Source organism: Nonomuraea fuscirosea (genome assembly GCF_035917475.1).
GTDB lineage: Bacteria > Actinomycetota > Actinomycetes > Streptosporangiales > Streptosporangiaceae > Nonomuraea > Nonomuraea fuscirosea.
This window is the reverse complement of the sequence record NZ_CP109074.1, coordinates 9,621,771-9,677,035: the sequence shown is the minus strand read 5'-3', so window position 1 is coordinate 9,677,035 and position 55,265 is coordinate 9,621,771. Positions and strand designations below refer to the sequence as shown.

56 protein-coding genes and 3 pseudogenes (1 of these 59 only partly in view) are annotated in these 55,265 nt (G+C 70.5%); 25 read left to right on the top strand and 34 right to left on the bottom strand.

The window, feature by feature from the left end; genetic code table 11:
* Positions 1-131: 131 nt before the first annotated feature.
* The 4 genes from OIE67_RS44265 to OIE67_RS44250 are packed head-to-tail and all read right to left on the bottom strand — an operon-like array spanning position 132 to position 6,773.
* Complete coding sequence (locus OIE67_RS44265) at positions 132-1,409, bottom strand: site-specific integrase (RefSeq protein WP_326631801.1); 1,278 nt, start codon at positions 1,407-1,409, stop codon at positions 132-134.
* Between the two features lie 33 nt (positions 1,410-1,442).
* The gene (locus OIE67_RS44260) at positions 1,443-2,579 is read right to left on the bottom strand and encodes a hypothetical protein (RefSeq protein WP_326631800.1); all 1,137 of its coding nucleotides are present in this window, start codon (positions 2,577-2,579) and stop codon (positions 1,443-1,445) included.
* A complete protein-coding gene (locus OIE67_RS44255; protein WP_326645677.1) occupies positions 2,576-3,751 on the bottom strand; it encodes a tyrosine-type recombinase/integrase in 1,176 nt (391 codons plus the stop codon). The genes OIE67_RS44260 and OIE67_RS44255 overlap by 4 nt, the downstream gene beginning before the upstream one ends.
* A complete protein-coding gene (locus tag OIE67_RS44250; RefSeq protein WP_326631799.1) occupies positions 3,645-6,773 on the bottom strand; it encodes a Tn3 family transposase in 3,129 nt (1,042 codons plus the stop codon). Before OIE67_RS44250 ends, OIE67_RS44255 begins: the two co-directional genes overlap by 107 nt.
* 558 nt (positions 6,774-7,331) lie before the next feature.
* Between OIE67_RS44250 and OIE67_RS44245 the strand changes: the two genes are divergently transcribed.
* The 5 genes and pseudogenes from OIE67_RS44245 to OIE67_RS44225 all read left to right on the top strand — a co-directional run.
* The gene (locus OIE67_RS44245; protein WP_326631798.1) at positions 7,332-7,880 is read left to right on the top strand and encodes a TSUP family transporter; all 549 of its coding nucleotides are present in this window, start codon (positions 7,332-7,334) and stop codon (positions 7,878-7,880) included.
* 94 nt (positions 7,881-7,974) lie between these two features.
* Positions 7,975-8,790 (top strand): sulfite exporter TauE/SafE family protein, encoded by an 816-nt coding sequence (locus tag OIE67_RS44240; protein ID WP_326631797.1) that lies wholly within the window; start codon positions 7,975-7,977, stop codon positions 8,788-8,790.
* Between the two features lie 146 nt (positions 8,791-8,936).
* A complete protein-coding gene (locus OIE67_RS44235) occupies positions 8,937-9,248 on the top strand; it encodes a helix-turn-helix transcriptional regulator (protein WP_326631795.1) in 312 nt (103 codons plus the stop codon).
* Positions 9,249-9,255: 7 nt separating this feature from the next.
* Positions 9,256-9,624, top strand: coding sequence for an STAS domain-containing protein (locus OIE67_RS44230; RefSeq protein ID WP_326631793.1), 369 nt, complete (start codon positions 9,256-9,258; stop codon positions 9,622-9,624).
* A gap of 140 nt (positions 9,625-9,764) precedes the next feature.
* Positions 9,765-10,601, top strand: a pseudogene (locus OIE67_RS44225) (IS5 family transposase); the annotation flags it as partial.
* 599 nt (positions 10,602-11,200) lie between these two features.
* On the opposite strand, the gene OIE67_RS44220 reads toward OIE67_RS44225, so the two are convergent.
* From OIE67_RS44220 to OIE67_RS44200, 5 genes are all read right to left on the bottom strand, one after another.
* Positions 11,201-12,181 carry an arsenic resistance protein gene (locus OIE67_RS44220; RefSeq protein WP_326631791.1) on the bottom strand — a complete coding sequence of 327 codons (981 nt, stop codon included), beginning with the start codon at positions 12,179-12,181 and terminating at the stop codon, positions 11,201-11,203.
* A gap of 129 nt (positions 12,182-12,310) precedes the next feature.
* Positions 12,311-12,688: a hypothetical protein gene (locus OIE67_RS44215; RefSeq protein ID WP_326631789.1), complete on the bottom strand. Its 378-nt coding sequence runs from the start codon at positions 12,686-12,688 to the stop codon at positions 12,311-12,313.
* Positions 12,689-12,690: 2 nt separating this feature from the next.
* Entirely contained in the window at positions 12,691-13,167 is a 477-nt protein-coding gene (locus OIE67_RS44210; protein WP_326631787.1) for a MerR family transcriptional regulator, read from the bottom strand.
* Positions 13,164-13,553, bottom strand: coding sequence for a rhodanese-like domain-containing protein (locus OIE67_RS44205; RefSeq protein ID WP_326631785.1), 390 nt, complete (start codon positions 13,551-13,553; stop codon positions 13,164-13,166). Before OIE67_RS44205 ends, OIE67_RS44210 begins: the two co-directional genes overlap by 4 nt.
* Positions 13,554-13,614: 61 nt before the next feature.
* Entirely contained in the window at positions 13,615-13,962 is a 348-nt protein-coding gene (locus tag OIE67_RS44200; protein ID WP_326631783.1) for a hypothetical protein, read from the bottom strand.
* 118 nt (positions 13,963-14,080) lie between these two features.
* Here OIE67_RS44200 and OIE67_RS44195 point away from each other — a divergent pair, with 118 nt between their 5' ends.
* The 8 genes from OIE67_RS44195 (at position 14,081) to OIE67_RS44160 (ending at position 19,261) form a co-directional block, all read left to right on the top strand.
* Complete coding sequence (locus tag OIE67_RS44195; protein ID WP_326631782.1) at positions 14,081-14,416, top strand: ArsR/SmtB family transcription factor; 336 nt, start codon at positions 14,081-14,083, stop codon at positions 14,414-14,416.
* A gap of 12 nt (positions 14,417-14,428) precedes the next feature.
* Positions 14,429-15,643, top strand: coding sequence for a GNAT family N-acetyltransferase (locus OIE67_RS44190; RefSeq protein WP_326631780.1), 1,215 nt, complete (start codon positions 14,429-14,431; stop codon positions 15,641-15,643).
* Positions 15,644-15,723: 80 nt separating this feature from the next.
* Positions 15,724-16,095, top strand: coding sequence for an ArsR/SmtB family transcription factor (locus OIE67_RS44185; protein ID WP_326631778.1), 372 nt, complete (start codon positions 15,724-15,726; stop codon positions 16,093-16,095).
* Positions 16,092-16,805, top strand: a complete 714-nt coding sequence (locus tag OIE67_RS44180) for an MIP/aquaporin family protein (protein ID WP_326631776.1) — start codon at positions 16,092-16,094, stop codon at positions 16,803-16,805. The genes OIE67_RS44185 and OIE67_RS44180 overlap by 4 nt, the downstream gene beginning before the upstream one ends.
* Before the next feature lie 47 nt (positions 16,806-16,852).
* Positions 16,853-17,533: an arsenate reductase/protein-tyrosine-phosphatase family protein gene (locus OIE67_RS44175; protein ID WP_326631774.1), complete on the top strand. Its 681-nt coding sequence runs from the start codon at positions 16,853-16,855 to the stop codon at positions 17,531-17,533.
* A 3-nt stretch (positions 17,534-17,536) separates the two neighbouring features.
* Positions 17,537-18,187: an arsenate reductase ArsC gene (locus OIE67_RS44170; protein WP_326631772.1), complete on the top strand. Its 651-nt coding sequence runs from the start codon at positions 17,537-17,539 to the stop codon at positions 18,185-18,187.
* Positions 18,188-18,216: 29 nt separating this feature from the next.
* Positions 18,217-18,618, top strand: coding sequence for an arsenate reductase ArsC (locus OIE67_RS44165; RefSeq protein ID WP_456094149.1), 402 nt, complete (start codon positions 18,217-18,219; stop codon positions 18,616-18,618).
* Positions 18,619-18,865: 247 nt separating this feature from the next.
* Positions 18,866-19,261 (top strand): sulfite exporter TauE/SafE family protein, encoded by a 396-nt coding sequence (locus OIE67_RS44160; protein ID WP_326631770.1) that lies wholly within the window; start codon positions 18,866-18,868, stop codon positions 19,259-19,261.
* A 107-nt stretch (positions 19,262-19,368) separates the two neighbouring features.
* On the opposite strand, the pseudogene OIE67_RS44155 reads toward OIE67_RS44160, so the two are convergent.
* Positions 19,369-20,082, bottom strand: a pseudogene (locus tag OIE67_RS44155) (NAD(P)-binding domain-containing protein); the annotation flags it as partial.
* A 99-nt stretch (positions 20,083-20,181) separates the two neighbouring features.
* Here OIE67_RS44155 and OIE67_RS44150 point away from each other — a divergent pair.
* Positions 20,182-21,528, top strand: a complete 1,347-nt coding sequence (locus OIE67_RS44150) for an IS110 family RNA-guided transposase (RefSeq protein WP_326631768.1) — start codon at positions 20,182-20,184, stop codon at positions 21,526-21,528.
* Positions 21,529-21,686: 158 nt separating this feature from the next.
* Here OIE67_RS44150 and OIE67_RS44145 read toward each other — a convergent pair whose 3' ends face one another.
* From OIE67_RS44145 to OIE67_RS44130, 4 genes are all read right to left on the bottom strand, one after another.
* Positions 21,687-22,082 carry an FAD-dependent oxidoreductase gene (locus OIE67_RS44145; RefSeq protein WP_326631767.1) on the bottom strand — a complete coding sequence of 132 codons (396 nt, stop codon included), beginning with the start codon at positions 22,080-22,082 and terminating at the stop codon, positions 21,687-21,689.
* On the bottom strand, positions 22,079-22,426 hold the full coding sequence (locus OIE67_RS44140) for a metalloregulator ArsR/SmtB family transcription factor (RefSeq protein WP_326631765.1): 348 nt from the start codon (positions 22,424-22,426) through the stop codon (positions 22,079-22,081). The genes OIE67_RS44145 and OIE67_RS44140 overlap by 4 nt, the downstream gene beginning before the upstream one ends.
* A 223-nt stretch (positions 22,427-22,649) precedes the next feature.
* Complete coding sequence (locus OIE67_RS44135; protein WP_326631763.1) at positions 22,650-24,047, bottom strand: FAD-dependent oxidoreductase; 1,398 nt, start codon at positions 24,045-24,047, stop codon at positions 22,650-22,652.
* Between the two features lie 147 nt (positions 24,048-24,194).
* Positions 24,195-25,280, bottom strand: a complete 1,086-nt coding sequence (locus tag OIE67_RS44130) for a flavin-containing monooxygenase (RefSeq protein WP_326631761.1) — start codon at positions 25,278-25,280, stop codon at positions 24,195-24,197.
* A 78-nt stretch (positions 25,281-25,358) separates the two neighbouring features.
* Here OIE67_RS44130 and OIE67_RS44125 point away from each other — a divergent pair, with 78 nt between their 5' ends.
* Positions 25,359-25,751 (top strand): ArsR/SmtB family transcription factor, encoded by a 393-nt coding sequence (locus OIE67_RS44125; protein ID WP_326631759.1) that lies wholly within the window; start codon positions 25,359-25,361, stop codon positions 25,749-25,751.
* Between the two features lie 221 nt (positions 25,752-25,972).
* Here the strand turns inward: OIE67_RS44125 and OIE67_RS44120 are convergent, their stop codons facing one another.
* The 7 genes from OIE67_RS44120 to OIE67_RS44090 form a co-directional block, all read right to left on the bottom strand.
* Entirely contained in the window at positions 25,973-27,307 is a 1,335-nt protein-coding gene (locus OIE67_RS44120; protein WP_326631757.1) for an MFS transporter, read from the bottom strand.
* Positions 27,308-27,482: 175 nt separating this feature from the next.
* Positions 27,483-27,836: a fluoride efflux transporter CrcB gene (crcB, locus tag OIE67_RS44115; protein ID WP_326631755.1), complete on the bottom strand. Its 354-nt coding sequence runs from the start codon at positions 27,834-27,836 to the stop codon at positions 27,483-27,485.
* Entirely contained in the window at positions 27,833-28,201 is a 369-nt protein-coding gene (locus OIE67_RS44110; protein WP_326631753.1) for a DUF190 domain-containing protein, read from the bottom strand. Before OIE67_RS44110 ends, crcB (OIE67_RS44115) begins: the two co-directional genes overlap by 4 nt.
* Positions 28,198-28,758, bottom strand: a complete 561-nt coding sequence (gene crcB / locus OIE67_RS44105; RefSeq protein WP_326631751.1) for a fluoride efflux transporter CrcB — start codon at positions 28,756-28,758, stop codon at positions 28,198-28,200. Before crcB (OIE67_RS44105) ends, OIE67_RS44110 begins: the two co-directional genes overlap by 4 nt.
* 29 nt (positions 28,759-28,787) lie before the next feature.
* The gene (locus OIE67_RS44100) at positions 28,788-29,219 is read right to left on the bottom strand and encodes a universal stress protein (protein ID WP_326631749.1); all 432 of its coding nucleotides are present in this window, start codon (positions 29,217-29,219) and stop codon (positions 28,788-28,790) included.
* Positions 29,220-29,236: 17 nt separating this feature from the next.
* Positions 29,237-30,562 carry a phosphopyruvate hydratase gene (gene eno, locus OIE67_RS44095; RefSeq protein ID WP_326631747.1) on the bottom strand — a complete coding sequence of 442 codons (1,326 nt, stop codon included), beginning with the start codon at positions 30,560-30,562 and terminating at the stop codon, positions 29,237-29,239.
* Positions 30,559-31,857, bottom strand: coding sequence for a cation:proton antiporter (locus OIE67_RS44090; RefSeq protein WP_326631745.1), 1,299 nt, complete (start codon positions 31,855-31,857; stop codon positions 30,559-30,561). Before OIE67_RS44090 ends, eno begins: the two co-directional genes overlap by 4 nt.
* A 343-nt stretch (positions 31,858-32,200) precedes the next feature.
* Between OIE67_RS44090 and OIE67_RS44085 the strand changes: the two genes are divergently transcribed.
* On the top strand, positions 32,201-32,560 hold the full coding sequence (locus OIE67_RS44085) for a DUF190 domain-containing protein (protein WP_326631743.1): 360 nt from the start codon (positions 32,201-32,203) through the stop codon (positions 32,558-32,560).
* Between the two features lie 44 nt (positions 32,561-32,604).
* On the opposite strand, the gene OIE67_RS44080 is transcribed toward OIE67_RS44085, so the two are convergent.
* On the bottom strand, positions 32,605-33,069 hold the full coding sequence (locus tag OIE67_RS44080; protein ID WP_326631741.1) for an HAD family hydrolase: 465 nt from the start codon (positions 33,067-33,069) through the stop codon (positions 32,605-32,607).
* Between the two features lie 90 nt (positions 33,070-33,159).
* On the opposite strand from OIE67_RS44080, the pseudogene OIE67_RS44075 reads away from it, so the two are divergent.
* Positions 33,160-33,855 (top strand): annotated as a pseudogene (locus OIE67_RS44075) (TSUP family transporter).
* A 183-nt stretch (positions 33,856-34,038) separates the two neighbouring features.
* Here the strand turns inward: OIE67_RS44075 and OIE67_RS44070 are convergent.
* The 5 genes from OIE67_RS44070 to OIE67_RS44050 form a co-directional block, all read right to left on the bottom strand.
* Positions 34,039-34,635, bottom strand: coding sequence for an NUDIX hydrolase (locus OIE67_RS44070; RefSeq protein WP_326631739.1), 597 nt, complete (start codon positions 34,633-34,635; stop codon positions 34,039-34,041).
* Between the two features lie 143 nt (positions 34,636-34,778).
* Positions 34,779-35,180: a hypothetical protein gene (locus tag OIE67_RS44065; RefSeq protein ID WP_326631737.1), complete on the bottom strand. Its 402-nt coding sequence runs from the start codon at positions 35,178-35,180 to the stop codon at positions 34,779-34,781.
* Between the two features lie 50 nt (positions 35,181-35,230).
* Positions 35,231-37,159, bottom strand: coding sequence for a hypothetical protein (locus OIE67_RS44060; RefSeq protein WP_326631735.1), 1,929 nt, complete (start codon positions 37,157-37,159; stop codon positions 35,231-35,233).
* Positions 37,159-38,913 carry a hypothetical protein gene (locus OIE67_RS44055; protein WP_326631734.1) on the bottom strand — a complete coding sequence of 585 codons (1,755 nt, stop codon included), beginning with the start codon at positions 38,911-38,913 and terminating at the stop codon, positions 37,159-37,161. Before OIE67_RS44055 ends, OIE67_RS44060 begins: the two co-directional genes overlap by 1 nt.
* Entirely contained in the window at positions 38,913-40,430 is a 1,518-nt protein-coding gene (locus tag OIE67_RS44050) for a tyrosine-type recombinase/integrase (protein ID WP_326631732.1), read from the bottom strand. Before OIE67_RS44050 ends, OIE67_RS44055 begins: the two co-directional genes overlap by 1 nt.
* Before the next feature lie 12 nt (positions 40,431-40,442).
* Between OIE67_RS44050 and OIE67_RS44045 the strand changes: the two genes are divergently transcribed.
* The gene (locus OIE67_RS44045; protein WP_326631729.1) at positions 40,443-40,643 is read left to right on the top strand and encodes a hypothetical protein; all 201 of its coding nucleotides are present in this window, start codon (positions 40,443-40,445) and stop codon (positions 40,641-40,643) included.
* A gap of 13 nt (positions 40,644-40,656) precedes the next feature.
* On the opposite strand, the gene OIE67_RS44040 is transcribed toward OIE67_RS44045, so the two are convergent.
* Positions 40,657-41,346 (bottom strand): TetR/AcrR family transcriptional regulator, encoded by a 690-nt coding sequence (locus OIE67_RS44040; protein ID WP_326631727.1) that lies wholly within the window; start codon positions 41,344-41,346, stop codon positions 40,657-40,659.
* A 163-nt stretch (positions 41,347-41,509) separates the two neighbouring features.
* Here OIE67_RS44040 and OIE67_RS44035 point away from each other — a divergent pair, with 163 nt between their 5' ends.
* Positions 41,510-41,881 (top strand): DoxX family protein, encoded by a 372-nt coding sequence (locus OIE67_RS44035; RefSeq protein WP_326631725.1) that lies wholly within the window; start codon positions 41,510-41,512, stop codon positions 41,879-41,881.
* A 14-nt stretch (positions 41,882-41,895) separates the two neighbouring features.
* On the opposite strand, the gene OIE67_RS44030 is transcribed toward OIE67_RS44035, so the two are convergent.
* Both OIE67_RS44030 and OIE67_RS44025 read right to left on the bottom strand, forming a co-directional pair.
* Positions 41,896-43,332, bottom strand: a complete 1,437-nt coding sequence (locus tag OIE67_RS44030; protein ID WP_326631723.1) for an SLC13 family permease — start codon at positions 43,330-43,332, stop codon at positions 41,896-41,898.
* An 18-nt stretch (positions 43,333-43,350) separates the two neighbouring features.
* Positions 43,351-44,538, bottom strand: a complete 1,188-nt coding sequence (locus OIE67_RS44025; RefSeq protein WP_326631721.1) for a CaiB/BaiF CoA transferase family protein — start codon at positions 44,536-44,538, stop codon at positions 43,351-43,353.
* A gap of 117 nt (positions 44,539-44,655) precedes the next feature.
* On the opposite strand from OIE67_RS44025, the gene OIE67_RS44020 reads away from it, so the two are divergent.
* Positions 44,656-45,540 carry a LysR family transcriptional regulator gene (locus tag OIE67_RS44020; protein WP_326631719.1) on the top strand — a complete coding sequence of 295 codons (885 nt, stop codon included), beginning with the start codon at positions 44,656-44,658 and terminating at the stop codon, positions 45,538-45,540.
* Here the strand turns inward: OIE67_RS44020 and OIE67_RS44015 are convergent.
* Positions 45,533-46,915 (bottom strand): tannase/feruloyl esterase family alpha/beta hydrolase, encoded by a 1,383-nt coding sequence (locus OIE67_RS44015; protein ID WP_326631716.1) that lies wholly within the window; start codon positions 46,913-46,915, stop codon positions 45,533-45,535. The genes OIE67_RS44020 and OIE67_RS44015 overlap by 8 nt on opposite strands.
* A 301-nt stretch (positions 46,916-47,216) precedes the next feature.
* Here OIE67_RS44015 and OIE67_RS44010 point away from each other — a divergent pair, with 301 nt between their 5' ends.
* The 5 genes from OIE67_RS44010 to OIE67_RS43990 are packed head-to-tail and all read left to right on the top strand — an operon-like array spanning position 47,217 to position 51,932.
* Complete coding sequence (locus OIE67_RS44010) at positions 47,217-48,014, top strand: ABC transporter ATP-binding protein (protein ID WP_326631715.1); 798 nt, start codon at positions 47,217-47,219, stop codon at positions 48,012-48,014.
* A complete protein-coding gene (locus OIE67_RS44005; RefSeq protein WP_326631713.1) occupies positions 48,001-48,714 on the top strand; it encodes an ABC transporter ATP-binding protein in 714 nt (237 codons plus the stop codon). Before OIE67_RS44010 ends, OIE67_RS44005 begins: the two co-directional genes overlap by 14 nt.
* A gap of 56 nt (positions 48,715-48,770) precedes the next feature.
* The gene (locus OIE67_RS44000) at positions 48,771-50,012 is read left to right on the top strand and encodes an ABC transporter substrate-binding protein (protein WP_326631711.1); all 1,242 of its coding nucleotides are present in this window, start codon (positions 48,771-48,773) and stop codon (positions 50,010-50,012) included.
* A gap of 10 nt (positions 50,013-50,022) precedes the next feature.
* Complete coding sequence (locus OIE67_RS43995; RefSeq protein ID WP_326631709.1) at positions 50,023-50,886, top strand: branched-chain amino acid ABC transporter permease; 864 nt, start codon at positions 50,023-50,025, stop codon at positions 50,884-50,886.
* A complete protein-coding gene (locus OIE67_RS43990) occupies positions 50,883-51,932 on the top strand; it encodes a branched-chain amino acid ABC transporter permease (protein WP_326631707.1) in 1,050 nt (349 codons plus the stop codon). The genes OIE67_RS43995 and OIE67_RS43990 overlap by 4 nt, the downstream gene beginning before the upstream one ends.
* On the opposite strand, the gene OIE67_RS43985 is transcribed toward OIE67_RS43990, so the two are convergent.
* From OIE67_RS43985 to OIE67_RS43975, 3 genes are all read right to left on the bottom strand, one after another.
* Positions 51,844-53,847, bottom strand: a complete 2,004-nt coding sequence (locus tag OIE67_RS43985) for a helix-turn-helix domain-containing protein (RefSeq protein ID WP_326631705.1) — start codon at positions 53,845-53,847, stop codon at positions 51,844-51,846. The genes OIE67_RS43990 and OIE67_RS43985 overlap by 89 nt on opposite strands.
* 261 nt (positions 53,848-54,108) lie before the next feature.
* A complete protein-coding gene (locus OIE67_RS43980; protein ID WP_326631704.1) occupies positions 54,109-54,771 on the bottom strand; it encodes a TetR/AcrR family transcriptional regulator in 663 nt (220 codons plus the stop codon).
* Positions 54,772-55,051: 280 nt separating this feature from the next.
* Positions 55,052-55,265 carry the 3' portion of a hypothetical protein gene (locus OIE67_RS43975; RefSeq protein WP_326631702.1) on the bottom strand. The gene runs 197 nt beyond the window's last position, so 214 of the gene's 411 nt are visible here — the last part of the coding sequence; the start codon falls outside the window, past its right edge; the stop codon is at positions 55,052-55,054.

Sequence of the window (55,265 nt, the reverse complement as noted above, 5' to 3'; positions counted from 1 at the left end):
TTGGTCGTCGATAACGCAAAGGATCAGTCGGAACCAGCGACGTCTGCAACTTAGATGATCCAACGGTGGCAGGTGTGATCACGGCTTCTCTGAACTTGATTTTGATGAGTTGCGAGTGGGTGTCGTTGGGCTCAACGAGTGCTGCGGGTCGGGGGGTTGAGGTCGACTGTGGTGCTGGAGCGTCGGTCAATCTGGGCGAGCTTGTCCTCGGCGCCGGCGAGGCTGACCTTGAGGCCCTCAACTTCGCCAACCCAGCCTTCGCGTTCGGCCTCGACGATGCGGGCTTCGAGGTTGTCGCGGATCTCGGCGATGCGGTCGCGTTGTTCGGGCGAAGGCCAATGGAGCGGGCAACGCAGACAACTGTGCTCGTGAATACATGGGGTGCCGAAGGCGCGTCCGCAGGTGCCGGTGGCGACCTTTCTCATCTCGAAGTGTCCCAGAAATTCTTGCCATTCCTCATCGGTAGGGACGCGGTATTCGTCGGTGGGGCGCAGGGCGCGGCGGCGGGAGAGAAAGGCCAGGTGGGCCAGGATGGCCTCGTCGGGATAGACGGCCTTGTAGTTCAGCGTGACGTTGATGTCCTTGTGTCCTGCGATGACCTGGGCGATGTGTGGAGGCAGTCCGTTGAGAATGGCATCGGTCAAGAACAAGCGGCGAAAGTCATGCGGGGTGAAGAGTAGCGGCCCGCCCGTTGCGGGGTCGATGAGCCCGGTCTTGGCCAGGCCCATGTTGAGCATTCTGCGGGCGACCCACTCGCCGATGGCGCGCTGTTCACGGGCGATGCTGCGCTGGAACAGCAGCGGTGCTGGCTTCGCCCAGACACATTCGTGACGGTCATAGGCAGGGACGATGGGCACCGCCCCAGCCGGTTGCCGCAGCCGGGAGATGATTGCGCTCAGCACGTCCGCCAGTTCGGGACTGACGACCAGCATGCGCTCGGCGTCGGTCTTCGAGGGAGCGATCTGCAGGAGCGGGACAATCTCGCCGGTGGTCGGCAGTCGATACTGCACGAGGCTGTGGTGGCTGAGTTCCAGGAGCTCCTCGATGCGAACTCCGGTCGCTCGCAGGACTTCGACGATGGCCCAGGTCCAGAATGCGTAGTCCTCTTCGTGGGTGAGGTCGCGGCGCTTGCCGGTCTCTGGGTCGTCGGCCCACACCTTGTCGCCGTGCGCGTTCGGCGTGATCGAGCGGACCAGGGTCTGACCGGCCGCGGTGAAGGGTTCGCCTTGAGCGACCTGCTGCGCGGCGGCCAGCAGGGCCTGGCTGGTTCTGCGTTGTTCATCGACGGTGCGGACCAAGACGGGCAAGACGGGGAGCCGTTCACGGGTGCGGGCGTCCATGCGGGCCTTGCGGCGGCGTCGGTTCTTGCGGAGGTTGACCTCTTCTTCTTTGATCGGGCAGGGCACCACCCAGGGCCCCCATCTCGCTGGATCTTCCACCGCCTAGTGAGCCAGGTCCAGGTAGAAGGCCCGGACCGGAGTCAGGCTCTCGCGGAAGTTCACGCGTTCGGTGGTGACCTCCACGGTCTCCCCAGTGCCGGTGGCGACCTTCCTGGTCTTGGTCTGCATCCGCTGTTTCCACGCGATGGCGACCTCTGGAGGTAGCCGCAGCGTGCCGATGCCGGGGTGGTGGCGTTCGATGTCGGCCCAGAACTGGCTGCCGAGCTTGAAGGCCAGAGATTTCAAACTGACGTAGTCCAGGGCGGGCTGACGTTCTTGCAGGTAGTCGACCAGCAGATCCCGGATGGGGCGGCACTGGATGTTGTAGCGGTCGATCAGCTCGGCGGGCGTCTGCTGGCCGGTGGGACCCAGTTCCTTCAGCGTCGGCGGGGCGGGCGGCGCGAAGGACACCAGCGAGTGCAGCATCCGATAGAACACCGCGGCGTGGCCGGTGGCCTTAACGTGCAGCCGGGCCTCGATATCGAGGAGCTCGAGGACGTCCCCGACGGTGACGTCGGTGAGGACCCCGCCCTTGGCCGCGATGATGATGGCACTGCGGTAGAGGGTATGGCTGCCGGCCACGACCGAAACACTGGTGTCAGCCGCGCAGAGCGCCTCCAGCCGCCGAAACCCAGCTGCGTCGCGAGAGCGTGCCATCTCGCTCACCAGCGTGCCCTGGCCAGTCGTCTTCTGCAGCAACCACGACGACGAAGGCCGCACGGAGTCCGCGCTGATCATGGTCACGAGCGCCGAGGTCAGGGCGGTCCGATGCCATTCCCGCTGGCTGCCGCCATACCTTCGCTCCCAAAACGGCAGAAACAGCTCTTTCCACTCTGCTCCGGCTTCTTCGGCGCCGCTGGCGGCCCAGCGTTGCTGCCAGGTCACGCCGGGCTGCTGCGAAAGAGCGTCCAGCAGGACGGACAGGCCCACCTCACGGTGGTGCTGACTGCTGGAGCTGTCGCGCATGAACGGCGGGCTGGTCAACCGCAATGATGTCCACTCGGCGGAGTCTCGGGTGGTCGGCCAATCCTGAATGACAGGACGAGCGGGGAACCGAGCTCGCGCCTCGCGCCGCAGAGTGGCTCCGCGGCCGATCCGACCGTCATGGGATACCGCGTCCTCAACGGTGATTTGCGTCATCGGGACTGACTTCCGAACAGCACGTCCAGCGTTTCGGGCCGGTAGCCAGGAGCGGGTTGAGGTTCACTGCGCCGGGCCGCCTGCCTGGTCTGCTCGGCATGGTGGGCCAGCATCCGGCGGATCACGTCCTCCTGGCGCGGCGTGAGGTAGATCTGGGTGGTGGTGAGCTGAGCGTGGCCGAGGACGAACTGGACGTCGGTAAGGGGCAGCGCCGGGTCTTCAGCCATCCGGTAGGCCGCGGTGTGGCGGAGGGCGTGCAAGGTCGCTGACGTGCTGGCTCGCTCGTTGACCCGCTCGAACATGCGGTGCACCGCGTGATAGGTGAGCGGCCGCACTGGTCGGCGCAGCGTCCACCATAGCGGCTGCCGTCGGCCGTTAGGGATCAGTTCCTGCATCTCCACCTGGTAGAGCCGCAGCCAGACGAACGCGTCGGTCGAAGCGGGCAGTTCCTGAACCAGGCGGGTGCCCTTTCGGACGACGGAGATCAGCTGGCGTCCGGGATCGACGCCGCCCTGGGAGGTCGAGAGCAGCTCAGAGGCTCGGGCGCCGGTCGACACATAGAAGGCGACCAGCGCCCGATCCCGATGCGAGGGGAGCCTGGCGAAGATCTCGTTGAACTCCTCATCAGGGATGCTGCGCGGGATCCGAGTCGGCACTCGCGGCCGATACAACCCCGTCCGCTCGTTCCGGAAGATCTCCATCGGGTTGTGGTGGGCGTTCGCCCGGCTGCCCCGCCTCGACCGATCCAACGGGAACGGGTTGAGAATCGGTCCGCTCCCGGCGTCGCGATGCAGGTCATAGAACCGGCGCAGCACCGTCTCGCTATGAGCGCGCACCGACTCCGCGTACGACTTCCCGCTCGAAGCGGGCGCAGCCGCGCCCTGGTCACCGTTGCGCGAACGGATGGGCTTGCCAGCGATCAGCAGCCAACGACAGAAGTCACGGGCCTCCACGCGGGTCGCGTGATCCCACGGAACCTCGATCGCCCACAGGAACCGGAACCAGCGCAGAAGGTCCATGCCATAGGAGCGGACTGTCGCCTCCGCACGACCGGCCGCCTGCAGATCACGGAAGTAGAGCGTGACCGCCTCGACCACCTCGCCGGACGGATCCAGCAGCCGGTACGGCTCCCACCGATTCCTGGTCTCCAGCAACTCCCCGACCAACGGCACGGCCAACCGGGCAAGATCCCGGGCTCCCTCTTCGCTTCCGATCACGATGAGGGACCGTAACCACCAAACCAACCGCATGTCCATTGAACTGGGAAAACTCCCCAGGTAGTTCAGTCAACAGGTAGTTGGCCAGCAGCGTGTTGAACTTGATCAGTTTCTCCTGCTCTTCGGGGTCGTTGTCGGCCAGCACCCCGCCGAACCCGAGCCACTTGGAGAACCCGTTGTAGGACTCGACCTTGTTCGTCGCCGCGGTGACGCGCGCTCGCAGCGCCGGGTCGGCCAGATACCGCAACAGAGCGACGGTACGTACGCTGCGGCCGACCTCGCGGAAGGCCTTGTAGATGCGGTTCTTGCGGGAGTTGGACCGCAGCCGCCGCATCAGCGTGGCCGAGGACAGGCGGCCCTCGCTGATGGAGATGGCCACCTGCATCAGGTCGATCCAGTGCTTGTCGATCAGCTTCCAGTCGATGACGTTGCGGCCGCGCTCGCCGAACAGCTGGTCGATGTGCGGATAGATAGTCTTCTCGGATGCGCGGAAGAAGATCAGGTCCTTGAAGTTGCGGATGCGCGGCATCAGGTCGAACCCGAACAACGTGGCCAGGGCGAAGACCGGGAAGTTCTGGCCTTGGGTGTCGGCGTGCACGGTGGAGGGCTGGACGTCGGAGTCGTTGGCCAGCAACCCTTCGATCAGGTGCACCGCCTCCCACACCCCGCACGGGATGAACCGGGAGAACAGCGCCACGTAGGTGTCGGAGATGTAGTGGTAGGCGATCCCGCCGAATCCTCCGTACCGGATGCTGGTCTCGGCCAGCAGATTGTCAATGTAGGTGTCCACCTGGGTGCCGTCGGCGGCCACCGTGCTGCCATCCCCCCAGGCCTTGACCACGTCCAGCTCGGCGAAGGCGTTGACCACATCCGCGATCGCGGCGTTCAGCTTCTTCAGGGTGATGTGCCGGTTGCGGACCATCGACAGCTCGCGGGCGGTGACGCCGGCGATGTGCTTGGCCGCCTCGTACGGGCCGATGTTGATGCCGCCGGTGAACACCGCCAGCGAGTACCGCCCCAGCTTGTCTTTGATCTTGGGGTCGGAGCCGGAGGCGGGGCCGAAGTGGCGATACCAGCTCAGCCAGTGGGCGGTGCGCGCGACGATCGACAGCAGCGAGCGTTCGGGCATGCGCCGTTCGATCTCGGCCGCCAGCCGTTCGGCCTCGGCATCGCTGCCCTTGCCGCGGCGGCGCTTGAGGGTGGGCACCCCGCCCTCGTCGATGACCAGGTCGGCGTTGTCGAGGTAGCCGGCGTCCAGATGCGCGGCCGCACTCAGATGGGTGTCCTTGAGGTGGGCGACGAAACCGGCGGGGGTGTCGGGTAGCCCAACCTTCTCGCAGAAGGCGGCCAGCCGTGGCTGGCAGTCATCCCAGGGCAGCAGGTGCGCGCCCCAGTCGGCGTACTCGTTCGAGCCGAGCACGGCCACGTCCCCGGTGCGCAGCTCCTCAGCCAGGTAGCAGAACACCATCGCCTCGAAATGCCGGCGCGCCACCATGCCGGGCCGCCTGCGGTCGGTCACCGCGCGCCGCCAGTTGCCCGAGGCGAACGCGATCCCCGACTCCGGCTCATCCTCCTCCACCGCCGGGGGCAGCGGGATGAAGTCACGCCGCTTGGGTGAATGCTCCCGGGCGTGCGCCAGCGCGGCCAGCACCGAATCGTCGCTGGAGGTGGCCTTCAACCGCAGCTTGCCCGCCAGCTCGAACAGCGCCGGCCGGTCCCTCTTGAAGAACCGGTACACCAGCAACTCGTGCGCGTCACCGTGGAAGGCGGCCACCTCCTCGATGTCGGCCAGCTGGGCGGCGAACCCACCGGCCTGCTCCACCGCCGCCCGCACCACCTGCACGCCGTGGGTCTGCACCACGAGCGCCGACAGCACCTCGCCCAGCGCCTGGACCTGCCCGGCATTGCCGGCGCACGAGGTCACCGCCTCCACGGCCCGCGCCACCGCCTCGACCCCGGCGGCCGAGGTCTCACTGCCGGGGTCGAGACGTTCCAGCACCTGACGGTAAGTGCCGATCAGCCGCTCGCTGGTCGCGCGCTGCCGGGCGCGGATCTCCTCCAGCTCCGCCTTGGCCCGTTTGACATGGGCGGCCATCCTCTTGCACAACATCTCGGCCAGGTCATCGCGGGCCCGCATCCGGGCGGTGTGCGTCAGGCACGCCAGCAACGCCACCTGCTTGACCGGGTCGTAGCGCGATAAGGTGTCGGCGTCCTGCGCGTCGGCCTCACCCGCGAAGTCAGCGATCTTCGACGGCGCGATGCCCTCCAGCCACGCGTCGGTGTCGCCGAGCGCGTCCACCTGATCCAACCATTTCACCTGGTCACGAAATCGCGACCAGGTGGCCCGCTGGGCGGGCTTCTTGAGCCGGTTGAACGTCGATTTGCCGTCCGGACCGACGACGAGCAACCCCTCCATCCGGGCCCGGCCTGCCTCGCCCATCCGCTGCAGGATCGTGGCGAAGATCGTGGCGTTCACCTCGGCGCGGATGCTCGTGGCCAGGTCCTCCAGCGTCGTGTATCCGAGCAGCTCCAGCCGGAGTCGGAGCAACTCCTCGATCGCCACGTTGATCAGGTCCGCCGGGTTGTTCTTGGCCTGGGCCGCCTTCCGGATCGCCACCGCGGCGATCGCCCGGGCCCGGCCTGCGTCGTACTTCACGCCCTGACGCTGGCGCACCAGCTTGCGATGCGCCTTCGCGCTCGGGGAGGACCCGTGGTCCGGCCAGATGTCCTCGGCCAACTCCAGGCAGCGCCGGACGTGGTCGATCACCACGTCGGGGATCTCATCCGGGGACGGGAAGCGCGCCATCTTCTGAAAGCACTTCAACGCCAGCACCAGCGCGAAGCACGACTCGGGGCTGCCGGTGCGCTGTTCGGCCCAGGCCACCTCTTCCGGCGACGGCGTGAAGAACACGTGCAGCACCCGCGCCGACGTCAGCCGCTTGAACTGCGGATAGGCGGTCCGCTCGATCCACGTCATCCCAAGGCCGTCCCTCGCCTCGATCTCGGCGTCCAGACGCCGAAACCGTAACGACGATCAACTCCGACGGATGCTTGGTTCACCAAACCGCAATCAAACCCAAGCGGAGGGTCACATCATTCGAGAAACACCCCTCTGACCTAGCAGTTCAGCAGCCCGCTGTCCCTTTCTCCCGTACTTGGTCTGCCCCCCTGGCAACAGCCGCCGCCGTCACGCGCAGGACCGGCAAGCCCTCACCGACCTGATCAATCAATTAGCGCAGCGGGAAACCGATCCTGACCGGCATCTGACCGCCTGGGAAGCGCCCGACCCTGGGCCTGCCGGCCTGAGACCATCCGCCACGGCACCCCCGGCCTTGGACGGCTGGGGGCCGGCGGGAACAATGCAGTGCCATGAACACGGGGCTGCTGGTGATCGTGATGGTGGCCGCGACGTTCGCCACCGCGGCGTTGTCGGCGGTGGCCGGGTTCGGCGGCGGCGTGCTGCTGTTGCCCGTGTTCGTCGCCGTCCTGGGCCCCCGGGACGCGGTGGCGGTGCTGACCGTCGCGCAACTGGCCAGTGTGGTTCAACCGGGCCGAGGTCGACCGCCGTCTGGTCGGCACCTTCGCCATCGGGGCGGTCCCGGCCGCGATCGCCGGCGCGCTGCTGTTCGCCACCGCGCCGCTGGCCGCCCTTACCCGTGTCATCGGCGTGTTCCTGCTGGTCATGGTCGCCTGGCGGCGCAGGCGTCCGCACGCGGCCCGGCTGGATGACAAGGCCTACGCCGCTGTCGGGGCGGCCTCAGGTTTCGGCTCCGCGCTGGTCGGCTCGGTCGGGCCGATGGTCGCCCCGTTCTTCCTGGCCCGTGGACTGCTGCGCGGCGCCTACATCGGCACCGAGGCAGCCGCCGCGGTGGTGATGCACCTGACCAAGCTGGTCGTCTTCGGCGCCGCCGCGGTGCTGACCGCCACCAGCGCCGCCACGGGCCTGGCCCTGGCCCCCGCGAGCGCGGCCGGCGCCTGGGCCGGCAAGAAGATCGTCGACCGATTGCCCGCCCACGTGTTCGTGCTCCTGGTCGAGGCTGGGTTGATCGCTTCCGGGCTGCTGCTGGCTATCACCGGTGGCTGACCTGCGTATCTAGGACCATCTCGGACATGAAGACGTCCGTGGTGGTGAGGAGCGCAGGCGCGGCCGGTCTGCTCGTCTGTCTACTCTGATCGGCATGACCCAGGAAGAGGCTGCTGTCCCCGCGCGTGTGGTGCGCTCGCTGCCATCAGCCTTCGCCGCCGGCGCGGCGGTCGGCGTGCTGGGCGGCATGATCGGTCTGGGCGGCGCCGAGTTCCGGCTCCCGCTGCTGATCAGCCTGTTCGGGTTCGCCGCGCTGGCGGCGGTCATCATGAACAAGGCGATGAGCCTCATCGTGGTCCTTACCGCGCTGCCCGCCCGGCTGGCCGCCGTCCCCCTCGCCGAGCTGGCCGCGCACTGGAGCGTCGCGGCCAACCTCCTGGCCGGCAGCCTGCTCGGGGCATGGGCGGGCGCCTCCTGGGCGGTGCGGATGCGCACCGCCACCCTGTACAAGGTGCTCGCGGCTCTGATGGTGGTCATGGCCGCCGCCCTGGTGCTCACCCACACCACCAGCCTGGGCGCGCTGGCCCTGCCCGGCGCGGCGCAGGTCGTCGCGGGGGTCGCGGCCGGGTTCGGCATCGGCGTGGTGGCCGCCATCATGGGCGTGGCCGGCGGCGAACTGCTGATCCCCACGATCGTGCTGCTATACGCGCTCGACATCAAAACCGCCGGCAGCCTGTCGCTGCTGGTGTCCCTGCCCACCATGCTGGTCGCCTTCGCCCGCTACAGCCGCGACGGCAGCTTCGCCGTCCTGCGGTCCAACCTGCGCTTCGTCGCCGTCATGGTCGCCGGTTCCGTCACCGGCGCTCTGCTCGGCGGCCTGCTGCTCGGCGCCATCCCCGACCTGGTCCTCATCCCCATCCTGGCCCTCGTCTTGCTGATCTCAGCCGTCAAGATGGCCCGCCACACCTGACTGCCGCGCATCTCCATGCCTCAGGGACAGCTTTCCTGGCTGAAGTCCGATACCTGAAAGATGGTTCGTCATACCATCGGCAACACGGCAGGAGGTTCGCCCCGCTTTCAGCCGGGACGGGGCGTGAGGGCAGGAGAAGGCGAGCCGTGAACGCATCCGACGACCGTCGCGTCACCTGGACGTTCCTCACTCATCACGCTCGGGTGCTGATCGGGATCGCCCGCGATCCCGATCAGCGGGTGCGCGACATCGCCGCCCGCGTCGGCATCACTGAACGCGCGGTGCAGGCCATCGTCTCCGACCTGCACCAGGCCGGCTACCTGACCCGGGAACGGATCGGCCGGCGCAACCGCTACACGCTCAACTTGGACCAGCCCTTCCGGCACCGGAGCGAAGCTGGACTGCCCGTCCGTTTGCTGATTGCCCGCTTCGCCGAACGTGATCTGCCTCACGGATGATGTTCCTATGGATGAGCAGAGCGACTCCACCGAGCGCTTCACCGTCACCATCGGCCTGCATGAGAGCTTCATCGTCGCCCGCGCGGCCGGCGAACTGGATTATCTGACCTCGGGAGTGCTGCACCGCCAGGTGAAGGACGCCTGGCAGGCGACCCAGTCCGCCGGCCTGGTGCTCGACTTGAGCGGCGTGACGTTCTGCGACTCCATGGGCGTCGGCGTGCTGGTGCTGCTACTGCGGCAAAGCCGCGAACAGCACAGCAACCTGGTCTTGTCGAGCCTCCCGCCCCTGCTGGAGCGCATCTTGATGATCACCGGCCTGCGCACGGCCTTCCAGGTCGAAGCCTCAGAGCCTGCTGACGAAGGATTTGGTCGCTGAGGCCGGATCACAGGGGATGCCCTGGTCGAGCTCTTCGAGCGATACGCCTGCGGACAGGAGCGGGCTCCTGATAGCTGAGGTGTTGTCTACGCAACTCGGCAACCAGGAGCCCGTGGTTGTCTGTTTACACGCCCGCGTCCGTGAGCGCCAGTGGTTGCGCCTCACCGGGATGCCGATGTCATGACCGCAAGCCGTCATATCCGCCGGATCTGACCGATGCCGAATGGGCGGTGCTCGAAGGCGAGGCGCGGGCGGTGATGGCCGAGCTGGTCCAGGCCACCGGCAGGCCGATGGTGCATGACCTGCGCGCGACACTCGACGCGATCAACTACGTGACCAGGTATGGGATCGAATGGCGGGCCCTGCCGGTGGACTTCCCGCCGCATGAGGCGGTCTACGCCTTCTTCCTGCGGTGGTCCCGGCGTGGTCTGCCCGAACGGCTCGCCGGGCGCTTACGCGGCCGGCTGCGCATCCTGGCCGGACGCGCCGAGCTGCCCACCGCCGGGTGCATCGACTCCCAGACGGTCAAGGCGGCCGAGACCGTCGGCGCGGCAGCCTGCGGGTACGACGCGGGCAAGAAGATCAAGGGACAGAAGCGGCATATCGCGGTCGACACGCTCGGACTGCTGTTGTGCGTGATCGTCACCGCCGCCTCCGTCCAAGACCGTGACGGCGCCCACCCGCTGCTGGCCCGGCTGCGGGAGAAGTTCTCCGCCATCGCGCTGGTCTGGGCGGATGGCGGCTACGCCGGGCGCCTGCTCACCTGGGCACGCGACGTGCTCCACCTGACCGTCACGATCGTCAAGCGCTCCGACGATCTGCGTGGCTTCGTCGTGCTGCCGCGCAGGTGGGTGGCAGAAAGGACGTTCGCCTGGCTGGTCCGCTACCGCCGCCTGGCGCGGATCCACGAACGCAAGCCCGTCCATCACGAGGCCATGATCTGGTGGGCCACCGTGCACCAGATGACCCGCCGACTGACGCGCGAGCTGGCGGGCCTGCCATCTCCGAGCCGCTGGGGCGACCCGCCACCGCTACCGGTCTTGTCCAGCCCCGACCGGCGCGGCAAGGTCTTGCAGCTCCTGGCCGCCCAGCCGTGGCGAGCCTGGCGAGGAAGTGAGCTGGCCGCCATCCTCGGGATCGAGAACGTCAACAGCTTCCGCGTTCAGCTGTCCCAATGGTCCCACCAGGGCTACATCAACAAGATCGGACCGGCTCTCTACGGGCCCATGCCCGCCAGCACTTAAGCCTTTGTCAGCAGGCTCTCAGTGGAAGAGGCCATCCAGACAGTTCAGGCACCGGCCCAGCCCGAGCCTCCGAAGGCGGCCGAAGCGGGTGACTAACCCCGGCACCACCCTGACCATCACGACCCCGTCGGCCACCGCTGCCGGGGCCTTCACTTGCTGACCACCAAGCAAGATCAACAGACTGCGCCGAACCTTCTTGCCTAACGTGCCGTGACAGGCCTTCAGGCAGCTGGCCAGCTATTCGCTTGACTGCCCAAGATAACGATGGAGCATGGCGCGGCAAGAGACCCCGATGGGTCGCGCTTCCTGCCGCGCCGGCGTTCGCGGGCCTGTCAGCGCAGCGGTAGCAGCCGGGGCACCAGGCGGACGTAGACGACCATGCCCACCACCTCCACCAGGGTCTGGGTGACCACCACCGCAGCGGCGATGCCCATCGCGTCCGGCAGCGCCAGCGCCACCGGCAGCACGACCAGAGAGTTGCGGGTGGCGCCGGTGAACACGATCGCCCGCCCGGCCGGCACGTCCAGCCGGAACAGCCGTGCGACGACCAGACCGACCACGACCATCACGACCAAAAACAGCACGTAGAACGGCACCACGGCGGCGACCGCGGCCAGGCGGCCGTCCAGCTTGGGCACCTGGGAGGCGACCACCGTGATCAGGGTGGCCGCCATCAGCGGCACCATCGCCGCGCCCGCCCCGTGGGCGACGGCGCGCCCGGCGGGGCGGCGGGCCGCCCACGCCTGGGTGAGCCAGGCCAGCGCCAGCGGGATGACGATCAGCACCACGAACGCCTCGACGAACGGCCCCGGCTCGACCACCGTGGTCAGCTGCTCGCCCATGAACGCCACCAGCAGTACCGGCAGCGCGACCATCTGAGCGAGCAGCAGCAGCGGCGTGGCGGCCAGCAGCCGCCGGCTGTCGCCTCCGGCCAGCCCGGAGAAGACGATCACGTAGTCGACGCACGGCGTCAGCAGCACCAGCAGCACGCCGAGGCGCACCGCCTGGTCGGCGGGCAGGAAGGCGAACATCGCCGCGACCACCAGCGGCACCGCGATGAAGTTCACCACCAGCGCGGCCGCCAGGAACCGGCCCGCGCGCAGCGAGCGCACCAGGTCGGCCGCGGGCACCTGCAGGAACGTCACATACAGCAGGGCCGCCAGCACGGGGTTGATCGCATGCTCCAGCACCGGCCCCAGGTGCGGGACGGCCCACCCCGCTACGGCACCGGCGGCGATCGCCCCCACGTAGATGGCGACCTGGTGCCGTTCCATTCCCGCGACCGCACCGGGCGTCTGCGTCTGCTGCGTCACCTGCGTCTTCTCCTGTTCAAGCCGCCTCGTCGGTCGAGGCGACGGTATCGGCCGCGCCGGGCCGCTTCAGCGGTGGGCCACGATGTCGCTTGCGCCGGGGCGGGTCGGTGCCGGCCGATACGGGGCGGTTCAGCACCCGCAGCTGCTCCCACCACAGCCGCAGCCGGCCCCCGTGACCGGGCTGGTGGCCACGCCGGCGGTCGTGCGTGAGGCGCGGCGGCGGTGCAGCCACCACATGCCCGCCGCGGCGGCGATCAGCAGCCCGGCCACGGCCAGCAGCGTCTGTTCGGCCAGCGCGGCACCGGCGCCGGTGAGCAGTCCGGCGCCGATCACCAGCGGCAGCGCGCAGCAGGCCGCGCACGCCAGCACGGCCAGGGCGGCGGTGACCTTGCTGCGCAGTGGCGGCCCGCCACCGTCGGTGATGCGCTCGCCCGGCTCGCTGCCGCGCGTGGAGACAGGCACGGTGACGGGTCCGGTGGACGGGCGGTGGTCGTGGTGGGTGCTCACGGTCAGCTCTCCTCGGGGGCGTTGGAGGCACGGTTGCCTTCGGCCAGGTCGGCGAACGGCAGGGGACAGTCGGGGCAGGTGCAGTGGGTCAGGCTGTCGCAGCCCGCGCTGACCACCTGGACGAGCGCCGCCCGGATGGTGGTCAGGTCGGCGATCTTCGCCTCCACTTCGGCGATCTTGGCTTGGGCGCGCTCCCGCAAGTCCGGGGTGGGATGGCCGCGCCGGCCGGTGTCGAGAAGCTCGGCCACCTCCTCCAGGGTGAAGCCGAGCCGCTGCGCGGCCTTGATCACCGTGAGCAGGGTGACGGTCTCGGGCGGGTAGGCGCGGTGCCCGCCGGGGCTGCGCGCCGGTTCGGCGATCAGCCCGCGGCGTTCGTAGTAGCGCAGCGTCTGCAGGTTGACCCCGGCCTGCTCGGCCACCTGCCCGCTGCGCAGATACGACCCGTCCCGGCCGCCCTGCAGCACGATGTCCTGCCTCACGACGGCCGTCCCGCCGCGGCGGCCGCGCCGCTGATCGTGCTCGCGGTCGTGGGCGTGTTTGCGCGGTTGCCCTCGAAGGCCAGCCCGGCCTGCGCCCAGTCCTCCTTGCCGCCCGCGTATACGCGCACCTCGGCGTACCCGAGCCGGGCGAAGGCCGCGGCGGCTATCTTCGAGCGGTTGCAGTACGGGCCCGAGCAGTAGACCACCACCGGGGCGGCCCGATCGGGCGCCACCTGCTCGGCCAGCTCGGCCGACACCCGGTCCGTCACGTTGCGCGCGCCGGGCAGGTGCTCGGCGTTGAAGGCGTCGGCCGGCAGCGCCTCCACCAGTTGCACGCCCCCGCTCTCCAGCAGTGCCAGCAGGTCCTCACGCGTGATGAGCTCCATCACCAGTCTCCTGTCCCGGCGGCGTTCCGCGGCCGGCTCACCAGCGCCTGACCCGAGCGCCTCACGCGCGGGCCGCCGCGCCGGCGCGCTCGCTCAGCGCGTCCAGCACCTCGATGTGCTCGGCCGGGACCGTCACCTCCAGCGCCAGGCTGCCGTCGGCGACGGTCAGGGTGAAGGTGAAGAAGGAGCAGCAGCCGTTCTCCCGCGCGGCCAGCTCGGCGGCCCGGGCGGCGTGGTCCGGGCTGAAGACGAGCTCCAGCCGCAGCCGCGTCCGCTCGGGACGCTGCACCGCCTGTACTGCCTCGGCGAACAAGGCGTCGAACTCGGCCACCCGCAGCGGCTGCTCGGCGGTGGGCAGGGTGCACGCGGTGGGAGCCCATCCCAGGTCAAGGGCGGCGTTCTGTGTCATACCCCGACGGTAAACCTGTACCTAGGTACCGGATGCAAGTCCTCGTGGAAGTGAGTAACGGGTCGAGGGTCGCCAAGGACTTCCCACTCCACCGTCAATCGACTATCGTCGATGGACGATGAATGAGGAGAAGGGGCCGCTGCCGCGCGCGGAGGCCGAAGAGTACGCGAGCTGGTTCAAGGCCTTGGCCGACGCGACGCGGATCCAGATCGTGTCGCTGCTGGCACGACGGCGGGCGCCGATGAGCGTGGGCGAGATCGTGGCCGCCTCCGGGGTGGGCCAGTCCACCGTCTCGCACCATCTGAAGATCCTGGCCGAGGTGCGGTTCGTGCTGGTCGAGAAGCAGGGCACCTCCAGCCTGTATCGGATCAACGAGAACTGCGTGAGCTGTTTCCCGACCGCCGCCGACGTGGTCATGGGCAACCCGGTCCCGGCTGCGCCCACCTGCGAATGAAGGAGCTTCGCCATGGCGCATGACGAGATCATCGACCACTACTCAGCCCTGGCCCGTGCGGCGGATGCCGGTCGGGCCGCCGCCGATTGCGAGCAGGGCGGTTTCGGCGCGGCGGGCTACGACGAGCTCGGCGTGCTGCCCGAGGGGGCGGTGCGGGCCAGCCTGGGGTGCGGCAACCCGGTAGCCGTCGCCGAACTGCAGCGTGGTGAGACGGTGCTTGATCTCGGCTCGGGTGGCGGCATCGATGTGCTGCTGTCGGCGCGCCGGGTCGGCCCGCACGGCAAGGTCTACGGGCTGGATGCCAGCCCCGACATGCTGGCGCTGGCCCGCCGCAACGCCGAGCAGGCGGGCGCTCGCAACGTCGAATTCCTGCACGGCGTCATCGAACACGTCCCACTGCCGGATCACGCCGTCGATGCCGTCATCTCCAACTGTGTGATCAACCTGTCCGACGACAAGGCCGCCGTGCTGGCCGAGGCGTTCCGGGTGCTGCGACCCGGCGGCCGGTTCGGGGTGAGTGATGTCGTGGTCGACGGCGACCTCGACCCGGTCCGACGGGCGGCGGCAGAGCAGCGGATCGGCTGCGTAGCCGGCGCCCTGCCGATCGAGGAGTACCGCGAACTGCTGACCCGGACGGGCTTCGTCGGCATCCGAATCACGCCGACCGCCGACCACGGCGACGGCGTGCACTCGGCGATCGTCCAGGCAGCCAAGCCCGCCATCGGGCCTGGCCTGGAGGTCCGCCCCATGCGGGACGCCGATGCCGTCCAAGTCCTGGCGATCTACCAGGCGGGACTCGACACCGGACAGGCCAGCTTCGAGACCACGGCGCCGAGCTGGGAGGGCTTCACCGCCGGCAAGCTGCCGCATCTGCGCTACGTGGCCGCCGACACCGAGACCGGCGAGGTCGTCGGCTGGATCGCCGCCTCACCGGTCTCCACCAGGCCCGTCTACGCCGGAGTCGTGGAGCACAGCGTCTACGTTCACCCCGGCTGCCAGGCGCACGGGATCGGGCGCGCTCTGCTGACCGCGTTCATCGCCGCCGCCGAGGACTGCGGCGTCTGGACCATCCAGTCCGGCATCTTCCCGGAGAACACCGCCAGCCTGTCGCTGCACCAGGCGCTGGGCTTTCGGGTGGTCGGCACCCGCGAGCGCGTCGGCCGCCACCACGGCGTCTGGCGCGACGTGCTGACGATCGAACGGCGCAGCACAGCGGTCGGCGGCTGACAGCGGCCCGGCCGGCTGGTCATCTGACGTTCATCATGGCGTGTCCCTGCTGATATCCATGGACGTCAATATTGACGCTCATGGATATGTTGGAGGTCCTGGACTGCTGCTCCCCGCTGGCGCGTGAACCGCTGGGCGAGGATCAGGCGGCGGGATTGGCGCGGGCGTTCAAGGCGCTGGGCGACCCGGTACGGCTGCGCATCGTCTCAATCGTGGCCAGCCACCAGGGCGGCGAGGCATGCGTGTGCGACCTGACAGCGAGTTTCGAGCTGGCTCAGCCGACGATCAGCCACCATCTCAAGGTGCTCAAGGATGTCGGCCTGCTGACCAGCGAACGGCGGGCCTCCTGGGTGTATTACCGGATCGTGCCGGAACGGCTCGCCGAGCTCGCGGCGCTGCTGGCCGCGCCCACAAGGGTGGATGACGGGGCGGCCGCCGAGGTGGACGGGTGAAGCGCCGGTTGCTGGCCGAGTTCCTCGGCACCGCGCTGCTGGTAACGGTGGTGGTCGGGTCGGGGATCATGGCCCAGACGTTGTCCCCGCGGGACGTGGGCCTGCAGTTGCTGGAGAACTCCACCGCCACCGTCTCCGGTCTGGCGGTCCTCATCGCCGTCCTGGGCCCGGTCTCCGGCGCCCATTTCAATCCGGTGGTCTCGCTGGCCGACTGGTGGCAGGGACGGCAGAGCGGACACGGCCTGTCCGCCGGCGAACTCGGCGGCTACGTCGCCGCCCAGGCGCTGGGGGCTATCGGCGGTGCGGTGCTGGCCAACGCGATGTTCGACAAGCCCGTGATCGCGTGGTCGGGTACGGCGCGATCGAGTGCGCACCTGTGGCTGGGGGAGGTCGTGGCGACCGCCGGCCTGGTGCTGGTGATCTTCTGTCTGACCCGGTCGGGCCGTACGACCGCCGCGCCGCTGGCGGTGGGCGGCTACATCGGGGCGGCGTACTGGTTCACCTCCTCCACCAGCTTCGCCAACCCCGCCGTCACTATCGGCCGCGCCTTCTCCGACACCTTCGCCGGCATCGCTCCTGCCTCGGTGCTCGGCTTCATCGTGGCCCAGTTGGTCGGCGGCGTTATCGGGTTGGCGCTGGTGCATGGCCTGTTCGGAAGTCCTACCGCGGCAACTGCCGAGCCGGTCGTACCCCATCAAGACGAGCGCTGAGCATCGGCAACTTGACGCGAAGAGATAGCTCAATAATCATTGACTCAATGAAAGTTGACGGGTCTTCTTCGCTGGAGGCCCGGGCCCGGGTGCACGCGGCACTCGGCGACCCGGGCCGGCTGTCCATCGTGGACCGGCTGCTGCTGGGCGACGCGTCCCCGGGTGAACTTGGTCAGGTCCTCGGCCTGCCCACCAACCTCCTCGCCCACCACCTGAAAACGCTGCAGGAAACGGGCGTGATCGAGCGCCACCGCTCCGAAGGCGACCGCAGACGCACCTACCTGCGCCTGGTCCCGCAATCCCTGTCCGGCCTGGTGCCTGCCGCGGTCCGACGCGCCCCGCGCATCGTGTTCGTCTGCACCCACAACTCCGCCCGCTCCCAACTGGCCGCCGCCCTGTGGGCCCGCGCCAGTGCCGTACCGGCCGCCTCGGCAGGCACCCAGCCTGCACCGCGTATCCACCCCCGCGCCCTCGCCCTCGCCGCCCGCCACGACCTGAATCTCGACCACGCCACGACCAGTCACGTGGATCAGACGCTACGCCCAGACGACCTGGTCGTGGCCGTCTGCGACACCGCCCACGAGCAGCTCGCCGACCTCGAACGACTGCACTGGTCCATCCCCGACCCGGTACGCACCGGCAGCGACGAGGCGTTCGAACACGCCTACATCGACATCGCCGACCGCGTCCAACGGCTGGCACCCGCCATCCATCCCCCCAAGGAGTGAGCCATGCCGCAGACCTACCGCCACCTGGACCTGTCCATCGATCAGCAGCACGCACTGCTCACCGCCGCCCGCCGCCTGGCCGAGGAGTTCACCGGCACATTCGGCACCGAGACCATCGAACGGTTCCTGCACACCAGCTACGACCAGTTCGCCCTGCACAGCACGATCCCCAACTACCTGCCGCTGCTCGCCGAACGCTTCGCCCGCCAGCGCCTGAACGCCCTGGCCCGCGTGGAAGGCCACCACGACGGGCGGCCCATCGTCTTGTTCCTGTGCGTGCACAACGCCGGACGCTCCCAGATGGCCATGGGCTTCTTCCAGCACCTCGCCGGAGAACGCGCGCTGGCCTGGTCCGGCGGCTCGGAGTTCGCCGGCGAGATCAACCCCGCGGCGGTGGCCTCCATGGCCGAGCGGGGCATCGACATCTCCCGCGAGTTCCCCAAACCGTGGACCGAGGAGATCGTCCGCGCCGCCGACGTCGTGGTCACCATGGGCTGCGGTGACGCCTGCCCTGTCTACCCCGGCAGGCGTTACCTCGACTGGGAACTGGACGACCCCGAGGGCAAGAGCGTCGAGGACGTGCGGCCCATCCGCGACGAGATCGAACGCCGCGTCCGCGGCCTGCTCGACGACCTCGAAATCCCCACCGCCTGAAGACGGCGACAACCGAAAGGAACCAGCTCTTGAGCAGCAAGCCCAGCGTCCTGTTCGTCTGTGTGCACAACGCCGGCCGCTCCCAGATGGCGGCCGGCTGGCTCACCCACCTGGCGGGCGACCGGATAGAGGTCCGCTCCGCGGGATCGGCGCCCGCCGACCAGGTCAACCCGGTCGCGATCGAGGCGATGCGCGAGGTCGGCATCGACATCACCGCCGCCCATCCCAAGATCCTCACCGTCGACGCGGTCGAAGCCTCCGACGTGGTCATCACCATGGGCTGCGGCGACGCCTGCCCGATCTTCCCCGGCAAACGGTACGAAGACTGGAAGCTCGACGACCCCGCCGGACAGGGCATCGAGGCCGTCCGTCCCATCCGCGACGAGATCCGTGACCGCGTCGAACAGCTCGTCGGTGAGCTCACCAGCTGAGGGCGACCGGCATGTGCAACACTCATTGCCTCCCGGACCCTGTCGCGCCGCCTCACCCACGCCTCCACGATGAGGCCGCCCCGATACGACCGCCAGCACCCTCACTCGGGGCGTGGGCGGGAGCCTCCTGGGCGGTGCGGATGCGCACCGCCACCTTGTACAAGGTACTCGCGGGGCTGATGGTTCTCATGGCCGCCGCGCTCGTGCTCACCCACACCACCACCTTGGGCACCCTCACGCTGGCCCTGTGCAGGCGATCGTCGGGGTCGCGGCCGGGTTCGGTATCGGCGTGGTGGCCGCGATCATGGGCGTGGCCGGCGGCGAGCTGCTGATCCCCACGATCGTGCTGCTGTACGCGGTCGACATCAAAACCGCCGGCAGCCTGTCGCTGCTGGTGTCCCTGCCCACCATGCTGGTCGCCTTCGCCCGCTACAGCCGTGACGGCAGCTTCGCCGTCCTGCGGTCCAACCTGCGCTTCGTCGCCGTCATGACCGCCGGCTCCATCACCGGCGCTCTGCTTGGCGGGCTGCTGCTCGGAGTCATCCCCGACCTGGTCCTCATCCCTGTCCTGGCCGCGATCCTGCTGATCTCGGCGGCGAAGATGGCGCGTCACGCCTCTCCAGCCGAGGTAGCTGAGCCGTGATCTGCCGACGCAACGGCCGTCACTAAACCGGGTGCGCCGGTGAGACTCCATCCGCTGGTTGCCTGCAAACCGCCGCTGCTGCGAGTTCGGCGGCGCTGAATGCCGTTCTAGGCATCGTGCGAGGGCGATGCTTGGAGCTGGCCGGTGATCTCGGCGACCATCTGGCGTGCGGTACGGGCGGCGCCGATGAGGGTGGCGGAGGCCGGGCCGGTCCAGTCGCCGTAGCCGAGCAGGTGCAGGCGGGGCTCGCCGATGGCGCGGGTGTCCTCGACCGGGATGAGGCCGCCTCGGCCGCGCAGCCGTAACGGGGCCAGATGGCCGAGGGCGGGGCGGAAGCCGGTGCACCAGATGATGGCGTCGGCGGCCTGGCCGGTGCCGTCGGGCCAGGCGACGCCGTCGCGGGTGATCCGGCGGAACATGGGCTCGGCCTTCAGTATGCCGCAGTCGCGGGCCTCGCGGACAGGCGGGACGGCGACGATGTCGCCCAAGTCACCGACGCCGCCTCCGCCTTGGGTCCGTCGGGTGGCCAGTGTGAACAGCGCCCGGCCGTCGATCTCGTCGGGCAGCAGGCGGGGCGGGCGCAGGGTGACCCAGGTGGTGTCGGCGACGGTGGAGACCTCGGCCAGGATCTGCGCGGCGGAGTTGGCGCCGCCGACGATCACCACGCGCCGGCCGCGGAACGGCTCGGGGCCGCGGTAGCCGACGGTGTGGACCTGCTCGCCCTGGAAGTCTCCGATGCCGGGATAGTACGGGACGTACGGCCGCCACCAGGTGCCGGTCGCGCTGATGACGATCCGGGCCTGCCAGGTGCCCGCGTCGGTCTCGGCCGTAGTAAGTCCTCGAAGGTCTTGAAAGCCAAGACGTCCTCCTGATGCGGTTGACGGGCTTGGTGTCCCAATGACGCATCGAGGAGGACGTCCATGTCTGACGGTACCGGCCTGACCCGTGGTGACAAGAACCGGAACGAGCGGCTGGCCCGGCTGCGGGCGGTGCTGCCCCGCGACCACGCCATCGTGGGCATCGATCTGGCCGACGGGCTGCAAGCGGTGGTGGTCTGTGATCACGACTCCCGGGTGCTGGCGCGGCGCCGGGTCCGGTGCCGGGCCTGGGAGCTGGGCCCGGTGCTGGAGTGGGCGGCCGGGCGGGCGCGAGCGGCCGGGTTCGCCGGTGTCACGGTGGCGTGTGAGCCGACCGGGCACCGCTGGCGGGTGCTGGACCAGCTCGCGATCGAGCGTGGCATGCCGCTGGTGTGCGTGCAGCCGCTGCTGGTCGGGCGGGCCCGCGAGAGCGAGGATTACACCCGTGACAAGACCGATGACAAGGATGCGGTGCTGATCGCCCGGCTCGCCGCCGAGTTGCGGTGTTACCAGCCGGAACGCACTGATGAGGTGTGGGCCAGGCTGCGGCATCTGGGCGCCCGCCGCGCCCGGCTGGTCACCGAAGCCACCGCGTGTGTGCAGCAACCGGCCGACCTGCTGGAATGCGTATGGCCGGCGGTGCTGCAGGCTGCGGCCCAGCCGTTCAAGTCCGCGACCTGGCGGGCCTGCCTGGCCGTGGTGCTTCAGCGTTGCAACGGTGACCCGGCGCGGTTGCGCCGCCTGGGCCGGGACAGGTTCGTCGGCGCGGTGCGGCGCGAACTGCCCCGCTGGGGTGGCACCAGCCGGATCTACACGCCCATCGCCGAGCGTGTCCATGCCGTCCTGTCCGACCCCACCGGCGTGCGCACGCACCGCCACGGTGCTCTGGAGCGCGCTCACCTGGTGCTGGAGGACTATCGAGCGGTGCGGGCCCGGCTGGCCGACACCGCCCGCCGCATGATCGATGTGCTGGACGAGCTGGAGCTGACCGAGCTGGTCACCTCTCTTCCCGGCCTGTCGGCGGTGGGCGCTGCGGCCATTTTGGCCGAGACCGGCGATCCCGCGCGGTTCCACACGCCCCGCGCGCTGGTCAAACACGCTGGGCTGGCGCCCCGCGAACGCGCCTCGGGCAGCTACACCGGTCAGACGCGGCTGTCGGGCCGCGGCCGCCCCGGGCTGCGGCTGGCCGCCTGGCGGGCCGTGTGGGGCGCGCTGCACACCAATGCGGTCTACCGCGACCGCCTGCGGCACCTGACCACCCGCCCGGACAACCCCCTGACGCCTGGGCAGGCCCGCGCCGCTCTGGCCGCCGCGCTGCTGCGCCAGCTCCATGTGATCGTCACCCGGCGCGTCGCGTGGGATCCCGCCCTGGCTGCCCCACCTGCTGCACCTGTTCAGGCAGCGGCCTGACCATCTGCCACTGATCACCCTACTGACCACCTGTCACCCAGGCGGGGCGAGCCCGACGGGCCGTTGAGGATCACACCTCGTGACTGACCATGGGCAGCCCCGCCCGTCTTCCCGTGAACCCGGTTGCACGCTGTCGGGCTTTCAAGCCCCGTTGCCGGCTACGTAGGGACGAGGAGACGGACGGAGCCCCCGCCACTTGACCTTCGGCGCCTTACGGTGGTCAGTCGTTCACCATCGCGCCGGACCGCATGGACCTGCACCGGCCGCAGCACGGGCAGGTCATAGCGCTGCTCGTAGTCAGCCAGGTAGGCGACCGTATCGGCGGCGCTCGGATAGCCGCCGCCGGGTGGGACGGGCATCATCCGGCCGGGCAGCGAGCTGTACTGGGCGGGAGAGAACAGCCGCAGGGACGGCCAGGCGTGCCGCCACGCGCCGCCGGGGCGGTCCTGGGTATCGAGGATGACGAAGTCGGCTCCGGCGCGGCGCAGGTAGTAGCCGGCGGCCAGCCCGGCCTGGCCGCCGCCGATGACCAGAACGTCGACCAGACGAGTCACGCGGAGACGGGCTCGGCGAGCGGGGTGAACAGGGCGCCGAGCTTGTTCACCGCCTCAGGGATGATCCGGTAGTAGACCCAGGTGCCGCGCCGCTCGCCGTCGATCAGGCCAGCGGTACGCAGCACCTTGAGGTGGTGGCTGATGGTGGGCGCGGTCAGATCGAAGGCGTCGGTCAGGTCGCACACGCACGCTTCACCGCCCGCGTGGGAGCCGATCATCGACAGCAGGCGCAGCCGTACGGGGTCGGCGACCGCCTTGAGCATGACCGCAAGCTCGGCCGCGTCGCTCTCCGACAGCGGCTCACGCGCGATCGGTGCGCAGCACTGGCTCGTCACCGCAGTCATCCGACCCTCCCTGATTCGAAATCTGTCGAAATTATAGGTGGTGGTAGGTCAACAGCGCGAACGCGGCAATCGCGCACCCCAGTCCGACTGCGCCCGCCGTAGTCGAGGGTTCGGATGATGGCCAAAGCCGCGACGATGCGCCAGCCCTGCCAGGAACGCGACCGACCGCCGCCCTCAGTATCGAGGGCGGCGGCCTGGGCGGTGAAGCTCATGCCTGATCCGCTCAGCCGCAGCATCCTCCGCCATCGGAGGCGGAGACGGTGGCCAGTGGGAGCGGGGTGGACAGCAGGCCGCCGCTGATGCCGGTGGCCAGTCCGACGCGCTGCTCCTGCGCCTCGGCCAGGCTGGAGGAGCACACGCCGGTTTCGGGCAGCTCCAACTGCACATCCCGTGCCGCCTCCCAATCCCCGGCCAGAGCGGCGACGACCGAGCGGGCCTGCTCATATCCGGTGGCCAGCAGGAAGGTGGGGGCGCGGCCGTAGCTCTTGACGCCGATGGCGTAGTAGTCGGCCTCCGGGTGGGCCAGCTCGTCGGCGCCGTGCGGGGGCACGGTGCCGCAGGAGTGCGCGTTGGGGTCGATCAGCGGGGCCAGCGCGCGGGTGGAGCCGAGGATCGGGTCGAGGTCGAGGCGCAGTTCGCCGGCGATGGCGTGGTCGGGGCGGTATCCGGTGGCGGCCACGATGCGCTCGGCGGTGATGGTCTGCTCGGCGCCGGACGGGTCGCGGCTGATCACCCGTACCTGCTCGCCGTCGCGCTCGATCGCGTGGGTGAAGAAGCCGGTCACCAGGCGGATGCGGCCGCTTTCGACGTGGGCGTGCAGGCGCGTGCCGAGCGCGCCGCGGGCGGGCAGCGCGTCGGCGTCGCCGCCGCCGTACGTACGAGCGGCGTTGCCGGCGCGGATGGCCCAGGTGATCGGGGTGTCCTCCAGCTCGGCGAGGGCGAGCAGGGTCGTGGCGGCCGAGTGGCCCGCGCCGACGACCAGGACGTGCCTGCCCGCGTACCGGTCGCGGTCCGCGCCGAGAACATCGGGAAGCGCATGGCCGATCAGGTCGCCGGCGTCGCCCTCGCCGTGGGCGGGCAGGCCGGACGCGCCCAGCACGTTCGGGGTGGAGTAGGTGCCGCAGGCGTCGATGACCGCGCGGGCATGCAGCTCGGTTCCGTCGGCCAGGCGGATCAGGAACGGCGCCGCGTCTCGGCCGTTGGTGCGGACCCGGTCGTAGCCCAGCCTGCTGATCGCGGTCACCTTCGCACCCAGGCGGACCCTGTCGGCGAACAGCTTGGCCAGCTGGGCCAGATAGTCGTCGATCAGTTCGGAGCCGGTCGGCAGCCACTCGGCGTCCGGCGCGCTCCAGCCGTTCGCTTCCAGGAGGCGGCGGGCGGCGGCGTCGATGTTGTACTTCCAGGGGCTGAACACCCGCACGTGGCCCCACTGAGCCACCGACGCCCCCGCCTGCTCGCCCGCCTCCAGCACCACGAAGTCGAGGTTCCGCTCGGCCAGGTGGGCCGCCGCCGCCAACCCGATGGGGCCGGCGCCGATCACCACGATAGGCAACTGGTCAGGCCGTGCGGCCTGCGTGCTGGGCTCCAGGTCGACGGCGGTAGGACCGCAGCATCCGCTCATGACGCATCTCCTCTTGGGTTCTCGCGAACCTAGGGCTCGCGCTGTTTCGAAGTTTGTCTAAGTACGCTTGTCGGCAGGATGCCCCACGGCTTAGAGCCATGTCAAATTAGAGCGTCATCTAATCAGATGGCTTGAAGGGGCGGCCGCTCAGGCGCGGACGCGGGCCCGGTTGCCGCGCAGGTGGCGGGCGAGAGCGGCTACGACGCGCTGAGCGTCGGCGCCGACCCCGCGCAGCGTGTTGGAGGAGGGGGTGCGCTGCCACTCCAGGCCCAGGTAGCCCAGGCCGGCATGGGTGAGCGACAAGCCCCGGCGCTGGCGCGGGCGCCCGTCAGCCGTCAGTGCGCCCAGCCCGGCCAGGTACGGCACGTTCGGCTGGTAACCGGTGGCCAGCAGTACCGCATCAGCGCGCTCGCGGCGGCCGTCGGGCCACTCCACGTGATCGCCGTCCAGCCGTGTGAACATCGCCCGACGCTGGTAGCGGCCCTCGCGCAGCGCCCGGCGGTAGCGGCCATCATCAAGAACCGGCGAGGCGGGTGGTGCTTCCGCGCGGGCCAATGGCAGCTGGTCGAAGCCGGTTACACGGAACCAGAAGTGCAGGTCCCGCCCGAGCGGGCGCTGCTCGACGAACCGGATCGGCGCCCGGCTGGCCAGCGTGACCCGCCGCTCGGCGGCGAGCTCGTAAGCGATCTGGACCGCCGAGTTGCCCGCGCCGACCACGATGACGTGCTCACCGGGCAGCGAGGCCGGCGAGCGGTAGTCGGCGACGTGCAGCACGGTGCCGGTGAAGGCGTCCAAGCCGGGCAGGGCGGGCCGGTGCGGGCGGTCGAAGGAGCCGCTGGCCGCGACCAAGGCGCCGGCGGCCAGTTCCTCGCCGCCCTCCAGGCGCACGGTGAACCCGCGCCCGCCGCTGTCCACGCTGCTGACGCGGGTGCCGGTACGCAGCTGCGCATCTCGCTCGACCAGGGCGGCGGCATAGCGCTCCAGATAAGAGACCACCTCATCACGGCGCGGGTAACGCTCAGGGTGCCCGCCGAACGGCAGGCCGGGCAGGCTGCTGTGGCGGGCAGGGGAGAACAGGGCGAGGCTGTCGTAGTAGCGCGGCCACGATCCGGCGGCCCGGTCGGAGGCCTCCAGCAGCACGGGCCGCAACCCGCGCTCGAGGGCGGCGTGCGCGGCGGCCAGGCCGGACTGCCCGGCCCCGACGATCAGGACGGAGTCGTTATCGGTAGGCATGCCGCGAACGTACCGTCATTTTCTAATATGTCAATAACTTGATGTGAAGGGTAGGATGCCGGAAAGAAGGGAGCAGGTATGGCGACCACCACACCGGCCACGCGATCGGACACCCCGCACCCGGACGCGACGCCCACCTGCGCGCCGGCCACAGCGCAGGGCGGCGACCCCGCCGCCGCATGCGCCCCCCGGCTGGACCAGGCCACCCACGACTTCCTCAAGGCGCTGGCCAACGAAGGCCGCCAGCAGATCATGCTGCTGTTCGCCCAAGGCGCCGAGCTGTCGGTCAACCAGGTCGCCGAACGCGCCGGCATCAGCCAGTCCGCAGCCTCCCAGCAACTTGCCCTGCTGCGCCGCGGCGGCATCGTCACCTCCCGCCGCGACGGCAAGGAAGTGCTGTACCGGGGCGACCGAGACAGCGTCGCCCGTATCCTCGGCGACCTGCAGAACTACCTGAAGTTCTGCTGCTGACACCGCCGCGCGCGTCCCCGAAACCTCCGACACCCCGGCTCATCCAGCCCGGCACCACCGCAGCGCCCAGCAGCACCGCCCAGCCTTGCCATCCCGCTGTGCTCCCGGCGCCTCCCACAGCACCGGGCAGCGCTCGCATCGGCTCCCCGGTTCCCGCTCAGCGAAGAACGGCTCTGCTGACATGCGCTCACACTCGCCGGCGCGCCTGGTGACAAGGTCCTTTACGGCAGGCCGTGGCGGCTGCCACTGGCCTGTCCGGCGTGCCACGGCCGACCGGCCAGCACGGTGGTGATCACGCTGGCCAGCATCCAGGCGGCGGCGTAGCCGAAGGCCAGGGCCGGGGAAACCAGCGCCCACAGCACCCCGACCACGGCCGAGGACAGCAGGTCTCCACCGGCTTGGACGATGCCGAGCAGCCCGAAGCCGCTGCCGCGCAGCCGGTCGGGCAGGGTGCGGGCCACCAGGGTGGACTCGGCGGTCTCGGCCAGTCCGATTCCAGTCCCGGCCGCTGCGAAGGCCGCCATCAGCAGCGGCCACCCGCCGATCCCGGCGGCCAGCGCGGCATAGGCCAGCACGTACACGGCGGCGCCGGCGGCGAAGACCGGGCGGGGGCCGATGCGGTCGATCAGCGCGCCGCCGGCCAGCGACGCGGCCGCGGCGACGGCGTTGTGGCCGGCGTAGATGAGGATCGCCAGGGAGGTGGCGGCCGTCAGATCGCGGCCGTCGGCGTGCAGCAGGCCGGTGGCGCGCAGGATGAGCAGCGTGGTGGCGATGTTGCCGCATTCGAACAAGGCCACCGGCAGCAGGGCGCGGGCCAGCCCGGCCTGGCGCAGTTCGGCGAGGTTGAACCGCAGCCGGCGCCGCTGTCGTGGGGTGGTCACCGCGCGGCCGGCCTCACGGGCGGCCAGGCTGATCGCGATGGCGGCGAACAGGCCGGGCACGGCGGCCAGCAGCAGGGCGTGGCGGACGCCGAGCACGGCGACGAGGGCGGCGGCCAGCAGCGGCCCGGCGACGGCGCCCAGGTTGTCGCCGGCGCGTTCCAGGCCGTAGGCGCGCCCGTAGCCGGTGCGGGGGGCCAGCACGGCCAGCAGCGCGTCACGGGAGGGGGAACGCAGCCCGCGGGCCACCCACGAGCCCGCCCGCAAGATCGCCACCTGCCAGACGGCCGCAGCCAGGCCGATCGCGCCGCCGAGCAGGCCGGTGGCCAGGTAGCCGCCGCGGGCCAGCCGGGCCCGCATCGCCGCATCGTCGGCCAGCGGCCCGCCGGCGAGTTTGGACACGCCGATCAGCGCGTCGGAGGCCCCCTCGATCAGGCCCAGCGCGCCCGGCCCGGCGTGCAGGGTTGTGGCCAGGAAGGAGGGCAGCACCGCCGTGGTGATCTCGTGGCCGGCGTCGGAGAAGAAGCTGGCCGCGCCGACGCCGGCCACCCCGGGGGTCAGCCACCGCTGCTCCCCGGTCCCAGCAGGGTCCGGGGCAGAGACTGAAGGGGTGGGGGCTTCGGGGACGGTGTCGCCGGTGTCGCCGGTGTCGCCGGTGTCGCCGGTGTCGGGGTTCATGTGCGTCCTGCCTGTCTGCTGGGGTGGTGTGCGGGCCGGGGGCGAGCAGGCAGCAACGCCGGCAGCCCGCCGGGGCGAGGGCGAGCATGCAGGCCGCGCGCCGCAGTGCCGGGCCGGTGCCCGCCCACGACCAGGAGCAGGGCCCGGGGTGGTGTGCCGGTGGCCGGCCGGTGTCTCACAGCAGCCCGCCCAGCAGGTAGCCGGCCAGGGCGGCGGCGATCCCGGCGGCCAGGCTGCCCAGCGCGTTCAGCCCGGCCTGGGCCAGGGAGCCTTCTTCGAGCAGGCGCAGGGTCTCGAAGCCGAAGGTGGAGAACGTGGTCAGCGCGCCGCAGAAACCGGTGCCGGCCAGGGCCAGCAGGCCGGGCGGGGCGGTGGCCAGCAGGATGCCGAGCAGCAGCGAGCCGATCAGGTTGACGGCCAGGGTACCGAGGGGGAAGACGCTGTCGTGGCGGGACTGGATGAAGCGATCCAGCAGGTAGCGGACAGGTGCGCCGAGGACGCCGCCGGCGAAGACGAGCAGCAGCGTCATGCCCGCTCCCGGCCGTGGCCGGCACGGGGTTCTGGGCGGCCGACGTAGCGATAGACCTCCACCTCGTCCATGATCACCAGCCCCTCGGTGACCAGCTCGTCGAGCTGGGTGACGAAATCGTTGATCTTGTCGGCGACATCGACGATGACGATCGCGATGGGCAGGTCCTCCGACAACGACAGGATGCGGCTGGTGTGGATGAGGGAGGAGGCGCCGAAGCCCTCGATGCCGCGGAACACGCTGGCGCCGGCCAGCCCGGCCGCATGAGCGCGGCGGACGATCTCGCTGCACAGCGGGCGGTGCTGGTAGTGGTCGTCCTCGCCGATGAGGATGGTCAGCCGGACGGCGCTGCCGTGCAGTCTCACGATGGCTCCTTGGTCTGCCGGGTACGGCGGCTGCGGGTCAGGGCGCGGGCGGCGGCCATGCCGCACCAGACGGCGACCAGGCCCGCGATCAGGCTGTCCAGGGCGTAGGAGTCGGCCAGCGCCCAGTGCCCGCCCTGCGCGAGGTGGACGATCTCGCTGGTGTAGGTGGAGAAGGTGGTGAAGCCGCCGAGCACGCCGACGCCGAAGAAGGGCCGCACGTACCGGCTGGGCGGCCAGACCTCCAGCACGAACACCATCAACGCGCCCAGCAGCAGGCAGCCGGCCACGTTGGTGACGAAGGTGGCCCACGGAAAGCCGCCCGCCGGGCTGGGCAGGGCCTGGGCCAGCAGGTAGCGGGCGCTGCTGCCGACGCCGCCGCCCAGCCCGATCACGGCCAGGACGGCCGCGGCGCGGGCGCGATGGCGGGCCGGCCGGACGGCGAAGACATCCCGCCCCTCCTGCTGCTGCTCGTCCCGCTGTTCTTCCTGCTCCTCGGCGAGGGTGAGGTCAGGGTCGGTGGGCATCGGCGGACCGGGATGGTCCTGGCGTGGTGTCACAGAGGTCATTGTCGCGTGCGGGTCTTCCTTTATCGGACGATGAGGACTGAGCAGTGCGCGTGCCGGCTGACGCGTTCGGTGGTGCTGCCGATCAGGCGGCCCCACAGCTGGGAGTGGCCGCTGTGGCCGAGCACGATCAGGCCGGCGTCGCAGGCTTCGGCGGCGGCCAGGATCTCGTGGGCGGGGTGCCCGGCCCGGATCTGGGTGGCCAGGGGAATGCCGTGTTCCCCGGCCGCCGCGCTCGCGGAGGTCAGCCAGCGGGCGCACGTCTGCCGTTCGACGGCGTGTTCCTCCTCCACCTCGCCGACGGTGGCGGCGTAGTGCGGCAGGTGCGCCTCCACCGCCACCGCGACGATCTCGCTCCTGTTGGTCTGAGCGAGGTGCAGCGCGGCGGCCAGGGCGGCGCGGGCGCCGCCGGAGTCGTCGTAGGCGACCAGGATCCGGCCGAACATTCCTGACATCCCCGGTATCCCTCCTTCTAGTTGGGCAGCCCGTAGGGCAGGTCGGGCCGGCGGGCGGCGATGTGGGTGAGCCGGTTGTACTTGGCGACCCGTTCGCCGCGGGCCGGGGCGCCGGACTTGATCTGCCCGCAGCCGGTGCCTACCACCAGGTCGGCGATGAAGTCGTCGACGGTCTCGCCGGAGCGGTGGGAGACCATCTGCGCGTAGCCGTGCTTGCGGCACACCTGCATCGCCTGCAGGGTCTCGGTGACGGTGCCGACCTGGTTGACCTTGATGAGCGCGGCGTTGCCGATCCCGGCGGCTATCGCGTGTTCGATGATGGCGGGGTTGGTGACGAAGTTGTCGTCGCCGACCAGTTGCAGCCGCTCGCCGAGCCGCTGGGTGAGCTGCCGCCAGCCGTCGGTGTCGTCCTCGGCCAGGCCGTCCTCGATGCTCCAGATCGGGAACTCGGTCGCGAGCTGCGCGTACAGCTCGATCATCTCGGTGCTGGACAGCGCCTGCCCGGCCAGGTGGTAGCGGCCGTCGTGGTGGAATTGGGAGGCGGCCGGGTCCAAGGCGATGGCCACGCCGTCGCGACCGGGGGTGTAGCCGGCGTCGGTGATGGCGGCCACCAGCGCGGTCAGGACCTGGCGGGGGTGGGTGTAGCCGGGCGCGAAGCCGCCCTCATCGCCCAGCCCGGTCGGCTGGCCGTCGGCGGCCAGGCGGCGGCGCAGCCGCGCGTAGATCTCCGCACCGGCGCGCACCGCCTCGGCCATCGACGGCGCGCCGATGGGGGCGATCATGAACTCCTGGAAGTCGAGCTCGTTCGGGGCGTGGGCGCCGCCGTTGACGACGTTGAAGTGCGGCACCGGCAGCCGCGGCGCGGCCTCAGGCGGGGCCAGGAACGCCCACAGCGGACGGCCGCGCTCGGCGGCGAGCGCACGGGCCGCGGCCATCGAGACGCCGACCAGGGCGTTGCCGCCCAGCCGGGCCTTGCTGCTGGTGCCGTCCAGCTCGATCATCGCCTCGTCCAGGGCGGCCAGATCGGGCCAGGGCCGCGCCGTGGCCAGCTCGGCGAGCGGGCCGGTCACCGACGCGATCGCGCGCGTGACGCCGCCGCCGTCGTAGCGGCCGGCTTCGCCGTCGCGCAGCTCCACCGCCTCCCGGGTACCGGTGGAGGCGCCGGAGGGGACCGCGGCCCAGCCGCTCGCGCCGGCGGCCAGGGTGAGGGTGACGGCCAGGGTGGGACGGCCGCGCGAGTCGAGGATCTGCTCGGCGTCCAGGCCGGTGATGTGGAACGGGCTCACGGCTCCTCCAGGTGGATCGCGCAGGTCGCGTCGTGGGGTCGTCTTCGACGCTGTCACGGGCCCTCCTTGCCGAGGTAGGGCCGATCGTCCCGGCCATCGGCGGCGGCCGCCCCCTGGTGACCTCTGCCCTCCGGTGGGGCTGCCGGCCCGGCCGCCGCGCCGTGCCCGGGAGCATGCCCACCAGCAGGTTCGGCGGCCGGTCCAGGGGCCGGTTCGGCGGCAGGTCCGACGGCTGCTTCGGTGGCGGGCTGGGGGGAGAAGAACCGCTGGGCGATGGCGGTCGGGATGACCGCGGTCAGCACGACCACGGTGACCAGCACCGAAAACTGCGCCTTGTCGATGTAGCCGGCCGTCAGGCCGTAGGTGGCCGAGATGGTGCCGAACGTCAGCCCGGTGCTCATCAACAAGGTGACGAACGGCGCGTGCCGGGGCGCGTAGTGGCGGGCCAGCGGGTAGACGGCCACCGACTTGGCCGCGAGCTTGGCGGCCAGCAGCACGCCGAGCAGGCCGAGGTTGGCCCACACCAGCGGCAGCGACACGTTCATCCCCGAGCGCAGGAAGAAGAACGGCGTCAGCAGCGCGAAGGCCACCACCCGGAAACGCCGCTGGGTGGCCGGATGCCGCTGGAAGGTACGCGCCACGGCCAGGCCCAGCAGGAACGCCGGCAGCACCGCGTGGCTGCGGGCCTGATCGCCGAGCCACATCAGCACCAGCAGCGCGGCGAACGCGCCCTTGATCTCCGGCTCGATCACCCGGTTGCCGTAGCGGGCGAAGAACCAGCGATCCAGCCGCGGCATGACGGCGATCAACGCCACCGAGACGGCGGCGAACGGGATCAGCCACCAGCTCGGCTGGATGAACAGCACGCTGAGCGCGGCCACGGTGCCCAGGTCGGTGACGAACGTGGCGCTCATGATCAGCTTGCCGATGCGGGTGGCGTTCAGCCCGGTCTCCACCAGCACCGCGTACACCACCGCCAGCGACGTGGTCGACAACGCGATCCCGCCGATCTGCGCCGCCTTCGGCTCCCAGGCGAAGCCGTAACGCAGCAGCAGTAACGCCCCGGCGAACGGGGCCAGGAACGACAGGAACCCGATCAGGATGCTGGCCCGCCAGGTGGCACGGAAATCGGCCGGATCGACCTCGGCGCCGGCCAGGAAGGTCAGCACCACACTGCCGAAGGAGGCCAGGAACACCAGCCAGTCGGGGGTGGCCAGGTGCAGCGTGTTGCCCAGCGCCACCCCGGCGACGATCTCGATGATGGACACCGACAGCCCGACCTCGACCGAGATCATGCTGCCGATCAGGATGGTCACCGCGAGCACGGCGGCGACCAACAGCGAACTGCCCATGGGATCCGTTCCCCTTCCCGGACGCGCTGACGCGAGCCAGGAAGCCATCAGCCGCATCCGGCGGTTCGAACCCTCACGCGAGCTGCTGCTCGCCGAGGGCTCCGGCGGGATCCATCGCCACCTACGAGTGTAGGCGCACCGCTTCCCAGCACGCCCACAAGGGCGCACACTGGCCCCGGGAAGGACCTGTGTCCTGGCAGCCATCCGGCTGCCGCAGACCACCCACATGATCCCGGCCCGGCATCACACCCGGCCAGAGCGGGCAAGGCTCTCATGAGGAAGGCACAACCACCCCACCCCCGCCAAGGGCGGTCGGGGAGGTCTCCAGGCGAAGGAGCGTGCCATGAAACTCGACGGCACCGCCTGCCGGCTGACCGTGATCGTGGGCGAGCACGACCAGTACCGGCACCGGCCCCTGTTCACCGAGATCGTGCACCGCGCCAAGCAGGCCGGCCTGGGCGGCGCCAGCGTCTTTCGCGGCCTGGAAGGCTTCGGCGCCTCCTCCCTCATCCACACCAGCCACCTGTGGCACCTCAGCGACGACCTGCCGATCGCCATCATCATCGTCGACGCCGAACCCAAGATCCGCGACTTCCTGCAGGTGCTCGACGACCTCGTCACCGGCGGCCTGGTCATCACCGACCGCGTCCAGGTACGCCGCTCCCTGCCCGGCCCCGCACCCACCGGCAGCCCCAGCAGATAGCGATGGGGCACGGGTCGCGGCGGGCGGTGCCGGAGCCGCGCAGGTCAGGGCCGCAAAGTGGCGGTCAGGCCGCGCGGGTCCAGCAGCAGCTCCAGCGCGTCGGTGATCGTGGCGCAGACCACATCTGCGGCCGCCAGGGCGCGCGTTGAGGCTCCCTCCGGGCCGATCACGGCCATGCCCAGCACGGCCGCCTCCAGCGCCTGCCGGTCGTTGACGCCGTTGCCCACCACCACACACGCCTGCGGATCCAGCCGCCGCACAAGATCGGCCTTGTCCGCGCCCGTCTCCACCCGGATCGCGTTCACGCCCAGCCGCTCAGCGATCATCGGCAAGGTGGCGAAGGTGTCGGCCGATGCCAGATGCACCACCAGCAGCGCACGCAGCCGGTCGATGCGTACGGCGACACCGTCGATCAGTTCCCCGCGCGCCGTCAGCGTGCCGTTGACGTCGCAGATCAGATGCTCCAGCACGAGCGCGGGCCGGCCTGGGACCTCCACGGTGATCGCCACGAGCGCTCACCCCTCCTCACCGTGAGCCGGCCACGGCCGCCGTACGAGCAGCCGACGCCGACGATACGCCGGCAGCGCAGGTGCTGAACAATGGGGCGGGTGTGGACAATCGCGCTGCTGACCGGCGCCACGTTCGCCACCGCGCTGCTGTCAGCGGTGGCCGGGTTCGGTGGCGGGGTGCTGCTGCTGCCGGTGTTCGTGGCCGTCTTCGGCCCGCGCGACGCGGTCGCCGTGCTGACCGTGGCGCAACTGGCCAGCAACGCCAGCCGCGTCTACTTCAACCGGACCGAGATCGAACACCGCCAGGTGGGCGTCTTCGCCGCCGGAGCCGTCCCGGCCGCCGCCTGCGGCGCGCTGCTGCTGTAGGCCGCGCCGCTGCCCGCGCTCACCCGCGTTATCGGAGCGTTCCTGCTGGCCGCCGTCATCTGGCGGCGCTGGCGACCCCGCAGCGCATCCCTCGGTGACCCGGCGTTCGCCGCCGTAGGCGCCGCCTCCGGGTTCGGCTCGGCGCTGGTCGGCTCCGTCGGCCCGATGGTCGCGCCGTTCTTCCTGGCCCGCGGCCTGGTCCGGGGTGCCTACATCGGCACCGAGGCCGCCGCCGCGGTGGTGATGCACCTGACCAAACTCATCGTCTTCGGCGCCGCCGCCATCCTGACCGCCTCCACCGCCGCCACCGGCCTGGCCCTGGCACCGGCCAGCGCCGCCGGCGCCTGGGCGGGCAAGAAGATCGTCAACCGGCTACCCGCCCACGTCTTCGTCCTGCTCCTGCTCATCACCGGCGGCTGACCCCACCTGCCCCACCAGTGGATCGAACGGCACACCATGACCCACGTGCTCATCTTGTCCTCGACCGGGCACCTGGCCGACCGCGCGTTCCGGCTTCATCACGCTGATCGTCGCCATCCGCGGCGACAGTTCCCCCGCGTCCCGCGACCGGCAGGCCGGTGTTCAACGCGGGTCTGTGCGGCGTCAGGCGAGTGTCTTGGCGTCGATGTGGGCGGTGAGTTTGTCCAGGAAGCGGTGGAAGCCAGGGTCGAAGCTGCCGCTGGTGAAGGCGTCCGGGTCGTCGAGGGAGAACCAGCGTACGTCGCTGAATTCGCGGGGGTCGGGCGTGATCGGTTCGTCGCGATCAGCTGAGAAGATGAACCAGAAAGTCGCGTCCTGGTGGCTGGCTGGCGGGGTGGTCCAGGTGACGGTGAGGAAGAAGGGGTCGTCGCCGAAGTCGGGGTGGAACGGTGGTGCGATCTGGAGTTCTTCCTGCAACTCGCGTACGACCGTGACCCGAGGGTCTTCGCCGTCGTCGACGTGGCCGCCTGGCATGAGCCAGGCCTTGGCGAGGATGTGCGCGACGAGCATGATCGAGCGGCTGGGCTCGTCGAGCAGGACCGCGTACACCGCGAGGTGCTGGGGCGGCGTGACCGGTTTCTGCAGGCGGAACAGCTGGGCCCCTGAATCCACCCAGTTGAGCATCCACGCTTGGTGCTCGGCCTCTTGTTCATCGTGGGCAACCACGTTGGCGACCAGATCGCGGACAACGCCGCGAGCATCTTGTTCCAGCAGCGGCATCGCCGACCCCAATAGGTCTCGTGAGGATGGACCGGACAGTTGTCCGAACGCTCAGCTTGCCATGTCGATCAAAGTTTGGGGCGTAGATACGCGAGGTGGGGGGAAGCCCCGTCCGCAACGGGCGGACATGATCGGCTGGCGCATCAGCAGGGCCCGATGAGGCCATTCGAGCGGGAGGGTTGAAGCTCTGCGACCTTGGCAGGCCGGGATAGCTGCCGTCGGAGGCGTTCGAGTTCGTCGTACTGCGCGGCGATCGCCGAGATGGCCTGGATCTTGAAGGCGCGCAGTTCGGACAGCTCGGCTTCCTTCTCCTCCAGCCGCACTCTGTGCCGCTCGAGGACCTTCTTGAGCCGGTCGATCTGAGCGTCGCGCGGGTCGGTGATCTGCCCTTCTGCCCGGAGGCGGGCCTTGCGTTCCTCGAACTCGTTCTTGAGATGCTCGTACGTTGTGTAGAGGGAGTTGCGGGAGATCCCGGCCTCGGCGGCCAGGGTCTTGATGTCGCACTTTCCGCCCGCCGGGAGGTTCCCAGCCAGCAGCCGGTCCATGGCGGCGCGAATCCTCGCCTCGATGAGGTGGCGCTGCTCGTCAGTGAGTCTCATCGGTTCGGCCCCTCCGAGGCGTCGATCAGGGTCAGGACCTTCAGGGTCCGCTCGTATTCGGGGCGCAGTCGCTTCTTCTCACCCGCGGGGAAGCGCGGGTTGCCCAGGAAGACCTCGAACGTCTCGGCCCGGTCTTGCCAGACCGGCCGGTGGCAGGGGTGATGGGTGGCCTGCGGGCACCGGCTGGAGTCGCAGAGCCCGGCGAGAGGTTTGGTCGCGTCACCGGCTCCGGCCATCCGCAGGCAGAGGGCCTGGGCAGGGTCGCGGAACCAGCAGTAGTTCGCCGTCCCGATGTGGAGGGCGCCTGCCGTGGCGCGCAGCATGTTCTCGATTCGTCGTTCGGTGTCCATGACGACCGGCGCGGTCTGGCTGCTCTCTTTCAGCACGTTGTCGATGTGCTCGAACGCGTCGATGAGATGCCGGGCGCCGGGCCCGGTCGGCATGATGCCGCTGGTGTAGTCCCGGTAGATATCGGCGGTGAGCCGGAGGTGGTGTTCTTCCTGGGCCTGTTCGACCTCGGCGAGAAACATGGCCTGCGAGCCGTCCGGGCGGTTGCAGTACCCCTCGGTCGTGACGACGGAGACGTGCTTCAGGGCCACCTTGGCGGCCAAGAGCCCGCCGGGCCGCCGGGCGATCTCTTGTGCGAGTTTCCGGCGGAGCATTCGAGGGGTGCAGGGACCGTCGGGGATGGGCTCGAGACCGAATTGCCGGCCGCCGGGTCCGTTCACCCACGCGCGGAAGCGCCAGTAGAGCTCGGTGTTCCAGGCGGGGAAGACATGCCTGTCGCGAGCACGGGATGGCCGGGCCAGGACGAAGCGCTCGGCGAGCGCCACTGCGCGGTCGGCCTCGGGGAGCACCACCCACTCGTCATCGTCTCCGCCGAACTCACGGCCTTTGATGACCTTGCTGGCAAGCCGGAAACGTAGCCCCCCGCCCGGGGCCGGGACGGGGTTCTTGCGGGAGCCGACCACGATCTCGGCGAGTTCGCTGCTGCGCATGCCGGTGACAGCCGAGGTCACGACCTGCGCGGCCGTGGTCGCAAGGGCAACCAGGCCGTTGATTTCCCTGGCCGTCATGGAAGGCGCCGTCCACGGCACCAGGGTCTCGTCGTCCGCCCGGACCACCAGTACATCGTGCGTGGGCCAGCGGCAGCTTCTTCCTGGTGCGGGTCGGCCGCCCGTCTCGTCCAGGAGGCTCGCGAGGTGGGGGCCGATCACGTCGACCATGAACAGGGCCGCGGCGAGGAGCGGCCGCAGTACGTTGTCCGGTAGAGCGGGGATCTTGTTCGCTCGGGTGATCTTGAGTCCGACCACCTTGTAGGGTTTCTGCCCGTTCCACGGCACGAACCCATCGCGGTAGCGGTCAGTGCTGTAGAGCTCGCCGTAGTAGGCGATGCTCTGCACGGCAGCGACGGTCTTCTTGAGCGAGTCGGGATCCAGGCGACGCTGCGGCTGGTTGCGCGTGGGCTTGCTGAAGGACCGCTCATGCAGGTAGACGGCGCAGTGGTCCTGGGTGACCTCGTCGAGTTCGTTCACGCCCTGGCCGGTGAGCCAGTTGAACCAACTGGCCAGCTCCTTGAGCACCAAGTAGCAGGTCCGCGGGCTGCGCCGCGTGCGGAAGGCGTGCGGGAGTTCCGCCACCGCCTCGTGCCGAGGGGTGGCCAGGGCGAGCAGGTGCTCCTGGACGAGGACCCGCCACCGTGGATTGCCGATGATGGCGAAGTCCCAGCACTTTTCCGACGCTCCCATCGTCACCGGGGCGTCCGCCAGCCCGTCCAGGAGCCACACCGGCTCCTCGAACCGCGGCCGATGGCTGCCTGGCCGCAGCCTCAGTCCCGCGGCCTCGCACACATCGACGCCGGCGAAGACCGACCGGCGCCGACCGGCTCTCGGCCGCGAGGCTTCCTTGGCGATCGCGGACCTCATCACAGGGTGGTCTCCTCGGGGCGCAACGGGATCTCTTGATCGTCGTCGGTGACCTCGGCGGCGGCCTCCTGCAGCGTCCGCTCGTCGAAGCGAGGCAGGATCTCGGTGTCGAGGCGATCTGCGTACGGGCCGAACACCCGCATGAACTGGTTGGACGGCATCTGCCGGAACTGGCGCCTGAAGAACGCCTGCAGCCGGAGAAGGTTCGATGCGTTGCGCGGCAGGAACACCGCCAGCGGGCACATCAGGCAGACCCAGGGCCGGGCCGGACAGGGCTGCCCGGCCGGTCCGTGCTGGCCCGAGAGCTGGTCGGCGCACGCCGCGGTGAACACATCACGCTCCCCGCCGACCAGCTCGGTGATCGCCGCATCATCGAGCCCGAGCGAGGCGATCAGGTCCGGAAACTGCTCGACCAGCTCGACGGTCTGCTCCGTCGTGAGCACGGTCGGCGGCAGGGCCTTGCGAAGAAGGTCGCTTTGCCCCTCCTCGATGAGCGTCTCGACCGCGTCGATCTGGGCGGGCGTTGTGGCCGCCAGGTAGTGGTCGCCTTCCACTCCCGCGGTGTGGTTGGGGTCGATCGTCGTGCGGCCGGTCCAGCCCCGGCTCGCCAGCAAGCTCTCAAACGTCGGTCTGAACCGCCCCTTGTGGAGGTGCAGCGGCGATCCGTCATCGGCGCTGATCCCGCCCGTCCGCTCGGCCCAGGTCGCCAGGCTCCCGGTGTACTTGTCAGGCTTCATGACCATCGGAGGTCGTGACCAGCCCGGGCCGTAGGTGTAGATCCACAGCTCGGAGCGCAACGGCTCGGGTGTGAAGCTCCGCAGCGGCGCCGAGTAGGTGAGCCAGCGCTCCAGCAGGCGAACGGCCCGCTTGGGGAGGTGAAGTCCTTCCGGGCCGGTCCTGCCTTTGATGTAGCTGAGCAGGATGTCGCTGTCGCCGGCCCACACGATGTCCTCGATCCCGAGCGAGGAGATGCCATCGGGGACGATGCCGGTGAAGGTCGCGAACAGCACCTTGTAGGCGTTCACCACCTCCCGGGTGGGGAACAGCGCTTCTCTCACCGACCCGAGGGGATCGGAGGATAGGGCGGCTTTGGTGGCGGAGTCTGTGTAGCCCCATCCCAGGTGACGGCAGAGTTCGCGTCGGCTCAGCGGACCTGCGGCGAGCAGTATGTGCGCGATGTCCCCGGCCGTGATCTGGCCGGGCCCCAGCCCGGCCTCGCGAGGATCGGCGCCGACCGCCGTCCGGCGGGCCTCGGCTTGGGCTTGCGCGGCTTCGGTCACGATCCGCTGAGCGTGCTCGGTGATCCGCCTCCACTCACCTTCGGTGTAGGACTTCAGCGGTTCGGTGGACGGCTTGGCATTGAGGCTCCGGCCCTCCAGGTACCGGGAGACCTCCGGATCAAGGGCGTAGCCCGTCTCCTCCAGGGCGCGCAGGACAAGGCGCTCAGGCCGCTCGGTCTGTCTCGTGCTCGCGAGCCAGTGCCGGGTCAGATGGTGGCGACGAAGGTCCGATGCGCCGCCGTTGAAGCCGTTCGCCGACATCTCTCTGACCATGCGGCGGAGCGCCCAGCCGTAGGCCTTGGCGGAATCCTTGGATCCGATGCCGCCGTGAGGGTGAACGCACATCGCCAGGCCGGCGGCCAGATCGGCAGCGAGCGTCGGGTTCGGGAGACCGTGCAGAGCTTCGGTCCAGGTCGTTCCGTTCGCGAACACGAAGCGGACCGAGAGTGGATCCGCGATCACCGAGGCGGGCATCAGGCCTCGTCCTCGTCGGTGAACTCGGCGTCGGCTTCGGCCTGAGCCTCGGGATCGAGCAGGCCGGCTGCGCGTCCGGCCGCCTCGTAGGCCTCCCGGAAGATCCGGGTGACGTCCAAACGCTTGACGTAGATCTCGGTGGTGAGCACCGAAGAGTGCCCGAGCAGGTCGCGGAGCAGGGACATAGGGTCGGTCTTGGTCAGCAGAAGCGCCAGGGCGGCGTTCGCGTCGGCGTCCTTCACCAGCGCGGCTGCCTGCTGGTAGTAGCCCTTGCTCGCCTTCTCGAGTGTTGCCATGGCGAACGTGTGGCGGAGCCGGTGCGGAGAAACGATCGGGAATCTCGGCTCATAGGCCGCGCGGATCCTCCTGGACGCCCGCCTGAACACCGTCGCCCAGTCGACGAACGGCTCCCCGCGGTACTGCAGCGCCAGCAAGCTCGACCCACCGCCGGGCTCCACCAGACGAAGACGCTCCTGGGCGGTCAGCACCCGCCAGGACATGCGCTTTCCGTTGATGGTCGCGCCCTCCCAATCGGGACGCTCGACGAGCAGCGGCTCACCCCGAGCAGGCCGCCAGGTCGACCCGCTGACGGCGATCGCCCGCTCCATCGCGATGTACTCATGCACCTTGACCAGCGCCTCGTAGGTGATCCAGGTGGTGCGCTGTTTTCCGCCCTTGCCGAGGTTGTGGGACACCAGGAACGGCACCGGGACGACGGTCCGGCGGTTCGGCAGCGGCGGGATCTCGTGAATCAGGAGGTGGGTGAACTCCTTGCGGCGCAGCCCGCTGGCCAGCACGAGTTCACCCATCGCGGCGTTGCGTCCGAGCTGCCGTCCTCGATAGGAGTCGTCAGGCTGGCCGTCAGGCCGCAGACCCGCCAGCGCCTTCACGAACAGATCCGCGAAGTCGTTCTCCAGATACTTGATGGTCGAGTGCGGCTTGGCCTTGCGCAGGGCCGCCATGTTCCGCTCAACCTCGACCCGCATCTGGTCGATCGTGCGGATGGCCGTCCGATACGTGAACGGCACCGCCGAGGCGTACCCCTCCGCGACCGCCCACTTGTAGAACCCCGACAGCACGTTCATGTGCAAGTTCCACGTGGCAGGAGCCAGCCGCAACTCCAGCGGTCCCGTCAGCCGATGCTCGGCGTACGCGCCCAGGGCCACGCGCATCTCCGGCCGTTCGCTTGCCAGCGGGTCGATCGTCCGCTCGGCGAAGAACTCCAGCCACTGCCGCAGTATCCCGGCGTACACCTCCCACGTCCGCTGAGCCGGCGCGCCGCTGGCGGGAAGCTCCCGCAACCACCGATTCACGATCACGGACGGCCGGACGCCATCAGCGTCCTCGAACAGCAAGTCATCGTCGATCAGGACCGGCATCCCGGTAGCGATCAGAGGCTGGCGCTCGAGTCCCCAAGACTCCCACGCGGCTGGCTGAAACCCGATGACTTGCATGGGCCCGAACCTAGATTCGTTACATATAGGACTGCAACTGACAATCGCTGCGGGATGGCTCACATGGTCACTGGCATGAAGGAATCAGGACACTCCAACTATGCAACGACTTCGCTCTGGTTCCTCATCGAGACCGACCCCATCACCTCCTACGACGAGGGTGAGTTCGCCGGCATCAGATGGCTGTCACCGCGGGAGGTCCTCGCCGAGCCCGTCGAACAGCTCGATCCGCACATGCACCGGTTCACCGGGAAGCTCGTCAAGGCGCTCGGCTGATCGAGCCGTCCGGTCAGCCCGAGGTGTGACGGGCGAGGCGGACCATGGCGCGATACAGGGCGGTCTGGCTGGGCGGTGGCGCCAGCGGCGGCAGCGGGGCGCCGGGGGTGGCGTAGGCGCGCAGCATCTGGCCGACCAGGCGGCGCCAGGTGTCGGGGGCCGCGCCGGCGGTGGCGGCGACGACGCCGGCGTTGGCCATCAGCAGGATGACGAGGTCGTCGGCGGTGAAGTCGGCGCGCAGGTGGCCGCTCTCCTGAGCGCGGGCGATGATCGCCAGAAACCCCTCGTACGCCTCCGCGCGCCGCGCCTCCACAGCCTTGGCGGCGGGGAACGACCTGGCCAGCACGTCGGCGAAGCCCCGGTCGGCGGCCTGCATGGCGCACACGGTCTCGATGAAGCCGGTGAAGCCGCGCCACGGGTCGGGATCGGCCAGGGCCTGGGCGGTGGCGGCGGCGTAGGCGTCCATGCGGTCGGCGAAGACGGCGTTGATGAGTTCTTCGCGGCTGGCGAAGCGGCGCGACAGGGTGGCCTTGCCGACGCCCGCTTCCCGGGCCACGCAGGCCATCGAGACGCCCAGCCCCTGTCCGGCGAACAGGCGGCGGGCCGCGGCCAGGATGCGGTCGCGGTTGCGTTCGGCGTCGGCGCGCAGTCCCGGTCCGGGCTGCCGGTCGTCGAGCGGGTCGGGGTCCGCGCTGCAGCTCATGTCTCCACTCTACCCAAGTGGAACGATCTACCCACTTTGTCGCGGGACGTGGCATGATGAAACCGGGCAGGCCGTTCCACTTACGTGGTGGACGAGGGCCGAACGTGCCCGAGCGCTGTCATCGCACCAGATTCGCCGCACCCCCGACCGTAGGAGATCCCCCATGAACGTCGTCCTGTGGATCGTGCAGATCGCCCTGGCCGGCATGTTCGTCATGGCCGGCGTGATGAAGTCCACGCAGCCCAAGGAGAAGCTGGCCCCGAGGCTGCCGTGGGTGGACGACTTCTCCGCCGGCACCGTCCGCTTCATCGGCGTCGCCGAGCTGGCGGGCGGGCTGGGACTGGTCCTGCCCGCGCTCACCGGCATCGCCACCGTGCTGACCCCGCTGGCCGCGGCCGGCCTGGCGCTGACGATGGTGCTGGCCGCGGTGGTCCACGTCCGCCGCAAGGAGCCGTCCGGGATCGCGATCAACGCGGTCCTGTTCCTGCTGGCGGCGTTCGTCGCGTGGGGGCGGTTCGGCCCGTACGCCTTCTGACGGCCGTTCCCCTGTCACCACCAGCCGAAGGCGGCCCAGGTGAGGACGGGGGCGACGACGATCGAGATCAGCCCGTACACGAGCAGCTGGCGGAACAGGCGGGCCCGAGCCGAGGGCTCGGCGGCGCCGAGGATGAGGCCGCCGGTGATGCCGAGCGGGTTGAGGTCGACCAGCACCGAGGCCAGGGCGACGGCGAGCACCCCGCCGACCGGGGAGACACCGGCGGCCACCAGCGGCGGCAGCAGTGGCATGACGGTCGCGAACACCGCGATGGAGCTGGCGGCGAAGGAGGTGATCCCGGCGACGTAGCACAGCACCAGCAGGCTGAGCAGCGGCGAGCCCGCCACCCCGAGCAGCTCGCTGATCTGCTTGAACGCGCCCAGGTGCTGCATCAGGCCCACGTACGTGAGCAGGCCGCCGATCAGCAGGACCACGTTCCACGGGATCCGGGAGACGATCGCGCCGAGCGGCAGCCGGAAGGCCAGCTGCAGCGCCAGGGCGGCGGTGAGGCCGAGATAGCCGACGTTCATGTCGAAACCGACGGACAGGACGACGACGGCGGCCATGCACAGCAGCGTGAAGGCCCGCGTTCCGGAACCCGGGTCTCGCGTCGCCGCCGCCGTGGGTGCGACCGTCACGGTCGCGGTGCCGGAGGTGGCGCTGGAAGCCGTGTCGCCGGAAGCGGCGTCGGCAGTGGTGGTGCCGGACGCGGGCTCAAGGCCGGTGGAGTCGGACCGGGCGGCCGGCTCGGCGGTCCCGGACACGGGAGCGGGGCCGGCCGGGTCGGTGGTGCCGGGCGCGAGCGGCGCGGCCGTGGCCGGGACGGAGGCGCGGCCCCGGGGGATGCCGCCGGTGAACCGGCCGACGACCAGGCAGCCCGCGCACACGACCAGCCCCGCCAGCAGCCCCCCGGCCAGGAACGTCACCGGCGCCGACCCGGGCAGGTCGATGCCGAGCTTGTCGCTCAGCGAGCGCGCGGTGACCCCGTACACGGCCAGCGGCGACAGCAGCCCGCTGATGATCCCGGTGACGCCCAGGACGGCGGCCAGCATCGGCGAGATCCGGTACCGGGCGGCGAAGCCGAGGGCGATGGGGGAGACGATGGCGGTCGCGGCGGCGGGCAGGGTGCCGGCCGCGGTGAGCACGGCGCCGATGGCGAACGGCGCCAGTGCGATCAGCACGAGCCGGCCCCCGGCGGCCCGCAGCAGCACGTCCAGTAACCAGTCGAGGGTCCCGTTGAGCTGCGCGACGGCGAACAGCGCGGTGATGCCGACGATGAGCACGAAGAAGTCGGCCGGGAAGAAGCCCGTCACGTCGTTCGTCGGGACGCCGGCCGCGAGCCCGAGCAGGAACGCCGCCGCCAGGGCGCCGAGGCCGAGGTCGAAGCCGGGGATCAGGGTCGCCGCGAGCAGGGCGGCCAGCACGATGATGGACAGGGTGGCCATGGTCATGGGCACGCCTCTTTCGGGTCAGACCACTCCTCGGTGGCGCAGGTCATGGATCTCCGGCTCGGCCAGCCCGGCGAGGTCGCGGAGAACGTCGGCGGTGTGCTCGCCCAGGGCGGGCGCGGCGCCGCCGATGGTCGGGTCGAACCCCGAGAAGCGCCCGGCCGGAGCCTGCATGAGCCGCGGGCGGCCCGTCCTGGCGTCCGGCACCTCCACGATCGAGCCGCGGGCCCTGATGTGCGGGTCGGCGCAGATGTCGGCGGCGGAGTTGACCGGCCCGGCGGCCACGCCGGCCTCGGTGAGCAGGGACATGAGCGGGTCGAGGTCGTGGGCGGCGACGAAGGCGGCGACCCTGGCCTCGATCTCCTCGCGGTGTTCCAGCCGGGCGGTCATGGAGTCGTGGACGGCGAGGTCGCCCGCGTCCATGACGGTGACCAGCCGGCGCCACATCTGCTCGGTCGAGGCGGGCAGGGCCAGCCAGCGGCCGTCGCGGGTGCGGTAGAGGTCGTTGGGGCTGATGTGCGGGTTGCGGTTGCCCTGGCGTTCGCGGGTCTCGCCGGTGACGCCGTACTCGACGACGAAGTCCTCCATCATCCGCAGCAGCGGCTCGTACAGGGGGATGTCGGCGAGCTGCGCCTGCCCGGTGAGGTCGCGCTGGCGCAGCGCGAGCATGGCGGCGAACGCGGCGTAGATGCCGGTGACGCCGTCGGCCACGGGATAGCCGGCGAAGACGGGCGGCCCGTCGGGGGTGCCGGTGCGGTGGGTCAGGCCCGCGAACGCCTCCGCGACGCGGGCGAAGCCGGGCCGGTCGGCGTACGGGCCGGTCCTGCCGAACGCGCTCACCTGGATCATCACCAGATCAGGCCGGTACGCGCGCAGGTCGTCGAAGTCGATGCCGAACCGGCGCAGCGTCGAAGGGCGGAAGTTGGTCACCACGATGTCCACGGCCGCGGCCAGCCGGCCGACCAGCGCGGCCGCCTCGGCGTGGTGCAGGTCGATCGTGACGCTGCGCTTGCCGCGGCCGATCATCGACCAGGCGGCCGACTCGCCCTCCTCCAGGGGCGGGTAGTGGCGAGCCGGATCGCCCGTGGCGGGATGCTCGACCTTGATCACCTCGGCGCCGAACTCGCCGAGCAGCGCGGACGCGAGCGGCCCGGCCAGGATCGTCGACACGTCCAGGACACGCACTCCGCTGAGCGGACGGTCAGCCACTTGGTATTCCTTTCACCTCTCACCTCGGCTTTCGCAGCCACGATCGCGCGCCGTCGGAGCGACGGGAAGACGTGGAAGCGGTTCACAGGTGAAAGGTTCTGCCTTTATGGTGGCCGCGTGCGGGTGGAACGGGCCCGGTACTTCCTGGCCGCCGTCGAGACGGGGTCGCTGCGCGCGGCGGCGGCCCGGTGCGGCGTGAGCCAGCCCGCGCTCGGGCAGCAGATCGCGCTGCTGGAGGAGGAGCTCGACGTCGTGCTGCTCACCCGCAGCCGGCACGGCGTGCGCCCGACCCCGGCCGGGCAGGCGCTGATCGAGCCGCTGCGCCGGCTGGTGGCGGCCGAGGAGGCGGTGCGCGAGTCGGCGATGGAGTCGAGCGGCACCTACCGGGGCCGGGTGCAGATCGGCGGCGTCACAGTGACCGTGGAGACCATCATCGCGCCGGTCGTGGGCCGGTTGCGGCAGTACCACCCGGGCCTGCGGTTCGCGGTCCGCGAGGGGGCGTCGGCCGCCGTCGAGGCCGACGTGCTCGACGGCGCGCTCGACTTCGGGGTGGTCACCATGCCGGCCGGCCCGCCCGCGCCCGGGCTGCGCCGGATCCCGCTCATCTCCGCGCCCGTCGGCGCGTACGTGCCTACGGATCATCCGCTGGCGGGGCGCGACCAGATCCAGTGGCGCGACCTCGCGACCTGGCCGATCGTCACCATGCGGGCGGGCACCGTGATGTGGGAGACGCTGCACCGCCACGTGCCCGCGCCGGACGTCGTCGTGCAGGCGATGTCGGCGCGGACCGTGAAGGTGATGGTCGGCCAGGGCGCCGGGGTGGGCATCCTGGCCCGGTTCGACACCTCGGCCGACATCGCGGACGTGGTCTGGCTGCCGCTGTCCGACGCCGAACCCGTCCACCTGTGCCTGACGCAGCGTCAGGACAGCCGGCCCTCGCCCTCCGCCCTCATCGTCAGGCGGCTCATCAGGGCCAGGGCCGGCGAGCTGGTGGTCAGCTGATCGAGCAGGAGTTGGCCACGTCGCCCGAGGTCTGGCGCGGGATGGTGGCGCTGGGCGGCGGCTGCTGCTGCCCGGCCGTCCAGCGCTCCAGCGCCTCGAACGCGGTCCGCATGCACGGGAGCAGGGGCCGCATCCGGTCGGGGAACATGTCGTACTCGATGTCGAGGTGGGAGGCGCCCTCGATCCGGTAGTAGCGGTGCTTGGCGGCCCGGCCCTGGGCGCGCACGGACTTGGCGTACGCGTCGCCGTGCACCTTGATCGGCAGCAGCGCGTCCAGCGTTCCCTGCACGGTGATCAGCGGCTTGCCGATGCGGCCGGTGTGCGAGGCCCGCTTCACCGCCTGGTGCACGCTCTTCGGCCGCGCGTAGAAGTCGTAGTCGGCGTCACAATTGGGCGTGCCGCTCTGGCAGAACGGGATGCCCGCGTCGAGGTCGCCGTCGAAGTCCGGGTCGAGCTCCTCGCGGACTTTGCGCTGGGTCGCGTCCCACAGGATGCGGTAGTTGAAGTCCCACAGGAACTCCGAGCCGGGGGCGAAGCCGGCCCGCAGCATCGCGGCGTGCGCCTCGGGGTCTCCGGTCGCCGCGTACTTGGGATATTCGCGCAGCGCCACCGGCAGGTAGGTCAGCGCGTTCGGCCGGCCGTCCGGCGGCCAGAAGGTGCCTTCCGAGTCGACGCCGCCGTCGTACAGCTCGGGGTGGTTCTCCAGGGCCCAGCGCACGAGCTGGCCGCCGTTGGAGATGCCCATCGCGTACGTCTTGCGCAGCTTCTTCCCGTAGTGGCGGGCCACGGTCACCCTGGCCGCGACGGTGACCTCGATCATCCGCCGGTACCACTCGGTGATGGCGTCGCCAGGGCGCTTCCCGTCCTTGTAGAACTCCAGGTCGACGTTGCCCTTGTCGGTCGAGGCGTAGGCGTAGCCCTTGGCCAGCACCCAGTCGGAGATGGTGAAGTCGTTGGCGTACTGGCGGCGGTTGCCCGGCGCTCCCGCGACGACCAGCCCGCCGTTCCACCGCTCGGGCAGCCGGATGACGAACTGCGCGTCGTGGTTCCAGCCGTGGGTGGGGTTGCTGGTGGAGGTGTCGTCGAAGTAGCCGTCGATCTGGATCCCCGGCACACCGCTCGGGTTGCGGGTGGCCGTCGAGTGCAGCCCCGTCCAGTCGGCCGGATCGGTGTGTCCCGAGGCGGTCGTGCCGGCGGTGGTCAGGTCGTCCAGGCAGGCGGCGACCTGGTGCCGGGCACCCGGTACGTGCAGACTGCCCAGGCGGCCGCAGCGGGCGTCGGCCGGCGCGGCGGAGGCCACCGGCGCCAGGGGGAGAGCCAGGAACGTGGCCACGAGGGCCGGGAGGAGGGCGGATCTGCGGAACGGAAAAGACATGTGCGACTCCCATCGGTCAGGCCGTGGTGGACGCCATGGTGATCGACGGCGACGGGCGCGGCGACGTATGCGGTCGCCACTGTTCCCCGGCTACCTGTGGACACGTCCTCCACCGCCGCGCCGCCGGCGAGCCGGCCGGACCGGTGGCGGGCGCCACGGAGGAGCCCGTCCGCCGAAGAGGTGTGTACCACCGCACATCGGGCGGGACGAATGTGGAGGCACGTCACCTGGTCGCCTGTCCTGGCCGCCACCTAGCGTTCACGGTGTTCCAGCTCACCTTGTGAGTCGTGAGGAGGGGTGCATGGGCGAAGGTCCCGCGGCGGGCCCGCACGATGCCGGATCCGTCCCCGTCCTGCGGGCGCGAGGACTGGTCAGGGAGTTCCGCGGCTTCCGCGCCGTGGACGGCGTCGACCTGGACGTGGCCGAGGGCAGCGTGCACGCCCTGGTGGGACCCAACGGCGCCGGCAAGACCACCCTGTTCAACCTGCTCACCGGATTCCTCAGGCCGACCGCGGGCAGCGTCGTGATCGACGGCCACAGGGAGCTGGTCGGGCGCACCCCCGAGGCGATCAGCCGGTTGGGCCTGGCGCGCTCGTTCCAGATCACCAGCCTGTTCGCCGAGCTGACCCCGCACCAGCACCTGGAGCTGGCCCTGGCCGGGCCGACCGGGCTCGGCTGGCGCTTCTGGCGCTCCGACCGGGCGCTGGCCCGCTTCACCGCCCCGGCCGCCGAACTGCTCGCCCGGGTCGGGCTGGCCGGCCACGGCGACGTGCCCGCGGGCTCGCTGTCGTACGGACGCAAAAGAGCCTTGGAACTGGCGCTCGCCCTGGCCCTCGACCCCAAGGTGCTGCTGCTCGACGAGCCGACGGCCGGAATGGGCGCGGAGGACGTGGACCGCACCATCGAGCTCGTCCAGGAGATCCGCGCGGGCCGCACCGTGGTCATGGTGGAGCACAACATGAACGTGGTCGCCAGCCTCGCCGACCGGGTGACCGTGCTGCAGCACGGCAAGGTGCTGGTCGAGGGGCCGTACGCCGAGATCCGCCACGACCCTCGCGTCATCACCGCCTACCTGGGGGACTCCGATGTTGCGCGTTGACGGACTGTCCGCCTGGTACGGCGAGGCGCAGGCACTGCGCGAGGTGTCGATGCGGGTCGACGAGGGCGAGATCGTCACCCTCGTCGGCCGCAACGGCGCCGGCAAGACCACTCTGCTGCGCTGCCTGATGGGCCTGCACGGCGCCTACGGCAGGACCACGGGCACGATCTCCGTCTCCGGCGCCGACGTCACCGGGCTGCCCCCGCACGCCAGGGCCCGCCGCGGCCTCGGCTACGTCCCGGACGACCGCGGCATCTACGCCACCCTGTCGGTGGAGGAGAACCTCATGCTCGCGCCCGTGGTGAAGAGCGGCGGCGGGCCCGAGCCGTGGTCGCTGGAGCGCGTGTACGAGACGTTCCCGCACCTGAGGGAGCGGCGTCGCTCGCCGGGCACGACGCTGTCGGGCGGCGAGCAGCAGATGCTCGTGCTCGCACGGGTGCTGCGCACGGGCGCCCGGCTGCTGCTGTGCGACGAGCCGACCGAGGGCCTGTCGCCGCTGTTCGTCCAGCGCATCGGCGAGATCCTGCGCGAGGTCAGGGAGGCGGGCACGACGGTGCTGCTGGTCGAGCAGAACGTGCACTTCGCCGCCTCCGTCGCCGACCGCCACTACCTGCTCGCCGAGGGCCGCATCGTCGAGTCGCTGGACCGCGACCAGGTACGCGAACGCGAGCACCAGCTACTCGAATACCTCGGAATCTGACGACCGCCACCCAGTGACAGAACGGCCGAGCGCCCGGGAACAGAGGAGATGCCGTAATGCGAATCACGGGCTGGAGCGGCGGACTGGCCGCCGCCGGGCTGCTGCTGGCCGGCTGCGGAGGCGGGCCGGGCGGCGGCGGAGGAGCGATCAGCGACGGCGGGGTGACGCTGGCCGTGCTGAACGACCAGTCGGGCATCTACGCCGACACCTCGGGCCGCAGCTCGATCGAGGCGGTCAAGATGGCCGTGGACGACTACAAGGCCAAGTACGGCGACAAGGCGGTGGCCACGAAGATCGAGGTGACCGGCGCCGACCACCAGAACAAGCCCGAGATCGCCAACTCCAAGGCGCAGGAGCTCTACGACCGCCAGCACGCGGACGTGATCCTCGACGTGCCCACCTCGTCCGCCGCGCTCGCCGTCGCCACCGTGGCCAAGAACAAGAAGAAGGTGTTCATCGACGTCGGCGCCGCCAGCACCGAGCTGGAGGGCAAGTCGTGCAACAAGTACACCTTCCACTACGGCTACAACAGCTACATGCTGGCCCACGGCACCGGCACGGAGGTCACCAAGGCCGGCGCCAAGAACTGGTACATCGTCTACCCGGACTACGCGTTCGGCCAGGACATGACCAAGACGTTCACCGCGGCCATCAAGGGGGCCGGCGGTTCCGTGGTCGGGTCCGACCCGACCCCGTTCCCCAACGACAACTTCTCCACGTTCCTGCTCAAGGCGCCGGGGCTCGACCCCAAGCCGCAGGTGCTCGGCACCATGCACGCCGGCGGTGACCTGGTCAACCTGGTCAAGCAGTACAACGAGTACAAGCTGCGCGACAAGAACGTCACGCTGGCGATCGGGCTGCTGCTGCTCAGCGACATCCACTCGCTCGGGCCCGACGCCCTGGCCGGCACCCGCTACACCACCATGTGGACCTGGAACTTCGACGAGAAGACCAGGGCCTGGGCGGACAGGTTCCAGGCCAAGCTGAACAAGCGGCCGACCGCCAACATGGCCGCCAACTACTCGGCCGCCCTGCAGTACCTGGAGGCCGTGCAGCGGGCCGGCACCGACAACGCCGACAAGGTGGTCGCGCAGCTGGAGGGCCAGAAGGTCGAGGACATGTTCGTCCGCAACGGCACCATCCGCGCCCAGGACCACCTGCTGCTGCACGACTCCTACCTGGCGGAGGTCAAGGGATCCGCCGACGTCAAGGAGCCGTACGACTACGAGAAGGTGCTCAACACCATCCCGGCCGCTGAGGCGTTCCAGCCGCAGCCCGACCCGGCGTGCAAGCTGTAGGCGGCAGGACGTGCTCCAGCAAGCGTTCAACGGGCTGGTGGGCGGGTCGTTCTACGCCCTGCTCGCCCTCGGCCTGGCCGTCATCTTCGGCATGCTCGGCGTGGTCAACCTCGCGCACGGCGCGTTCTACATGCTCGGCGCGTTCGGGGCGTTCATCGCGCTCGACGCGTTCGGCCTGAACTTCTGGGTGGCACTGGTGCTGGTGCCGCTGCTGCTCGGCGTGGCCGGCGCCGTGCTGGAGCGGCTGTTCGTGCGGCGGCTGACGCCGCTCGACCCGCTCTACAACTTCCTGTTCACCTTCGGGCTCGCGCTCATCCTCCAGGACCTCGTCCGGCGCGAGTACGGGGTGAACTCCCAGCCCTACCCCCGGCCGCCCGAGCTGGCCGGCACGGTCGACCTGGGGCTGTTCACCTACCCGGCCTACCAGGTGTTCGTGCTGGCGGTGTCGGCGCTGATGTGCGTCGCGGTGTGGGTGGTGCTCACCAAGACCCGGGTGGGCATGATCGTCCGGGCCGCGACCGAGCGGCCTGAGCTGACCAGGGCGCTCGGCATCGACGTCGGCCGCTGGGTGACGCCGGTGTTCGGCTTCGGGGTCGCGCTGGCCGCGTTCGCCGGAGTGCTGGCCGCGCCGATGCGCGCGGTCAACCCGCTGATGGGCGCCGACCTGATCATCACCGTCTTCGCCGTGGTCGTGATCGGCGGGCTGGGCTCGGTGTTCGGCTCGGTCGCCGCCGGGTTCGCCGTCGGGCTGGTGTCGGCGCTGGGCAACCTGTACGTGCCCGCGCTCTCCCAGATCACGGTGTTCATCCTGATGGCCGCCGTGCTGCTGTGGCGCCCGGCCGGGCTGTTCGGACGTGAGGAGGCGTACCGGTGATCTTGTCCAGGCTGGCCCGCTCGGGCCGGGGCGGGATCGTGCTCCTGGTGCTCGGGCTGCTGGCCGCCCTCGTCCTGCCGTGGCTGATCTATCCGCCGGTCGCGCTGGACATCGCCTGCTGGGCGCTGTTCGCCGCCGCCGTGGACCTGCTGCTGGGCTTCACCGGGCTGCTGTCGTTCGGGCACGCCGCGTTCTGGGGCGGGTCGGCGTACTGCACGGGGCTGATCGTGCTGCACGGCGGGATGCCGTTCCCGGTGGCGATCCTCGGCGGCGCGCTGTTCGCGGCGCTGCTGGCGCTGCCGATCGGCTTGCTGTCGGTCCGGCTGACCGGCATCTACTTCGCCATGGTCACCCTGGCCTTCGCCCAGATGATCTACTTCGTGGCCAACCAGTGGCGCGACGTCACCGGCGGCGAGAACGGGCTCCAGGGCATCCCCCGCGACTTCCTCGGCCTCGACCTGTCCGATCCGTTCTTCTTCTACTACGCGGGGCTGCCGTTCGTGCTGGCCGGGCTCTTCGCCGCGTGGCGGATCGTGCGCTCGCCGTTCGGCCGGGTGCTGGTGTCGATCCGCGACAACCCGGCCCGCGCGCGTGCCCTCGGCTATCCCGTCGAGCGCTACCGGCTGCTGGCCTTCGTCCTGTCCGCCGCGCTGGCGGGCACGGCCGGCGGCGTCTTCGCCATCGGCCACGGCTTCGCCGCGCTCGACGGGCTCTACTGGACCACCTCGGGCCAGGTGGTGATGATGGTCATCCTCGGCGGCATCGGCACGCTGTGGGGCGGGGCCATCGGCGCCGCCATCGTCGTCCAGCTGCAGGACTTCCTCGCGACCGCCGGGTTCGAGGGCGTCGGCATCGTCACGGGCTCGATCTTCATCGTGATCGTGCTGCTGTTCCGGCGCGGCATCTGGGGGACGGCCCGGCATCTGCTGATCTCCCGGCGGCAGGCCGATCCGCCGGTCAGCCCCGCAGCCGATGCAGGCGCAGAGCCAGCTGAATCTCCAGAGCCCGCTCCGGCTCCTGCCAGTCCTCACCCAGCAGGCGACTGACCCGGTGCAGGCGCTGGTGCACGGTGTTGATGTGGACGTGCAGCCGCTCGGCGGTCTTGGACAGGCCACACCTGCTGCTGAAGTACGTCTCCAGCGTCCTGACCAGGGACGTGCCGCGGCGGGCGTCGTAGTCGAGCACCGGGCCCAGCGTCGAGTCCAGGAAGCCGCGCGCGTCGCGGTGCGTGCCGATCAGCAGGCCGACGAAGCCGAGCTCGCGGGCGTCGGCGCCGTCGTCCAGCCGGTCGAGGGCGAGCAGCGTGTCGGCGCAGCGCCGCGCCTCCTTGTGCGCGGCGGGGGCACCGGTGAGGTCGCGGATCGGCCCGGCCGCGCCCACCGTCACCGGCGCGGCCAGCGCCGCGCCCAGCTCCTTGGCGACGCGGCGCGCGGTCTCGCCGGGCGCGTCGCCCGGCAGCAGCAGGACGACCTCCTCGCCACGGGCCGCCGCCAGGCCGTGCGCCGCCGTCGCGTGCGCGGCCGCCCAGAAGGCGGCCCGGCCGCGATGCCTGGGGGAGGTGTAGCGGGCCGAGAGCATCACGTACGAGGCGTCCGCGTCCAGCCCGGCCCGGCGCATGCGCGCCTCCAGCGCCGCCGACCCGTCCGCGCGGCCGTCCAGCCGACTGTCCGCCCTGCTGTTCGCCCTGATGTCCAGGCGGCTGTCCGATTGGCCGTCCACACGGCCGTCCAGCAGGTCGTCCAGGAGTTCGCCCTGCACCCGTGCCTCGGCCTCGGCCGCGCTGAACCGCAGCAGCAACAACAGCGCGGTGACCAGCGCGGCCCGTTCCAGGATGCGCCGGTCGGCGTCGCCGAGCTCCGCCTCGGTGCGTAACACCAGCGCGCCGAGCACCTCGCCGGGGGTCGCGATCGGGGTGACCCACAGGTCGCCGTGCCTGGTCGTGCCGCCCCGCGTGTGCACGGAGCCGGCCACGGCCATCGCGGCGGAGATCTCGTCCTCGGCGAGCGGCACCTGATCGCCCGACACGGCCAGGCACCGGCCGTCGGCGTCCAGGACGTGCAGCGCCCCGCCCAGCACCTCGGTGACCACCGCGGCCACGTCGCCGGCGTCACCGCCTCTGACGACCAGGGCGGTCATCCGGTCGTGCGCCTGGGCGGCCCGCTCGATCGCCGCGCAGCGCGCCCGGATCCTCCCGTTGACCTCCTCCTGTTCCGCCAGCGCCGTACGGGTCCGCTCCAGCAGCCGCGCGTTGTCCACCGACAGCGCCGCGTGCGCCGCCAGTGAGCCCAGCAGTACCGCCTTCTCCGGGGCGAACGGCCGCTGGCTGCGGTTGGCCGCGTACAGGACGCCGACCACCCGGCTGCCCAGCCGCATCGGCACGCCCAGGATCGCCACCAGCGCCTCCTCGGCCACCGCCGCGTCGATGAAGGCGCGGTGCCGGAACTGCGGGTCCGCCGCGTAGTGGTCGGTGCTGTACGGCATCGCCGTCTGCGCCACCAGCCCGCCCAGCCCGTCGCCCAGCGGGACCCGCAGCCGCCGGAAGGCCGCCGAGATCGACCCGTCGGTCATCCGCATGCGGGTCTCGCCGCTCTCGTCGTCGTTCAGCGTCACGTACGCGACGTCCGCGTTGAGCAGCCGCCTGGCCCGGCGCACGACCGTCTCCAGGATCGCGTCCAGGTCGCGCAGCGCGGCCAGGTCGCCCGCCAGGTCGAACAGCGCGGTCAGCTCGGCCTCGCGGCCGGCCTGCCGCCGCAGGTCCGCACCCACCCGCAGCGCCGTCAGCTTGGCGGCCTCCAGCTGCGCCAGCGTCTCGGGCGGAGCGCCCGCCGCGCGGGCCGAGAGCACCGGCTCCTCGAACTCGGCGGGCGCGGCCTCGCGGGCCAGCAGGTCGAGGAAGACGGTGCTCGATGCGAGGGGCGCGAGGGGAGCGAAGGGGGACTGCACGGTCAATGGCACGGTCATCGGTGCATCCGTCCATGTGCGGTGGGTCGGCGCTGGTCGGGGCGCGGGTACGGCATGGTCACGCATGCGGGCGGGGAACGGCGGGCCGTCCGCGTGAGAGGGTGGTCAGGTCCTGCGTCAAGGCATGCAAGGGGGCCTCCAGAGCACCACGGGCCGGGGTCTGATCGGGAGTCCGCCGAGGTTACTAAGCGCATAGTCAGGCTGTGAGCGGTCGCTTGTCAACCGGTCCGGCACAGCCCGTGCCGATTCCCCGGCCGCGCGTCAGCCCGGGGCGAGCAGCTTCATCGACAGGTCGGCGTAGAACTCGCCGAGCTGCTCGGGCGAGTCGGGGCCGTCCAGCCGATACCACCGGACCAGGTCTATGGCCAGCGACAACATCGCCCGCGTGACCCTCGTGACGTCGACCTTCGCGAACGACCCGTCGGCCACGCCGCGCGCGACCGCGCCCCTGAAATAGCCGTTGGTCTGGTGCCGCAGCTCCACGATCTCGCCGTAGTGCCCGGGCGTCAGGCCGTGCAGCTCGATCTGGCAGACGCGGGCGGTCACGTGGTGGCGGGCGTGCCACACGGTGTACGCCGAGACGATGGCGCGCAGCCGTTCCGCGGAACCGTCCAGGCCGGTGATGGAGGGATCCCTGACGTGCGCCAGGACCCGTTCGTGACCGGCCCTGACGATCTCGTACAGGACCAGTTCCTTGGACGGGAAGTGGACGTAGAGCGCGGCCGGGCTGAGCCCGACGCACTCGGCGATGTCGCGCGTGGTCGTGGCGTGGAAGCCGTTCGCGGCGAAGCAGCGCACGGCCGACGACAGCAGCCGGCGCTGCACCTCCCCCAGGTCGTCTCGCCACAGCTCGGGGGAGTGGTCCCGCAACCGGGAGTCGTCCGCCAGGTCCTGCGCGGTGAATCGGGCCTGCCGTCGGGCCATCTTCGATCCTCGTCCCCTTCGACCCCGAGTGCGTGGTCTCGATGCCGCCCGCGCTGCCCACCGGACATGCCGGCCACGATGAGGGGGTGGCCCGCCGCGAGTCTCTTGGTCACTCGCATTCTAGGGCTGACTATGCGCTTAGTCACCGGCGATATGTGACATGCCTGCACACGATACGGCGGAGCACTGCCGGAGTGCTCCGCCGAGGGGAACGCGAGAGTGACGGGACGGGTGGTGCGCCGGGGACGAAGGCGATGGACCGGGCGGGCCCGCACCCTGGTCAGGCGGCGTCGAGAGCTTCGGTGATCTTGCGGATCATGTCGGCCACCGCGGGGCTCGGCTGACGGCCCCCGTCTGTGTGGGTGGCCGCCTCGACGGCGACGAGGACGGTGTGGCGATAGTTGTCCGCCTCCGCCGAATCCCGCTGCTTGAGCAGGCTCATCGCCGCGGTCAGGGCGGGCAGCACGTGGTCGGCGATGGCGGCCACGGACTTG

Excerpts from the sequence above, each read along its gene's own strand:
- OIE67_RS44260 (WP_326631800.1), bottom strand. The coding sequence starts at position 2,579 with ATGACGCAAATCACCGTTGAGGACGCGGTATCCCATGACGGTCGGATC.
- OIE67_RS44250 (WP_326631799.1), bottom strand. The coding sequence starts at position 6,773 with ATGACGTGGATCGAGCGGACCGCCTATCCGCAGTTCAAGCGGCTGACG.
- OIE67_RS44240 (WP_326631797.1), top strand. The coding sequence starts at position 7,975 with ATGACCCAGGAAGAGGCTGCTGTCCCCGCGCGTGTGGTGCGCTCGCTG.
- OIE67_RS44230 (WP_326631793.1), top strand. The coding sequence starts at position 9,256 with ATGGATGAGCAGAGCGACTCCACCGAGCGCTTCACCGTCACCATCGGC.
- OIE67_RS44205 (WP_326631785.1), bottom strand. The coding sequence starts at position 13,553 with ATGGAGCTCATCACGCGTGAGGACCTGCTGGCACTGCTGGAGAGCGGG.
- OIE67_RS44200 (WP_326631783.1), bottom strand. The coding sequence starts at position 13,962 with ATGACACAGAACGCCGCCCTTGACCTGGGATGGGCTCCCACCGCGTGC.
- OIE67_RS44195 (WP_326631782.1), top strand. The coding sequence starts at position 14,081 with ATGAATGAGGAGAAGGGGCCGCTGCCGCGCGCGGAGGCCGAAGAGTAC.
- OIE67_RS44190 (WP_326631780.1), top strand. The coding sequence starts at position 14,429 with ATGGCGCATGACGAGATCATCGACCACTACTCAGCCCTGGCCCGTGCG.
- OIE67_RS44185 (WP_326631778.1), top strand. The coding sequence starts at position 15,724 with ATGGATATGTTGGAGGTCCTGGACTGCTGCTCCCCGCTGGCGCGTGAA.
- OIE67_RS44175 (WP_326631774.1), top strand. The coding sequence starts at position 16,853 with ATGAAAGTTGACGGGTCTTCTTCGCTGGAGGCCCGGGCCCGGGTGCAC.
- OIE67_RS44170 (WP_326631772.1), top strand. The coding sequence starts at position 17,537 with ATGCCGCAGACCTACCGCCACCTGGACCTGTCCATCGATCAGCAGCAC.
- OIE67_RS44150 (WP_326631768.1), top strand. The coding sequence starts at position 20,182 with ATGTCTGACGGTACCGGCCTGACCCGTGGTGACAAGAACCGGAACGAG.
- OIE67_RS44140 (WP_326631765.1), bottom strand. The coding sequence starts at position 22,426 with ATGACTGCGGTGACGAGCCAGTGCTGCGCACCGATCGCGCGTGAGCCG.
- OIE67_RS44135 (WP_326631763.1), bottom strand. The coding sequence starts at position 24,047 with ATGAGCGGATGCTGCGGTCCTACCGCCGTCGACCTGGAGCCCAGCACG.
- OIE67_RS44130 (WP_326631761.1), bottom strand. The coding sequence starts at position 25,280 with ATGCCTACCGATAACGACTCCGTCCTGATCGTCGGGGCCGGGCAGTCC.
- OIE67_RS44125 (WP_326631759.1), top strand. The coding sequence starts at position 25,359 with ATGGCGACCACCACACCGGCCACGCGATCGGACACCCCGCACCCGGAC.
- OIE67_RS44120 (WP_326631757.1), bottom strand. The coding sequence starts at position 27,307 with ATGAACCCCGACACCGGCGACACCGGCGACACCGGCGACACCGGCGAC.
- crcB (WP_326631755.1), bottom strand. The coding sequence starts at position 27,836 with ATGACGCTGCTGCTCGTCTTCGCCGGCGGCGTCCTCGGCGCACCTGTC.
- OIE67_RS44100 (WP_326631749.1), bottom strand. The coding sequence starts at position 29,219 with ATGTCAGGAATGTTCGGCCGGATCCTGGTCGCCTACGACGACTCCGGC.
- OIE67_RS44090 (WP_326631745.1), bottom strand. The coding sequence starts at position 31,857 with ATGGGCAGTTCGCTGTTGGTCGCCGCCGTGCTCGCGGTGACCATCCTG.
- OIE67_RS44085 (WP_326631743.1), top strand. The coding sequence starts at position 32,201 with ATGAAACTCGACGGCACCGCCTGCCGGCTGACCGTGATCGTGGGCGAG.
- OIE67_RS44070 (WP_326631739.1), bottom strand. The coding sequence starts at position 34,635 with ATGCCGCTGCTGGAACAAGATGCTCGCGGCGTTGTCCGCGATCTGGTC.
- OIE67_RS44065 (WP_326631737.1), bottom strand. The coding sequence starts at position 35,180 with ATGGACCGGCTGCTGGCTGGGAACCTCCCGGCGGGCGGAAAGTGCGAC.
- OIE67_RS44060 (WP_326631735.1), bottom strand. The coding sequence starts at position 37,159 with ATGAGGTCCGCGATCGCCAAGGAAGCCTCGCGGCCGAGAGCCGGTCGG.
- OIE67_RS44055 (WP_326631734.1), bottom strand. The coding sequence starts at position 38,913 with ATGCCCGCCTCGGTGATCGCGGATCCACTCTCGGTCCGCTTCGTGTTC.
- OIE67_RS44045 (WP_326631729.1), top strand. The coding sequence starts at position 40,443 with ATGAAGGAATCAGGACACTCCAACTATGCAACGACTTCGCTCTGGTTC.
- OIE67_RS44040 (WP_326631727.1), bottom strand. The coding sequence starts at position 41,346 with ATGAGCTGCAGCGCGGACCCCGACCCGCTCGACGACCGGCAGCCCGGA.
- OIE67_RS44035 (WP_326631725.1), top strand. The coding sequence starts at position 41,510 with ATGAACGTCGTCCTGTGGATCGTGCAGATCGCCCTGGCCGGCATGTTC.
- OIE67_RS44030 (WP_326631723.1), bottom strand. The coding sequence starts at position 43,332 with ATGACCATGGCCACCCTGTCCATCATCGTGCTGGCCGCCCTGCTCGCG.
- OIE67_RS44015 (WP_326631716.1), bottom strand. The coding sequence starts at position 46,915 with ATGTCTTTTCCGTTCCGCAGATCCGCCCTCCTCCCGGCCCTCGTGGCC.
- OIE67_RS44010 (WP_326631715.1), top strand. The coding sequence starts at position 47,217 with ATGGGCGAAGGTCCCGCGGCGGGCCCGCACGATGCCGGATCCGTCCCC.
- OIE67_RS44005 (WP_326631713.1), top strand. The coding sequence starts at position 48,001 with ATGTTGCGCGTTGACGGACTGTCCGCCTGGTACGGCGAGGCGCAGGCA.
- OIE67_RS44000 (WP_326631711.1), top strand. The coding sequence starts at position 48,771 with ATGCGAATCACGGGCTGGAGCGGCGGACTGGCCGCCGCCGGGCTGCTG.
- OIE67_RS43985 (WP_326631705.1), bottom strand. The coding sequence starts at position 53,847 with ATGACCGTGCCATTGACCGTGCAGTCCCCCTTCGCTCCCCTCGCGCCC.
- OIE67_RS43980 (WP_326631704.1), bottom strand. The coding sequence starts at position 54,771 with ATGGCCCGACGGCAGGCCCGATTCACCGCGCAGGACCTGGCGGACGAC.